Source organism: Kitasatospora sp. NPDC058170, from assembly GCF_042883905.1.
Classification (GTDB): Bacteria; Actinomycetota; Actinomycetes; order Streptomycetales; family Streptomycetaceae; genus Kitasatospora.
In genome coordinates this window covers 298,584-354,729 of sequence record NZ_JBHVUV010000002.1, presented here as the reverse complement: position 1 = coordinate 354,729, position 56,146 = coordinate 298,584, and the positions used below count along the sequence as shown (strand labels likewise).

Here is a 56,146-nt window from a genome sequence, read left to right as displayed (position 1 = left end):
GTGCACCGCGGTGTCCTTGGCGGTGGCGGCGTAGGGCGCGAGGGTGTCCCGGGTCTTTCCGGCCGTCTCACGAGCTGAGTCCAAACGGGTCACGAGTCTCTCCTCCTCGGTGGGCGTCCTTTATGCACATATCCACCTGAATGCTGATCATGCATCCTGATTTGCCCACCGGCACTCCGGAGTGGGCCACGCGCGGTAGCCGGGAGGCCCGGCGGGGAGGACGGTGACCGGGGTGGGCCACAGGGGGCGTGGGATGATTCCTGGTGTTACTGACGTAGACAGGAAGGCAGTCCAGTGGCCGAGGAACTGTTCGCCACCCTCAAGACCAACAAGGGCGACATCAAGATCAAGCTGTTCCCGAACCACGCCCCGAAGACGGTGGCCAACTTCGTGGAGCTCGCCGAGGGCAGCAAGGAGTGGACCCACCCGGGCACCGGCGCCGTCTCGAAGAGCCCGCTCTACGACGGCACGATCTTCCACCGCGTGATCTCCGGCTTCATGATCCAGGGCGGCGACCCGCTGGGCGTCGGTGTCGGCGGCCCGGGCTACAAGTTCGCCGACGAGTTCCACCCGGAGCTCACGTTCAACCGTCCGTACCTGCTGGCGATGGCCAACTCGGGCCCGGGCACCAACGGCTCGCAGTTCTTCGTCACCGTGGTGCCGACCGACTGGCTGAACCGCAAGCACAGCATCTTCGGCGAGGTCGCCGACGAGGCCGGCCGCAAGGTCGTGGACGCCATCGCGGCGGCCCCGACCGGCCGCCAGGACCGCCCGGTGGACGAGATCAGGATCGAGTCGGTGGAGATCACCCGCGCCTGATCCGGTCGCAGTACGCTGACGATCCCGGTGGTACCCCGTTCGGTGGGGCGCCGCCGGGATCGCGTTTACGAGAAGGGGACCCGCTGATGCTCCCGGACGAGCCCAGGCCTCCGGCCGACCGCCCGCCGCGGGCCGACGGCGGCTCCGGGCTGCCCGGCTGCTACCGGCACCCGGACCAGGAGACCGGCATCGGCTGCAGCCGGTGCGGACGGCCGATCTGCCCGCAGTGCATGGTGAGCGCCTCGGTGGGCTTCCACTGCCCGGAGTGCGTCAGCGGCGGCCACCGCGAGGTGCGGCGGGCGACCACCCGCTTCGGCGGGCAGCTGACCGCCGACGGCGGGCTGGTCACCAGGATCCTGGTCGGGATCAACCTGGTGGTCTTCGTCCTGGCCGCCTACGTGCTCACCCCGTGGCTGGCCGAGGACCTCTCGCTGTTCAGCGTCGGCCCGCAGATCACCGGCTTCCCGTACGGTGTCGCGGCCGGTCCCGACCAGTGGTACCGGCTGCTGACCGCGGCCTTCCTGCACACCGCGCCGTGGCACGTCGCCACCAACATGGTGGTGCTCTGGGTGATGGGCCCGCCGCTGGAGGCGGCCCTCGGGCGGCTGCGCTACCTCGCGCTCTACCTGCTCTCCGGCCTGGCCGGCAGCGCCTTCGCCTTCCTGGTGGCCGGCGGCTTCATGAACTCGCTGGGGGCCTCCGGGGCCGTGTTCGGGGTCTTCGGTGCCACCGCCGTGATGTACCGGCGGACCAGGACCCCGCTCGGCCCGGTGGCCGCGCTGCTGGTGTTCAACCTGATCGTCACGTTCTCGGTGCCCGGGATCGACTGGCGCGCGCACATGGGCGGCCTGGTCGCCGGGACGCTGACCGCGATCGGGCTGATGTACGCCCCGCGCGAGCACCGGAAGGCCGTCCAGGGGCTGACCCTGGCCGGGATGCTGGCCGTGGTGCTGGTGATGGTGCTGGTCGGAACGGCCCGCTACGGCGGGTGACGCGACCGGGCGTTTGTCCACAGCGGGTGGGGAGTTGTGCACAGCCGGTGTGTCCGACCCGGTGTGGACGATTGTTCTACGCGTGTCCTGCTGTGCGTATTCGGCATTCGGGGGAGCGCGTGCGGGCGTGTGGAAAGCGTGTCCGCCGCAAGTTATCCACAGGCTGTGGGGACTTTTCCCCAGTGTGGATAACCATGTGGATAAACGCGATAACGGGATGAGCGGACGATCCGACTGCCAGCGGTCCACGGTTTCACCGCCGCGTGACCCGGCCGCGGACAGCATGGTGCACCGCCCCGGCGGTCGGGCCGGGGCGGTGCGGACGCGCTCGGGAATCCGGTGCGCTCAGGCGCTCGGCGTGCTCGGCGTGCTCGACGGCACGGTGCGCTCGGGGCCGACGGCGCCCGGCGCTACTTCCACTGGGTGGAGACGCCGAACCCCGCGGCGATGAAGCCGAAGCCCACCAGGATGTTCCAGTTCCGCCAGCTCTCGACCGGCCAGCTGCCACTGGTCACGTAGTAGGTGACGATCCACACCAGGCCGACCAGGAACAGCGCCAGCATCAGGGGTGCGACCCAGCCGCGGCCCGAGCTGATCTTCACCACAGCCGTCGTCGGCGGGGTGTAGTCGGACTTCTTGCGGAGTCGAGACTTCGGCACGAGGAGCTCTCCTGTCGATGCGCTGTGAGACCGCGCAGGGTGCAGCGGGGGGTGAGGCGGCAGTATTGATGGCTGTGCCGGAAAGCAATGGGGACCGATCCCACGCATGCCACCGGCGTCCGTTAGCGTAGTGGCTCGGCGGGTCTGAAGTAGATAAGGGTACGGTGCCTAATTTGTCGATTCCCCCTCAGCCCGCCCGCACCCGTGCCTCCGGCACCCGAATTGTCGGCCGTGCCCTGACCTGCGCCGTCTTCGCGCTCGCCGGGCTGCTCTTCTACATCAGCGCGCAGACCGCCCGCGGCACCGATCTGCGCACCGACAACTCCCTGCTGAGCCTCGGCGACGTGATACGCCAGCGCAGCTCGCAGAACCAGCAGGCCCAGGCACAGCTCGCCGACCTGCAGACCCGCTCCCAGCAGCTCACCGAGCAGCAGGGCCAGAGCCCGGCGGACGCCGCCCGGCTCGACGCCCTCCAGCAGGCCGCCGCGCTGGAGCCGCTGCAGGGGCCCGGTCTGACCGTCACCCTGAACGACGCCCCGCCGAACGCGACCGCGCGCATCCCCGGGGTGCCCGAGCCGGGCGTGAACGACCTGGTCATCCACCAGCAGGACATCCAGGCGGTGGTCAACGCGCTCTGGCGGGGCGGCGCCGAGGGCGTCCAGGTGATGGACCAGCGGCTGATCTCCACCAGCGCCGTCCGCTGCGTCGGCAACACCCTGCTGCTGCAGGGCCGGGTCTACTCGCCGCCCTACGTGGTCAAGGCGGTCGGCCGGACGGACGCGCTGCGGGCGGCGGTGGACGGCGACCCGACGATCCGCACCTACCTCAAGTACGTGCAGGCGTACGGGCTGGGCTGGAAGGTCCAGGAGAGCGGCGAGCTGACGGTGCCCGGCTACTCCGGCACGGCGGACCTGCGCTCGGCCGGCGGGCAGTGACGGCGGCCCGCCGCCCGGGCCCGGATCGCGGGTCTACTCTTGACCCCAGTCCGTTACGTCGAGGGAGCACCATGTACGGCTGGATCTGGCGCCACCTTCCGGGGAACTCCCTGGTCCGGGCCGTCATCTCGCTGCTCCTCGTCCTGGGGGTGGTCTACCTCCTGTTCACCTACGTCTTCCCGTGGGCGGAACCGCTGCTGCCCTTCGGCGACGTCACAGTGGACGGCGGTGACGGCGCCGTCGGCTGACCCGGCGGCCCTGCTCCTCCTCCCCGTCCCCGCATCCCACGGAGATAGCGTCCGAATGACCACCCAGCTGACCTCGCCGCCCCGCATCCTGGTCGTCGACAACTACGACAGCTTCGTCTTCAACCTGGTCCAGTACCTCTACCAGCTCGGCGCCACCTGCGAGGTGGTGCGCAACGACGAGGTGACGGTCGATCACGCGGTGCGCCGCGACGGCGGGGCCGGGTTCGACGGGGTGCTGCTGTCGCCCGGGCCGGGGGCGCCGGAGGAGGCCGGGGTCTGCATCGAGATGGTGCACCACTGCGCGCGGATCGGACTGCCGGTGTTCGGCGTCTGCCTCGGCCTGCAGTCGATCGCGGTGGCGTACGGCGCGGTGGTCGGCCGCGCGCCGGAGCTGCTGCACGGCAAGACCTCGCTGGTCGAGCACGAGGACGGCGGGGTGTTCGAGGGCCTGCCCTCGCCGCTCACCGCGACCAGGTACCACTCGCTGGCGGTCGAGCCGGCCACCGTGCCGTCGGAGCTGGTCGTCACCGCCCGCACCGAGAGCGGCGTGATCATGGGCCTGCGCCACCGGGAGCTGCTGGTGGAGGGCGTGCAGTTCCACCCGGAGTCGGTGCTCACCGAGGGCGGGCACCGGATGCTCGCCAACTGGCTGGCCGAGTGCGGCGACCCGCACGCGGTGGGCCGTTCGGCGGGGCTCGCCCCGGTGATCGGTCGGGGCTGAGCGCGTGACCGCGGTGCGTCCGGAGGGGCGTTACCAGCCTGGGGCGGACCAGCACGGGGGCGAGCCGTACGGCCCGGGCGGGCAGCCCGCCGAGCAGTACGGGCAGCAGTACGGCACACAGCACTACCAGCCGTACCCGGGACAGCCGGGCCACTCCGGGGAGAGCGGCACGGCCGAGGACGGCTGGGGCGTCTACGACCCGGTCGCGCCGCCCGGGCCGGCCGACCCGCAGCCGCCCGAGTACCCCTGGCTGGCCGACCAGACCCTCCAGCTGCGCCTCCCACAGCTGCACGAGGACGCGGCGCCGACCGGCGGCCGGGCCGAGCGCCGGCGCGCCGCGCAGGGGCGGATGGCGGTGCGCTCCGGCAACGGGCGCCGACGGGCGGGCGGCCGGGCCGCGGCCGGGGCCCCGGTCCGGGCCAAGGAGTCGGTGTTCGTGGTGGCCGCCCGGATGGTCGGCGAGCTGTGCATAACGCTGGGCCTGGTGATGCTGCTGTTCGTCTCGTACCAGCTCTGGTGGACGAACGTGCAGGCCGACGCCGCCGCCGACGGCGCCCGCAACCAGCTTGAGCACCAGTTCGACGCGGCCCAGCCGGCGCCCGCCGCCGCGCCCGGCGCACCCGCGCCGGGGCCGCCCAAGCCGGAGGTGTTCGAGCCGGGCAAGGGCTTCGCGATCATCCACATGCCGAAGCTCGGTCTGAAGTTCCCGATCGCCGAGGGCACCTCCAAGCCGGCGGTGCTCGACAAGGGGCTGGTGGGCCACTACAGCGGCACCGGGATGCCGGCCGACAAGGCGGGCAACTTCGCGCTGGCCGCGCACCGCAACACCCACGGCGAGCCGTTCCGGCACATCAACCAGCTCACCAAGGGCGACAAGATCGTGGTGGAGACGGCGACCGCCTACTACACCTACGAGATCACCGGCGGGATCCCGGAGACCCCGCCCTCGAACGTCAGCGTGATCAAGCCCGTCCCCAACGGTTCGGGGTACAACCAGGCCGGCCGGTACATCACCCTGACCACCTGCACTCCGGAGTTCAGCTCCAAGGCCCGGTTGATCCTCTTTGGCAAGATGACCGAGGAACGGCCGCGCAGCCAGGGCAAGCCGCCCGGTCTCACGGTCGGCTAGTGCCGCGTCAGGCAACTTTTGCCCGTCAAGGAGCGGCGTCCGGTGCGTGCTATCGGCGTGCCGGCCGGAAGTCCTCGTACTGGACGTACTTGGGCTTTCGGCCGGTGCGGCGAGAGTGCGTGCCGGGCGTCGCGACGGGGCGAAGGTTGCCTGACGCGGCACTAGGTCCGGTCGATCCGGCAAGATCGACCGGACAGGGCCCGGCGACCGGGGCGGCGGCCGCCGCAGGGCGTCCGGGCGGCGGCGTCCCGGTAGGGGCGTCCAGGCAGACGGGGAGAACAGGTGACCCAGGTGAGCGGTGCGCAGACCGGCGAGACGGCGGAGGAGGCCTTCCCGCCGCTCCCGCCCGCCCGCCGCCGGCGGGGCCGGGCACTGGCCGCGCTCGGCCTCTTCGGGGAACTGCTGATCACCCTGGGCCTGCTGCTCGGGCTGTTCGTCGCCTACTCGCTCTGGTGGACGGACGTCCTGGCGGACCGGTCCGCCTCGCAGGCCGCGGACCGGCTGCGCGACGCCTGGGCGGCCGGCCCCGCCACCCCTCCGGTCGTTCCGGTGCCCGTCCCCGTCCCCGTGCCCGCCCCCGGGTCGCCCGTGCCCGTGTCGCCCACCGCCGTGCCGCCGCCGCTCGCGACCGGTGAGGCCGTCGGCTTCCTGCACGTCCCGGCGATGGGCAGGGACTTCCAGGTGCTGATCCGGATGGGCACCGACACCGCCACCCTGGCCGAGGGCGTCGCCGGGGTGTACGAGCAGCCGTACCGCGCCGCGATGCCCTGGGACGCGAGCGGCAACTTCGCGCTGGCCGCCCACCGGGACGGCCACGGGGCGAAGTTCCACGACCTCGACGCCGTCCACAAGGGCGACGCGGTCGTGGTCGAGACCAAGGACACCTGGTACGTCTACCGGGTCGACAGCACCCTCCCGGAGACCTCCAAGTACGACACCGGCATCGTCGCGCCCGTCCCGAAGGGCTCCGGCTACCAGGCTCCCGGCCGCTACATCACCCTGACGACCTGTACGCCGGTCTACACCTCGCGCTACCGGATGGCGGTCTGGGGAAGCCTCGTCCGGGCCGACCCGGTGGACGCCCAGCGGACCTTGCCGCCCGAGCTGCGGCACGGCTGAGCTCCCGCAGTCTCCCGACTGGGGCCCGGGAGGCCCGGGAGGGCGCCCTGAGCGGCCGTGGAGCGGTCCTCGCGGCCCGCAAGGGGGCCGGGACGGGGAAAAGCCGCAGAAGGCCGCGGAGAACGCCCGAGGGGCCCGCCGCACCGGCCTGCACCGGCTGCGACGGGCCCCTCGGGTTCAGCTCAGAACCAGGGGAACCACGGGTTAGGGGTGGTCCCCCCCTTTGGTGTTGGAGGGCGAGGGGTTGGTGGGTGTGTCGGGCCCTTTGGTCGGCTCGGCCGCCCTGGTGATCAGGCTGACCGAGGTGCTCGGGTCGACCTGGGTACCGGCGCCCGGCATCGAGGACATCACCAGCGCGTTCGGGTCCTGCGGGCCCACCATGACGGTGTAGCCCAGGCCGAGCGCCTGCAGCTGCTTGATGGCGTCCTTCAGCTGGACGTTCTGCAGCGGCGGCACCTGCACCTTGTCCGGCGCCTTGAAGATGGTCAGGACGACCTTCGAGTTGGCCGGGGCCTTGCTGTTCGGCGGGAGCGACTGCGAGGCGACGGTGTTGACCTTGGTCGGGTCGGTGGTCGCCGAGGTCTTCGAGGCGTCGACCTGGAACCCGGCGGCCTCCAGCGCGGCCTGCGCGGCCTCCTTCTGCTGGCCGACCACACCGGGGACGGGCACCTTGGCCTTGCCCTGGGAGATGGTCAGCTTGACCGTGGCCGTCGGGTCGCCGGGGGCGCCGCCCGCCGGGTCCTGGGCGGTGACCTGCTCCACCGGGGCGTTGTCGTCGTCCTTGTACTCGGGGACGACGTTGGTGAAGCCCGCGTCGGTGAGCAGCTTCGTCGCGGCTTCCTTGGTCTTGCCCACCACGTTCGGCACGCTCGCCTTGGCCGGGCCGGAGGAGAGCTGCACCGTGATGGTGGCGGTCTCGGCGACCGGGCTGGCGGCAGCCGGGTTCTGGGTGCAGACCTGGTCCTTCTTGATGTTGGTGTCCGGGCAGGCGATCTTCTCGCCCTCGGTCACCACCAGCTTGGGACCGGCCGCGGCGGCCAGGCTCTTGGCCTCGGCGAGGCTCTTGCCGACCAGGCTGGGCGCGGTGACCTTGGGCGCGTCCTTCTTGCCGGAGTCCTTGTTGCCGCTGAACATCGCTTGGGCCACGAAGAAGGTGCCGACCAGGACCAGCACGGCCGCGACGGCCAGCACGATCCAGGAGGTGTTGCTCTTCTTCGGCGGCTCCTCGCCGCGCCGGCCGCCGCCGCGGCCGTAGCCGTCGTCGTAGCCGTCGTTGCCGCCGCCGCCCTGGGCACCCGCGTAGGTCTGGCCGTAGCCGTTGTCCGGGTAGCCGGCCTGCTGGCCGTAGCCGGGCTGGGCGGAGGCCTGCGGCAGCACGGTGGTCGGCCCGCCGCCGGGCTGCTGCGGCAGCATGTTGGTCTGGCCGTACGGGTCGTGCTGCGGGTAGCCGTTCTGGTCGTAGCCGTACCCGGCGCCGCCCATGCCGTACGCGGCGGCCTGCTGGGCGGCGGCCACCGGAAGGCCGTCGAGGAAGCGCTCGATGTCGTCGCGCATCTCGTCGGCGCTCTGGTAGCGGTAGTCGCGGTCCTTGGCGAGCGCCTTCAGCACGATCGCGTCGACCTCGGGCCGCACCTCGGGGTCGAAGACGGACGGCGGCTGCGCCTCCTCCCGGACGTGCTGGTAGGCCACCGCGACCGGGGAGTCGCCGACGAACGGCGGCCGGACGGTCAGCAGCTCGTACAGCAGGCAGCCGGTGGAGTAGAGGTCGGAGCGGGCGTCGACCTGCTCACCCTTGGCCTGCTCCGGCGAGAGGTACTGGGCGGTGCCGATGACGGCGGAGGTCTGCGTCATGGTCATCCCGGCGTCGCCCATCGCGCGGGCGATGCCGAAGTCCATGACCTTGACGTTGCCCTGCCGGGTCAGCATCACGTTCGCGGGCTTGATGTCGCGGTGCACGATGCCGGCCCGGTGCGAGTACTCCAGGGCCTGGAGGATGCCGATGGTCATCTCCAGCGAGCGCTCCGGCAGCAGCCGGCGGCCGGAGTGCAGCAGCTCGCGCAGGGTGGACCCCTCGACGTACTCCATCACGATGTACGGGATGGAGATGCCGTCGATGTAGTCCTCGCCGGTGTCGTACACGGCGACGATGGCGGGGTGGTTCAGTGACGCCGCGGACTGTGCCTCACGGCGGAAGCGGGCCTGGAACGACGGATCCCGGGCCATGTCGGCCCGGAGCGTCTTCACTGCGACGGAACGGCCGAGCCGGGTGTCATGGGCGAGGTACACCTCGGCCATGCCGCCGCGTCCGAGGACGCCGCCGAGCTCGTACCTGCCGCCTAGGCGACGAGGCTCTTCCATAGTTCCGACCCTCTCCCTCACCCGCCGGTGAGGTTGTGACGTAGGTGTCCCCGCACGCTCTGAGTGACGCCGTCCGGGCCCCGGATGGTTCTGCGAACCGGGTCGTGAGGCGCCTCGCGGGCGGCAACGGGTACACCCGCTGCTGCGGATACGCTACCGGTCGCACCACGTCGGACCCGAGTCGACCGCAGGCCGATACCAGACCGGTATCCGGACGGGGGTGCCGATCGTGACATTCCACTCACTCGACACGGCCGGGCTCCTACTTGCCGAGCGCGGCCTGCATCACCGCCTTGGCGATGGGCGCGGCCAGCCGGCCGCCGCTGATGCCGTCACGGTTGTTGGAGCCGTCCTCGACCACGACCGCCACCGCGACCGACTGGCCGTCGGAGGTCTTGGCCCAGGAGGTGAACCAGGCGAAGGGCAGTCCGGCGTTGTCCTCGCCGTGCTGCGCGGTACCGGTCTTGCCGCCGACCGTCAGACCCGGGATCCTGGCGTTCTTGCCGGTGCCGTTCTCGACCACCGAGACCATCATCTCCTGCAGCTTCGCCGAGGTGGCCGGGCTCATCGGCTGGGAGAACTGCTTCTCGGTGTGCTTGGAGACGGTGGTCAGCGAGGCGGAGCGCTCCTGGTCGACCAGGTACGGCTGCATCAGCGAGCCGTTGTTGGCGATGGCGGCCGCGACCATGGCCATCTGCAGCGGGGTGGCCCGGGTGTCGTGCTGGCCGATCGCGTCCATCGCGGTGCCGTCCGGGCTGGAGTTGCTCGGGTAGACGCTCTTCTCGGAGCGGACCGGGGTGTCCACGGCGCTGTTGAAGCCGAACTTCTCGGCCTGCGCCCGCAGCTTGTCCTTGCCCAGGTCGACGCCGATCTTGCCGTAGACCGTGTTGCAGGACTGGTCCATGCCGGACTTGAGCGTGGCGTTCTCGCAGCGCTCGTTGGGGCTCTCGTTCTTCAGCTGCGTCGTGGTGTTCGGCAGGATGTACGGCTCGGGCGTCGAGGTGGCGTCGTCGATGTTCTGGTACAGGCCGTTCTCGAACGCGGCGGTCGCGGTGACCAGCTTGAAGGTCGAGCCGGGCGGGTACGTCTCGCGCAGCGCGCGGTTGAGCATCGGCTTGTTCGGGTCCGCGTTGAGGTCCGTCCAGGCCTTGGAGTCGGTCGAGTCTCCGCCGGCGAAGGTGCCGGGGTCGTAGGACGGGGTGGAGACCAGCGCGAGGATCGCTCCGGTGCGCGGGTCGATCGCGACCGCCGCGCCCTTCTTGTTGCCGAGGCCGTCCCACGCGGCCTTCTGGGCCTTGGCGTTGATCGTGGTGACCACGTCGCCGCCCTTCTTCGGCTCCCCGGTCAGCATGTCCAGGGTGTTGCGGAAGAACAGCCGGTCGTCGCTGCCGGAGAGGATGCCGTCCTCCAGCTGCTCCAGCTGGCTGCTGCCGAAGGACTGCGAGGAGTACCCGGTGACCGGCGCGTACATCGGGCCGTCGACCCAGGAGCGCTTGTACTTGTAGCGCAGGCCGTTCACGAAGTCGGACTGGGTGACCGGCTGGCCGCCGACGATGATGTTGCCGCGCGGGTGGGCGTACCGGTCGTACACCTGGCGCTTGTTGTTCTTGTTGTTGGCCCAGGCCTCGCCCTGGACGCCCTGCACCCAGTTGGTGCGCACCATCAGGGCCAGGATCAGGACGAGGCAGAAGATCGAGACCCGGCGGATCGGCTTGTTCACGAGGCTTGTCCCCCCTGGTTCTCGGCGGCGGGGGCGGGTTCCGCCCCGGGGCGGCGGGCACTGTCGCTGATCTTCAGCAGGATCGCGACCAGGGCCCAGTTGGCGACCACCGAGGACCCGCCCTGGGCGAGGAACGGCATGGTCATACCGGTCAGCGGGATCAGGCCGGTGACGCCGCCGGCCACCACGAAGACCTGGAGCGCCATCGCCGAGGAGAGGCCGACGGCGAACAGCTTGCCGAACGGGTCGCGGGCGGCGACGGCGGTGCGCAGGCCGCGCTGGATCAGCAGGGCGTAGAGCATGAAGATCGCCATCAGGCCGGTGAGGCCCAGCTCCTCGCCGAAGGAGCCGAGGATGAAGTCGCTCTTGGCGGCGAAGTCGATCAGCCAGGAGCGCCCCTGGCCGAGGCCGGAGCCGGTCACCCCGCCGGAGCCCAGCGCCATCAGCGACTGGCCGATCTGCTCGGTCGCGCCCAGCGGCGGTTTCGGTGCGAAGGCGGCCATCGGGTCGAGCCAGGCGTTGATCCGGACCTTGACGTGGCTGGCGGTGGAGGCGACCGCGACGGCGCCGCCCACCGACATCAGCAGGCCGAAGACGATCCAGCTGGTGCGCTCGGTGGCGACGTACAGCATCACCACGAAGAGGCCGAAGTACAGGAAGGACGAGCCGAGGTCGTTCTCGAAGATCAGGATCAGCAGGCTGAGCAGCCAGATCACGATGATCGGACCGAGGTCGCGGCCGCGCGGCAGGTAGAGGCCCATGAAGCGGCGGCTGGCCAGGGCCAGGGCGTCGCGCTTCACCATCAGGTAACCGGCGAAGAAGACGGTCAGGATGATCTTGGCGAACTCACCGGGCTGGATCGAGAAGGCGCCCATCCGGATCCAGATCTTGGCGCCCAGGTCCTCCTTGCGCTCCGGGAAGAAGGCCGGTGCGGCGAGCAGCACCAGGGCCGCCGCCATCGAGATGTAGGTGTAGCGCTGGAGGACCCGGTGGTCCTTCAGGAAGACCATCACCACGATGAAGAACGCGACCCCGAGGGCCGACCACATCAGCTGGTTGGCGGCCGCCGGGTAGTTGCTGTGCAGCAGCTTCCCGGCCTTGTCGAGCCGCCAGATCATGACCACGCCGAGCCCGTTGAGCAGGGTGGCGATCGGCAGCATCAGCGGGTCCGCGTACGGCGCGAAGCGGCGCATCAGCAGGTGGGCGACCAGGGCGAGCGCCCCCATGCCGAGGCCGTAGCCGAGCATGCCGGCCGGCAGCGTGCCGTCCATGGCGAGGCCCACGTTGGCGTACGCGAGGACCGGCAGCACCACCGCGAAGGCCAGCATGGCCAGCTCGGTGTTGCGCCGGTTGGGCGTGCCCTGCGGGGAGATGGTGGTGTTGCCCCGGCGCCGGGAGGAGGCGCGGTCGGCGGGGACACCGGTGGGCCGTTGGTCGCCGGACCGGTTGTCGGGGCCGCTGCTCAGGTCGAAGGTGCTCACGTGGAGGCCGCTCCCTGACGGCCGGCGGGCCCGCGCCGGGCGGCCCTATGTCGGGTCGCGGCCGTCACGGCTTGGGGCAGGAGTCGGCGCGCTGCCGCTCCTCGTCGCTCAGGCCCGGCAGCTCGCCCGGCGTACCGGCGGCCGGGGCCGCGGCGCTCTGGCTGGGCGCGGCCGTGCTCGGCGTGGCGGTCGGGGTCGGGGTGGCCGTCGGAGCGGCCGCGGCCGGGCCCCGCAGGCTCGCGTTCGGGCTGGGCGTGGTGGCCGCGAGGAACCCGACGTGCGTCACCGCACCGGCGGGCGCGGCGGTGGGCTGCGCCGTCGGCTGGGTGCCCGGCACCGCCGGGTTGGCCGCGGCCGTCCTGGCGTCGGAGACCTTCCGGCAGAAGGTGACCTGCTCGCCGAGCTTCTTCACCGTGGCGTCGGCGTCGCCCAGGCTGCCGGCCGAGATGGTGTTGGTGACGTGGGTGCGCTGGTCCTGCGGCAGGAACTTGAGCTCGACGTCCTTGTACGAGGTGTGCACCGAGGACAGGCTCAGGCCGGCCAGGCTCTGGTTGATGCCCTGGTAGACCGCGACGTGGTCGCCGTCGACGCCCACGTAGTACTGGTCCTGGGTCCACTGGTAGCCGAAGAACCCGGCGCCGCCGAGCAGGCCGAGGGAGACCAGCGCCACCAGCGAGAGCTTCAGCGCCTTGCCCTTGCGCTTGGGCCGGTCCTCGTCGTCGAACTCCTCGGTGCCGTACACCGACGGCTCGCCGGCGCCGTACCCGTCGTAGCCCTCGGCCGGGCCGAAGCCGGCCGGGGCGGCGCCCTGGTAGCCGCCGTCGTAGCCCTCGGGGGGGCCGAAGGCGCCCTGCGGGGCACGCCCGAGGCCGGCCGCCCGGCCGGCCGGGGTGTCGCGGATCGACTGGTCGGCGGCGGTCGAGGACGGCGGGGTCTCGGCGACCGCGCCGACCACCACCGGGACGTCGTTGTACTGGCCGCTCAGGGTGTCGGTGGCGCCGACGTCGATGACGTCCGCCACGATGCAGGTGATGTTGTCCGGACCGCCGCCGCGCAGCGCGAGCTGGATCAGCTCCTGCACGGTCTGCTCGGGGGAGTAGTAGCTCCCGAGGGTGTCCTGGAGGGTCTGGTGGCTGACCGGGCCGGAGAGGCCGTCGGAGCAGATCAGGTAGCGGTCGCCGGCCCGGACCTCGCGGATCGACAGGTCGGGCTCGACCTGGCCGCGGCCGTCCAGTGCCCGCATCAGCAGCGAGCGCTGCGGGTGGGTCTCGGCCTCCTCGGGCGTGATCCGGCCCTCGTCGACCAGCCGCTGCACCCAGGTGTGGTCCTGGGTGATCTGCACCAGCGCGCCGTCGCGCAGCAGGTAGGCACGGGAGTCGCCGACGTGCACCAGGCCCATCCGCTGCCCGGTCCAGAGCATCGCGGTGAGGGTGCAGCCCATGCCCTCCAGCTGCGGGTCCTCCTCGACCATCTGCCGCAGCCGGTCGTTGGCGCCCTGGACGGCGTCACCGAGCAGGGTCAGCAGGTCGGCGCCCGGCACGTCCTCGTCCAGGCGGACGATCGAGCCGAGCACCTCGGAGGACGCGACCTCGCCGGCCGCGGCGCCGCCCATGCCGTCGGCCACGGCCAGCAGCCGCGGCCCGGCATAGCCGGAGTCCTCGTTCCCCTCCCGGATCAGTCCCTTGTGGGAGCCGGCGGCGAAGCGCAGCACCAGGGTCATGCGACCTGAGCCCCCCTCTGGGTCATGGACGGGATGCTGTCCCTCATGCGCTACTACTTCCGCAGTTCGATGACGGTCCTGCCGATACGGATCGGCATGCCCGGCTGGAGCGGCATCGGCGCGGTCAGGCGCTGCCGGTCCAGATAGGTGCCGTTGGTGGAGCCTAGATCCTCGACCGTCCACTGCCCAGTCTGATCCGGATAGATCCTGGCATGCCGGGAGGACGCGTAGTCGTCGTCCAGCACGATGGTGGAGTCGTGCGCGCGGCCCAGGGTGATGGTCTGGCCCTGCAGCGCGACGGTGGTGCCGGCCAGCGAACCCTGCACCACGACCAGCTGGGTGGGGGCGCCGCGGCGGCGCCCGCCGCCCTGGGTCTGGGTGGCCGGGGCGCCCTGCGGCTGCGGGGCGCGCCCGGGCGCGGGTGCGGGTGCGGCGGCGGCCGCGGCAGCGCCCCGGCGGGAGGACCGGGGGTTCACCCTGGTCCCGAACAGGTCGCTGCGGATCACCTGGACCGCGACGATGACGAACAGCCACAGCACGGCGAGGAAACCCAGCCGCATGACCGTCAGGGTCAGTTCTGACATGGCCGGCCCGCCCGTGAGTGAGCGAAGCGAGCGAACAAATCGGACACTACCCTTCGACCTGTCGGTAGACGATGGTGGTGGAGCCCACGACGATTCGCGAGCCGTCGCGGAGCGTAGCGCGCTGGGTGTGCTGTCCGTCCACCACGATGCCGTTGGTGGAGCCCAGGTCGAGCACCATCGACGGGGTGCCGGGACGGATCTCGGCGTGCTTGCGGGAGACCCCGGGGTCGTCGATGCGCACGTCCGCCTCGGTGGAGCGGCCGAGCACGCAGGCGTTCCCGGTGATCTGGTGGCGGGCGCCGTTCACCTCGATCCAGCGCCGCACGGAGGTGCCGTGGCCGGCGCCCGGGAACGGGCGCACGTTGCCGGCGGCGGGGGCGGGCTGACCCGGGGGTACGGCGGGCGGCGCGGCCGGCGGCGGGGGCGCTCCGTAGGGGGCGGCGTTCTGCTGCTGCCACGGTGCGCCGGGGGCCTGGGCGGCCGGCGGGCGGCCGTAGCCGCCCTGGGTGGGCTGGTGCGGGGCCGGCGGGGCCTGCGGGGGCGCCTGCTGCTGGGGCTCCTCGGCCGCGAGGGTGCGGCTGCGCACCCGGTACAGGCCGGTGTCGAGATCGTCGGCCTTCTCCAGGTTCACCTGCAGCGGGCCCATGAAGCTGTACCGCTGGGCCTCGGCGTACTCGCGGACCATGCCGGCGAGCTCGCTGCCCAGTTGGCCGGAGTAGGGGCTCAGGCGCTCGTGGTCGTGCGGGCTCAGCTCGACGATGAAGTCGTTGGGCACGACGGTGCGGTCGCGGTTCCAGATGCTCGCGTTGTTGTCGCACTCGCGCTGCAGCGCGCCGGCGATCTCCACGGGCTGGACCTCGGATTTGAACACCTTGGCGAAGGTGCCGTTGACGAGACCCTCGAGTCGCTGCTCGAACTTCTTCAGCACTCCCACGGGGCACCCCCTTCCAGGGTTTCGTTCGCCTGCCTGCCGACCGGATCCCGGGGAGCCGGTCGCGCCTACTTGCGGTACTTCCGTACTGATCGTATCCACGCCCGGGCCATCCGTACGGTTCCCGTGGCCGTGTGGTGCCCGGGGTGGGCTCGGACACACAGGGTGACGCATGACTGCGGCAGCATGCCAGGGCTACCCGTCCCCGGGGCCCCTCATCCCTCGCTCGCCTGTTCGCCGGGCAGCCGTTCGGATGCGTTCGGCCTCCCCGGGAAGCGGATTCGGAGGTGACCCGCAGGTCGTGCTACTGTTTTCCACGTCGGAAGGGGCACCCGCAAGGGCGCCGGATCGAAGAGCCGCGAACGCCATATGGTAGCGAGCAGCTCGGTTGATCGGCTGGCATCTACGACAAACACCCATGCGCGGGTGGCGGAATAGGCAGACGCGCTGGATTCAGGTTCCAGTGCCCGAAAGGGCGTGGGGGTTCAACTCCCCCCTCGCGCACAGCGAAACCCCGCAGATCTTCGGATCTGCGGGGTTTTTTTGTTGTCCCGGCCCCGGACTCCGGACTTCTGGCTACCGGCTACCGGACCCGTTCCGGGTGCGGCCGCGGGTCAGTCCCGGGTGGCGGGCAGGTCGGCGCGGACCGTGAAGCCGCCCTCCGGGGTGGGGCCGGCGGCCAGGGTGCCGCCGAGCAGCTGGGCGCGCTCGCGCAGGCCGACCAGGCCGTGGCCGCCGCCGGGCAGCGGCTCGCCGGGCACGGTCGGGGGCGCGTCGTTGTGGACCTCCACCTGCAGCCGGCGGCCGCTGGTGCCGACCCGGACGTGGACGGTGGCGTCCGGCGCGTACTTGGTGATGTTGGTGAGCGCCTCCTGGACGGTCCGGTAGGCGGCCCGTTCGACCGCCTCCGGCCAGGGGCGGTCGCCGGGGGCCAGTTCGCTGTCGGCGGCCAGGCCGCTCTCCTCGATCAGCCGGGGCAGGTCGGCCAGCCGCGGCTGCGGGGCCAGTGGGGCGTCCGGGCGCAGTCCGGCGCCGCGGAGCACGCCGACCATCTGGCGCAGCTCGTCGAGGGTGCGCACGGACAGCTCGCGGATGGTGCGGGCGGTGGTCGCGGCGGCCGGGTCGGCGGTGCTCACCTGGAGCGCGCCGGCCTGGATGCTGATCAGGCTGACCTGGTGGGAGACCACGTCGTGCATCTCCCGGGCCAGTCGGCCGCGCTCGCTGATCAGCACCCGCTCGGCGAGCAGCCGGCTCTCGCGCTCCTGGCCGCGGGTCAGTTCGTCCAGCCGGGCGGCCAGCTCCCGGCGGGTGCGGGAGAGCAGCCCGGTGGCGGCCGGGCCGGCGGCCAGCATCACCGACTGGATCGCGTACAGCGCGGTGTCCCGGCTCGGTTCGAAGCTCTGGTCGGACAGCGGCCAGTGGAAGAACTCGACCAGCGCGAACAGGGTCGCGCAGGGCACCACCACCCGGGGGGCGGGGCGCTCGGCGGCGACGGTGTAGACGGCGGTGATCGGGGCGAGCCAGATGTCGTCGATGTAGCTGCCGGGCATGGTCAGCAGCAGCACCGTCACCGGGAAGCGCCGGCGCCAGAGCAGCACCACGGCGGCCGTGGCGGAGAGCAGGACCTGCCACCAGGGGGCGTCCCTGGCCACCAGCGCGGCGTCCACCAGGGAGTAGAGGGCCGGCAGCAGCAGCATCAGCCAGGGGGCGGTGGCCCAGGCCGGCAGCCGTCGTGCGGGGGCGAGGTCGGCGCTGGTCATGCCCCGTTGCCGGGTTTGGGCCGGACCAGGCCGGCCCGGTGGGCGACCACGGCGGCCTGCACCCGGTTGGCGGCGCCCAGCTTTCCGAGGATCGCGCTGATGTGGTCCTTGACCGTGCCGGTGCCGAGGAAGAGCCGGTCGGCGATCTCCGCGTTGGACAGGCCCTCGCCGAGCAGGGCGAGCACGTCGAGCTCCCGGCCGGTGAGGGTGCGGGCGAGTGCGGCGGCCTCGGCGTCCGGACCGCCGCCGTCCACGTAGCCGCCGATCACGGTGCGGGTGACGGTGGGGGAGAGGATGTTGCCGCCGGCCGCGAGCACCCGGACGGCGTGCACCAGCTGTTCCGGGGCGGTGTCCTTGAGCAGGAAGCCGGCGGCGCCGGCCCGCAGCGCGGTGCCGATGTACTCGTCGGTGTCGAAGGTGGTGAGCATCGCCACGGCGGGAGGGTCCGGAAGGGCGCGGAGCCGGCGCAGCACCGAGATGCCGTCCAGGTCGGGCATCCGGATGTCGAGCAGCACCACGTGCGGGCGCAGGCGCTGGACGTGGTCCTCGGCCTGTCCTCCGGAGCAGTCGCCGACCACCTCCAGGTCGTGGGCGGAGCCGACGATGAGGCCGAGGCCGGAGCGGACCAGGATCTCGTCGTCGACGATCAGCACGCGGGTGGTGGTGATGGTCCCTCCTCGGGTCGAGCGGCCGGCTCCGGCCGCTCCGCATGGGTGGATTCGAGACTAGGGCCTGTCGTCAAACTCCCGCCTGCGCGGCGCCGCCGGGCCCGCCCGTGCGGCGCCGCCGGGCCGGGTGGGCAGCGGGTACGCCCGGCCGAACGGGCGGTCGTCCGGGCACCCCCGCCGTTCGGCGGGGGTCGGAATCGGCTACCGGGTTCACGCAATTCTCACCCGCGGTGCGGAACCATGGATTTGGCTGGCCCTTCGCCGGTTTTCCGGCCGTGGCGAGGGTCGCTGGTCAGTCCGTCGGGCCCGTGCGGGCGCCCGGCGCCGGGCCGTGTGCGGATGCGCCCCACCATCTGATCGTTTGGAATTGAGCTGTGTCGTCCACTGTGAAGTCGGACCCGTCCGCCGCGTCCGCCGGGCCCCGGCCCGTTTCGCCGCTCGAGCGCTGGCGTCCCAGGGCCGCCGCGGCCACCGTCTGGTACCTGCGGCTGCTGGCCCTGCTGAACCTCGCGACGGTGCTGCTGGTGCCGTTCCGGGACCAGGTCCAGACGCACAACGAGGGCGAGTACTTCACGCCGTACCTGATGACGGCCGGCCTCGCCAGCGCGGTGCTGTCGATCTTCCTGGCGATCGCGATGCGGCGGCGCAAGCGGGCCGCGTGGATCTTCAACCTGGCTCTGGCGGGGCTGTTCGCGACGCTCTACCTGATCGCGATGGTGCTGCCCGGCGAGCACTTCAGCCACCACCCGCTGAACTACTTCTCCACCGTGCTGACCTGTCTGTTCGTGCTGGCACTGCTGGTCGGGCGGAAGGAGTTCACCTCCAAGGGCGACCGCTCCAACCCGAAGACCGCGGCGGCGGCCTTCGTGGCCGGCCTGCTGTTCGGCGGCGGCGTCGGGGCGCTGCTGGTCTGGATGAACAACAGCCTCAAGGGCGCCGACTTCTGGGACCTCTTCCGCTACTCGGTCGGCCGGATGATCACGATCACGCCGTCCGAGCACCTGCGCTCGGTGATCTCGGCGCCGACCTGGGTGAACGCCTTCATCAACGCGATGGGCGCGGTGCTCTTCCTGCTGGTGCTCTACGTGGCGTTCCGCAGCCCCAAGGACAAGGAGCTGCTGAACCCGGAGGACGAGGAGCGGCTGCGCGGGCTGCTGGACAAGCAGGGCGAGCGGGACTCGCTGGGCTACTTCGCCCTGCGCCGGGACAAGGCGGTGGTCTTCTCCCCCAGCGGCAAGGCGGCGGTGACCTACCGGGTGGTCGGTGGTGTCTCGCTGGCCTCGGGCGACCCGATCGGGGACCCGGAGGCCTGGCCGGGGGCGATCGAGGCCTGGCTGTCCGAGGCCAGGGAGCACGCCTGGGCGCCGGCCGTGATGGGGGCCTCCGAGGAGGCCGGGGTGATCTACGCCCGGCACGGGCTGGACGCGCTGGAGCTGGGCGACGAGGCGATCGTCGAGCTGGACGAGTTCTCGCTCGACGGCCGGGCGATGCGGGTGGTGCGCCAGGCGTACAACCGGGTCAAGCGGGCCGGGTACACCGTGCGGATCCGGCGGCACCAGGACATCCCCGAGTACGAGATGGCCGAGCTGGTGGCCAAGGCCGACCAGTGGCGCGACGGTGCCACCGAGCGCGGCTTCTCGATGGCGCTCGGCCGGCTGGGCGACCCGGGGGACGGGCGCTGCGTGATGCTGGAGTGCCATGACGGGGACGGCGAGCTGAAGGCGCTGCTGAGCTTCGTGCCGTGGGGTGCGGACGGGCTCTCGCTGGACCTGATGCGCCGGGCCCGGGACACCGAGAACGGCCTGATGGAGTTCATGGTGATCGAACTCCTGCAGCGTGCGGAGGAGGTCGGCCTGGCCCGGGTCTCGTTGAACTTCGCGATGTTCCGCTCGGTTTTCGAGCGCGGTTCGCGTCTCGGCGCCGGACCGGTGCTGCGGCTGTGGCGCTCCGTACTCGGCTTCTTCTCGCGCTGGTGGCAGATCGAATCGCTGTACCGGGCCAACGCCAAGTACCGGCCGATCTGGGAGCCGCGGTATCTGCTCTTCGAGAAGAGCAGCGAGATTCCGCGGATCGGCATCGCCAGCGCCCGTGCCGAGGGCTTCATCACCGCGCCGAGCCTGCCCGCCCTGTTCCGTCGCCGACACTCCGGACCCGCCGTCGCGGCGCCCCGGGTGCCGACGGCGGCGCGGGATGGGAAGGGGTAGTTCCTCCGCCGGGGGGCGGAGGAGACCGGGTCGTCCGGTTGGGGGTGTCTCGGGGTGTTCTCTCCCCCCAGAGGATGACGCCGTTCCACCTTTTATGCCGATGTGGATTCATTAATCGGCTTCTAATGTTGGGGTAGTCGGGAAGGCGTTTCGCGGCTTCGGGGATTTGGAGAGACTGTTGTGATTCACAGGACCCACGCGGGGGGCGTGCGAAAGGGGCCGCTGGCTATTGCCGGAGCGGCCGCTGTCGCCGAGTGGGGGACGCTGTTCGGGACGGTTCGCGAGCAGGTGCTGCGCAAGAAGTTCGCCGCCGTTCCGCTCGCCACCACGGCGACCTGTCTGATTCTGCTGTTCAGCATCGTGCAACACCTGCCGGGCGGGGAGCGGCTCGTCACCCACATCGGGGTGGTGAAGGCCGCGCTGCCGCTGGACGTGTCGCTGTTGCGCACACCGCTGTCGTTGTACGTGCCGGCGCTGGACCTGCCGGTCTGGGGCGCGCTGGCCCAGGTGTTCGTGGTCTTCGGCATCGCCGAGATCGTGCTCGGCCGGCGGCTGACCCTGGTGGTCGCCTACGTCTGCACCCTGGCGGGGACGCTGTTCGCCCGGGTCGGGGTGGCGATCGGGCCGGACCACATGTTCGGCTTCCCCAAGTGGGTCGCCTACGTGCGGGACACCGGGCCGTCGGCCGCGGTGGTGGCGCTGGCGATCTGCATCGCGTTCCGCTGCCGGGCCTGGTTCACCGGCGGCCTGGTGGTGGTGCTGATGGTCGGCGAGGCGGTCGTCCTGCCGAACCTGGCGGGTCTGGAGCACGTGGTCGCGGTGATCACCGCGCTGTTGATCGCCGTCTCGGTGGAGGTGTTCGGGGACTTCTGGCCGCGGGTGCTGGCCGGGGTCGTCGCCGCGACCTCGGTGGCCACCGCCGCCTCGAAGGAGGTCGCGGCGGAGGCCCGGCGCCGGGCCTCCGCGGGGGCGGCGATCCCCTGAGCCGCCGCCCGGCGCCTGTGGTCAGGCGCCGGGCGCCTTCGTTGGCAGCGGGAGTTCGAACCAGACCACCTTGCCGACGGCCTTGCGGGCGGTGCCCCAGCGCTCGGCGAGCTTGGTGACCAGGGTCAGGCCCCGGCCGGTCTCGCCGAGCTGCTCGGCGGGCTCCAGGGACGGCAGGTTGTGGTTGTCGTCGCTGACCTCGACCAGCAGCTTGTCCACCCGGATCAGCTGGAGCTGCACCCGGTCCCGGGCGACCCTGACGGCGTTCGTCACCAGCTCGCTGACCAGGAGCTCGGTGGTGTCCGCGAGTGCCTCCAGGTGCCAGCCGGCCAGCTGCTCGCGGACCAGCGCGCGGGCCCGGCGGACCTCGCGGTGGTCGACGGTGAGGTCCCAGGTGGCGACCTCGGTCGGGGAGACGCCGTCGAAGCGGGCCACCAGGAGGGCGACGTCGTCCTTGCGGTCGTCCGAGTGCAGCCGCTCCAGCACCACGTCGCAGGCCTCCTCGGGGCTGCGCTGCGGGTCGATCAGGTTGCCGCAGAGCGCGGCCAGGCCCGCTCCTATGTCGCCGCCCCTGACCTCGACCAGTCCGTCGGTGCAGAGCACCAGCATCGAGCCGTCCGAGACGTCGATGGTCTTGGCGACGAACGGCACCCCGCCGACGCCGATCGGCGCCCCGGCCGGGATCTCCAGCAGCTCGCCGGTGCCGTCGGGGTGGACCAGGACCGGCGGGACGTGTCCGGCGCTGGCCAGCTCGCACGTCCGGTTGATCGGGTCGTAGACCGCGTACAGGCAGGTGGCGAGGTGGTCGTCGCCGAGCTTGTGGGCCAGGTTGTCCAGGTGGCGCAGCAGCTGGCCGGGCGGCAGGTCCAGCGCGGCGAGGGTCTGCATCGCGGTGCGGAAGCGGCCCATCGCCGCGGCGGAGTGCAGACCGTGGCCCATCACGTCGCCGACCACCAGGGCGACCCGGCTGCCGGGCAGCTGGATCGCGTCGAACCAGTCGCCGCCGACCTCGGCCTTGGAGTCGCCCGGGAGGTAGCGGTGGGCGATCTGCACGCCGGGGATCTGCGGCGGGCGGGTCGGGATCATCGAGCGCTGCAGGGTGGTGGCGACCCGGGCCTCGGCGCGGTGCAGCCGGGCGTTGTCCAGGGACAGCGCGGCGCGGGCGGCCAGCTCCTTGAGGGTGGCGGCGTCGCCCTCGTCGAAGGGGTCGCGGTCGGGCAGCCGCAGCAGTTTGAGGATGCCGAGCACGGTGCCGCGCGCGGAGAGCGGCACCACCAGCATCGAGCGGCCGGAGACCACCGTGGCGAGCCGGGCGCCGCCGAGTGCGGCGGCGTAGTCGACGGCGACGTCCTCGCTGACCACGGGGACCAGCACCGGCTGGTTCTGCTGGAGGGCCATCCCGGGCGGGGTGCGGCGGGGCATGGCGACCAGGGCGCCCTCGGGGAGCACGTGGTCCCACTCGCCGGCGGACTCGTTGGAGGCCAGGGCGACCCGGCGGAGCATGGTGTCGTCGTCCGGGCGGGCCGCGGGCAGCTCGGAGTCGGAGATCAGGCCGTCCAGCAGGTCGACGCAGGCGAAGTCGGCGACCCGGGGGACGAGCACCCGGCAGAGCTCGTGGGCCGTGAAGCCGAGGTCCAGGGTGGTGCCGACCTTGCCGCCGACCTCGTTCAGCAGGGCCAGCTGCTCGCCGGCCTGGCCGTTGGTGACGAAGGGGCCGAACCGGCCGCCCTGGGGTGCGCCGCCCTCCCGGCCGAGGGACGACAGGGTGCTACCCGCCGGGGCCGGGACGGCGGGCCGGTCGGCCGGCGGGGCGGTGCTCTGGCCGGTGCCGGGGGCGCCGGTGCCGGGGACGGCGTCGGCCCGGCGGGTCTGGTGGCCGTTGGCGGACGGCTCGACGGCGGCCTGCTCGATGGTGGCGCCTCCTCTGGGCGGGGCCGGGACGGACGGACCGGCGCTCGCCGACGCGCCGCTCACGGCGCCGGCGGGCTGCGCGGCCGGCTGGGCGGGCCGGTCCGCCGCCTCGCGCTGGCCGGGCAGCGGGCCCGCCGGACGGCGGCCGGGGGCGGACTGCTCGGGCTGCGGCGGCGGACCGAGCCGGGCGGCGCGCTGCTGGGCGGTGGGGTAGCGGCGGCCCAGCCCGGCGGCGGCGTGGGCCGTCCCCGGCTGGGCGTCGGCGGGCAGGACGGGCAGCACGGTGCTCGGGTCCAGCCGCAGCGCGGGCAGGCCGCCCCGGTCGAGCCCGCCCAGCAGGGCGGCCCGTCGGCCGGCGCCGGCCGGCAGCAGCCGGGCGAGCGGCTCCGGCACCGGGCGGCCGGGCGGGGTCAGGGCGGCGGAGAGCCGGTGGAAGCCGCCCCGGGCGGCGGGCGCGGCGGCGAACGGCAGCAGGCGCTCGCCCAGGGCGAGCCGGGGGCCTGTCGAGCGCAGCGGGCGGGCGTCGGCGGCCAGCGCCAGCAGGCCGCCGCCCGGGCCGGGCAGCGGGTAGGCCCACCAGAGCACGTCGCGCAGGTGCTCCTCGCGGTCGATCACGGGCATCTGCCCGGCCCACCCGCCGCCGGTGGCGGCGGTGAGCCCGGCCAGGGTGTCCAGCGCGTCGCAGCGGCGGCGGGCGGCGGCGGCCGGGCCGGGGATGCTCCGCGGCTCGACGGCGGGTAGCAGGCCGGTCGCGGGGCGGTCGTGCGCGACCTCGGCGCGGTGCCCGAACAGCTCCTCGGCGGCCCTGCTCCACTGGGCGATCCGCCCTGCCCCGTCCACCAGGACGAGGGCGAGCCGCACCAGGGCGACCACGCCTGACGGCTGGTCACCAGGCGCGGGCCCGGCGCCGTACCCCGTCGCGGGGCCGGCTGGAAGCGGTGTGGAGTTGGGCTCGTCCGCCATGGATTCGGTCTGCTCCCGCCTGGCCGCCACGCCTGGAGGCGGCCGTTTCTGTGGAGGAAGGCACGCTGTGCGGATACCAGCGAAGCACGGACAGGGCTGGGCTCGATAGCGAAACGGGGAGATTCATCCATATCAGTTGCGTGTCACACGGGGTGCGCTGCTGCGCACTCCCCGTCCACCCCGTCGGAGCAGCGCGCGCGGGGGTAGGGTGGCAGGCCGGGCCGCCCCGCGGGGCCGGTACGCAGCAGGGGAACAGCAGGACGAGACAGAGGCGAGAAGTGAGCGCGCAGAGCCCCGTCCGCTGGACGGACCCGGAGCAGCAGGAGCTGGAGGAGCGGGTCGCCGCCGCCGAACTCGCCTGGCTCACGATGGACGTCGACATGCAGACCCTGCGGGTCGAGATCGACAACTTCGCCCTGATCCACCACCAGTTGCTCGGCCCGCTGTACGCCCGGCTGGACGAGCTGGACGCCCTGGTCGCCGAGACGGTGGCCGCCCGTACCGGGCACCCGGAGGACCGGCGACGGGCCGCCGAGGCGCGTCAGCGGGTGGACGAGCTGCCGGACCTGGACGCGCTGTTCGACAGCGTCCAGGAGCAGGACGCCGCCCCGCCGCCGGCCGCGCCCGCCAAGGTCAGGCCCGGCCGGGACGCCCAGCGGCTCTACCGCGAGCTGGTCCGCCGGGCCCACCCGGACCTGACCACCGACGGGGCCGAGCAGCAGCGCCGGGCCGTCTTCATCGCCCGGGTCAACGAGGCCTACGCGTACGGCGACACCGCCGCGCTGGAGCGGCTGGCCGGCGAGTGGTCCACCGCGCCCGAGGCCGCACCCGCCGAGGACTCCCCCGACCGGCTCGGCTGGCTGCGCCGACGGCTGGAGTGGCTCACCGCCAAGATCGCCGAGACCGCCACCGAGCAGGTCCGGCTGGAGAACACCGCGATGGGCCAGCTGCTGGCCCTCGCCCCGCAGGATCCGGACCGCCTGCTGGAGGAGCTGGCCGAACAGCTGCTCGCCAAGGCCGCCGCGCAGCAGGCCGAGCTGGAACGGCTGCTCGGCGGCGGGCCGGTGGGGGACAATGGCGGTGCCCAGACCGAGCCCCAGGAGAACCAGACGATGTTCGCGCAGATCCCCACCACCGACGCCGCCTCCGTGCCCGTCGACGCCGCCCTGCTGGACGTCCGCGAGCAGGACGAGTGGGACGCCGGGCATGTGGAGGGCGCCCTGCACATCCCGATCGGCGAGGTCGTCGCGCGGCTGGGCGAGCTGCCCGAGGAGGGCACGCTGTACGTGCTCTGCCGGGTCGGCGGGCGCTCCGCGCAGGTCGTCCAGTACCTGGTCCAGCAGGGCCGGGACGCGGTCAACGTGGACGGCGGCATGTACGCCTGGAAGGACGCGGGCCGTCCGATGGCCGCCAGCGGCGGCCGGGACGCGTTCGTCCTCTAGGGTCCGCCGGTAGGGCAGGATGGGCGCGCGACCGCGCCGGAGCCGGACGGCCGGCGCCCGACCCCGGGGGACTGCATGGCGGAGAGCACGGACGCGCCGCCGGACGGGCGGACCTGGTCCACGCCCGCGCTGGCCGTGCTCTGCCTGGCCTCGGCGGTCCTGCTGTCCGCCACCGGGCTGTTCCTCGGCGCGGTCTTCCTGCACGTCGCGCCGGCCAACTCGCTGTCCCGGGAGTACCGGGACGAGGTCGACGGCCTGGTGTACCCGGAGTTCGAGCAGAACTGGAAGCTGTTCGCGCCCAACCCGCTGCAGCAGAACGTCGCCCTGGACGCCCGGGTGCGGACCGTCGCGGACGGCGGGGCCACCCGCACCCTCGACTGGACCGGCCTCACCGCGCAGGACATCGCCGCGATACGGGGCAACCCGGCGCCCAGCCACGCCGACCAGAACCTGCTGCGCCGGGCCTGGGACTTCTACGACGGCTCGCACAGCGCGCAGGACGAGTCGCCGGCCAACGGGCGCGGCAGGCTCGCCGAGCAGTACCTCAAGCGGATCGCGCTGCAGCGGATCGGCCGTACCGCCGAGGGCGGGCGGATCCTGGAGATCCAGTTCCGGGTGACCACCACCACCGTCCCGCCGCCGGACTGGAGCGGGGAGAACCCGCCGCCGGCGCCCCGGGTGCGGGAGCTGTTGTGGTGGCCGGTGAACGACGAGGACTACCGGGGGCTCGGGTGAACGAGGTGTCGCCGGCGCCGGACCGGGCGGCCGACCACGGGTCGGAGCCGCTGCCGGAGCCGCAGCCGGAGCAGCTGCCGGAGCAGCGGCTGCTGGAGGGGATCCCGCGGCAGCCGGCGGCGCCCGGGGCGGAGCCGGCCCGGGCGGACCGGGGCCCCGGCCCCGGGGAGCTGTTCGCCCGCGCCTTCGCCGCGTTCACCGGGCGCGCGCTGGGCCCCTACCAGGCGGCGGTGGTGCGGATCGGCTTCGGCCTGGTCTGGCTGGCCTACCTGCTGCGGGAGTGGCCCAACCGGCGGCTGCTGTACGGCGACCGCTCGCCCTGGTCGCTGGACCTGGCCGAGCAGCTGCTCGCCGACAACGGGGCGCTGACCGTGCTGCCCTGGTTCGGCGGGCGGCTCTGGTTCGAGCTGGTCTACCACCTGGCGGTGCTGGCGGCCGTGGCGGTGGTGCTCGGCTGGCGGACCAGGGCGGCCACCGTGCTGTTCCTGGTCACCGTGCTGTCGGTGCAGAACCGCAACGTCTTCCTCGGCGACGGCGGGGACAACGTCGTCCACCTGATGGCGGTGTACCTGGTCTTCACCCGCTGCGCCGCGGTCTGGTCGCTGGACGCCCGCCGGGCGGGGCCGGGCCGGGCGGGGCCGGCGCTCTGGTCCGGGCTCGGCGCGGCGCTGCTGGTCTGCGGCCTCGGGGGGTTCTCCGGCGGCAGCCTGGCCTGGACGGCGGCGGCCTTCCCGTACGTCGGCTGGGCGCCGCTGTTCTGGGGCCTGTGGGCGGTGGCCGGAGTCTGGTGGGCGCTCGGCAGGTGGCGGCCGGACGGTGAAGTGCGGGCGGTGCTCGACGCGCTGGCGAACATGGTGCACAACTGCGCGATGCTGGTGATCGCCACCGAGGTGGTGCTGATCTACGCCACGGCCGGCTGGTACAAGGTGCAGGGCTCGCGCTGGCAGGACGGCACCGCGCTCTACTACCCGCTGCACCTGGACTACTTCACCCCCTGGCCGGGGCTCTCCGCGCTGGTCGGCTCGGCGCTGCTGCCGGTCTTCCTGATCTCCTACGGCACGGTGATCGTGCAGGTGGCGTTCCCGTTCACGCTGATCAGCCGGCGGGTCAAGAACGTGCTGCTGGCGGTGATGATGGCCGAGCACCTGGGGATCGCGGTGCTGCTCGGGCTGCCGGTCTTCTCGCTGGCGATGATCGCGGCGGACGCGGTCTTCCTGCCGACCGCCGCGCTGCGCTGGCTCGGGGCGCGCGTCGGGGACGTCCGCTCCCGGAAGGCGCCGCTCCCCTAAGCTGACCGTTATGTCCTGGTTCGCCGCACTCCGCGACACCGCGCGGACCGGACTGACCCTGGACCGGACGCTCACCGACCCCAAGCGGGCGGTCCGCGGGGCCGTGGCCGTCGCGCTGGTGCTCTTCCCGACCCTGGCACTGGGCGGGCCCGCGCTCGCCACCTCGGCCGCGATGGGCGCCTTCATCGCCGGCACCGCGACCTTCCAGCGCAGCTTCCGCCCGCGGGCCACGCTCGCGGTGGCGGCCGGGATCGGGCTCGGCACCAGCACCTTCCTCGGCTACCTGGCCGTCGGCGTGAACGGCGGCTTCCCGGTGCTGCTCGCCGCCTGGGCCTTCGGGGCCGGTCTGGCCTGGTCGATCGGGCCGACCGCCGGGGTGGTCGCGGCCAACACCCTCGCGGTGATGCTGATCGTCGTCCAACTGCCCGTCAGCGCCCTCACCGCGCTCGGACACGGGCTGGTCTGCGCGCTCGGCGGCGCCGCCCAGGCGCTGGTCATCACGCTCTGGCCGATCGGCAGCTGGTCCGCCCAGCGCGAGGCGCTCGCCGACACCTACGCCGAACTCGCCGACTACGCAAGGCGGCTGCGCCAGGACCCGACCGCGCACGTCGACCCGGCCCCGTTCATGACGGCCCGCCACGCCGCCGCGCTGACCCCCTGGCAGGACCGCCACCGGCCGCCCGAGCTGCGCGGCCTGCGCGGCATCGCCGAACGCATCCGCCCCACCCTGGCCGCGATCGCGGACCCCAAGGTCGGCGCCCCCGCGGAGGGCCCGGAACGCGACCGCGCCCGGGCCGTGCTGGCCGCCGCCGCCGAGGCGATGGACGCCCTGGCCCGGGCCGTGCGCACCGGCGATCCCCTGCGGCTGCCCCGCTCCGCGCCCGCGCTCACCCTGGCCACCCCGGCCGACGGCCCGCAGCTGCAGGGCGCCGCCCGGCGGGCCACCCGGCGGCTGGCCGGGCTGCTGCGCAAGGCCGCCGACGCCCTGGAGCGCGGCGACGAGGACACCATCAGCACCCCGGTGGTCGGCGCCGGCGGGGCACTGCACAAGCCGCCGCTGTCCCGGATGCTGCCGGTCGCCGCGCGCGCCGTGCGCCGCCAGCTGCAACCGCGCTCGGCGATCTTCCAGCACGCCGTCCGGCTCACCGGCGTGATCACGGTCGCGTACCTGCTGGCCCGGCTGGCCGGCTTCGAGCACGGCTACTGGGCGCCGATGACCGCCGCGATGGTGATGCGCCCCGACTTCGCCCAGACCTACAGCCGCGGGGTGGCCCGGCTGGCCGGGACCATGGTCGGCGTCGCCGTCTCCACCCTGGTGGTGCAGCTCGCCGACCCGGGCGACCAGGTGCTGGCCGCGCTCGCGGTGCTCTGCATCGGCGGCGCCTACCTCACGCTGCGCACGGGCTACGCGCTGATGACGGCCTGCGTCTCCTCGTACGTGGTCTTCCTGCTCGGCCTCCAGGCCGGGAACCCGCTGGTCACCGCGGTGGAACGGGTCGGGCTCACACTGCTCGGCGGCTCGGTCGCGCTGCTGGTCTACGCGCTGTTCCCGACCTGGCAGACCGCCCGGCTCGGCGAGCGGCTGGCCGAGTGGCTCGCCGCCGCCGGGCGGTACGCGGCCGCCGTGCTCGACGGCTACGAGCACCCGGGGGCGTCGCGCGCGGCCGAGGTGCGCTCGGCGCTGCTGGACTCCCGGGAGGCCCGCTCCGAACTGCTCCAGGCGATGCAGCGGGCGGACGCCGAACCGGGCCGGCACTCCTCGGGGCTGCCCGGGGTGAGCCGCCGCCAGATCGACCGGGCCCGGGCGGCGGTCGGCCACCTCGGGCGGGCCGCCGTGCTGCTGGAGGCGCACCTGCCCGCCGCCGCCGCCGACGCCGACCCCGTCCCCGGCACCGCCGATTTCGCCGAGGAGCTGCGGCTGGGAACGGCGCTGGCGGCGGCCGCGCTGCTCACCGGCGGCACGGTGGACTTCGGCCCGCTCCGGGAGGCGCAGGCGGCGCTGGAGCGGCGGCTGGCCGACGCCCCGGCCGGTGTGCAGCGGGACGTCGTGCAGGCCGGTACCCGGCTGCTGCTCCAGGCGCTGAAGGACCTGGAGCGCGCGCTGCGCGGCGGCGGCACGGCCTCCGGGCAGCGCGAACGGGAGGACGCCCGGTGAGCCCCGCGCCGCGGGCCGGCGGTGCGCTCCGCCCGGGCCGCCCGCCCGCCGGGCGGCCCGGGTCGCACCGGGTGGCAGAGTGAACGGCATGAGCGAGCGGGATGAGTGGCCGGTATGAGTGAGCGGCATGAGTGACGATCAGCTGGTGCGGGCCTGGCGCGCGGGTGCCGAGGAGCCCGGGACGGTGCTGCTGGACGGGTTCCACGCGCTGAAGCACGCCCTGCGCTTCGGCGGGGACGTCCGGCAGGTGCTGACCACCGACCGGGCCGCGCTGCGGGCGCTCGCGGAGGAGCTGGCCGGGGACGTGGGACCGGCGCTGGACGGCCTGGCGGCCGAGGTGCCCGAGGCGGTGCTGAAGGCGCTGGTGCCCAGGCTGCACCCGACCGGGGTGGCCGCGCTGGCCACCCGGCCGACCGCCGCGGCCAACCGGGCGGCGCTGGCCGGGGCCGGCCGGCCCGCCCCGGTGGTGCTGCTGGAGAACCCGCGCAACCAGGGCAACGTCGGTGCGGTGATCCGCCTGGCGGCCGGCTTCGGCGCCGCCGGGGTGGTGACCACCGGGGACCTCGACCCGTGGCACCCCGCCGTGCTCCGGGGCAGTGCGGGCCTGCACTTCGCCACCGCGGTGGAGCGGCTGGACCTGGCGGAGCTGCCGGCCGGGCCGCTGTTCGTGCTGGACCCGGAGGGCGAGGACATCCGGACGGTCACCGTGCCGGACGACGCGCTGCTGGCCTTCGGCACCGAGCGGCACGGGGTCTCGGCGGAGCTGAAGGGCCGGGCCGACCGGCTGCTCGCGGTGCCGATGCAGCCCGGGGTGTCCAGCTTCAACCTGGCGACCAGCGTCGCGATGGGGCTGTTCCACTGGATGTCCCGGCGCCCGCCCGGTGCTCCCCTGCCGGGCGGGCGCTGAGCCCGGATCAGCCGAAGAGGCGCTGCCAGGTGTCCGGGCCGGGGTAGCCGTCGGCCTCGGCGCCGCGCCAGCCCTGGGCCTCCTGGAAGGCCTGGACGGCCCGTCGGTCGCTCTCCGTCCAGCGCGGTCCGGGGCCCTGGGCGTAGGACCGCCCGAAGCCCTTGCGGACCAGCTGCTCGCCGAGCCGGCGGACGTCGTCGTTGTTCGCGCCGGGCCCGAACCGGTCCCGGCCGGGGAAGGCTGGCGCCCGGCCGCCCGGGTCGACCGGCGGCGGGGGCGGCGGGGAGGCGCTGTCGATGCTGCGGCCCTTGTTGTTGACCAGGTAGTCCCAGGTGTCCTTGCCGGGGATGCCGTCGGCCTCGGCGCCGCGCCAGCCCTGGGCGAGCTGGAACGCCTCGGTGGCCCTGCGGTCGGCCTCGCCCCAGCGCGGGCCGGGGCCCTGGCCGTAGAACCGCCCGCCACCGCGCTGGACCAGCATCCGGCCGAGTTCGGTGACGTAGGCGTTGTCGGCGCCGGGACCGAACTTGTCGGCCCCCGGGAAGGCGGTCGGGGCGGAGGCGTCGCTGCTGGTGCCGCCGCCGTCGGAGAGCGCCTTGTAGCGGTACGGGACGTACGAGGCGGAGTTGTTCCAGTACGCGTACGGGGTGTCCCGCCTGGTGGTGCTCGGGGAGGTCTGCTCGTAGGCGAGGTAGCGGGTGCGGGCGGCGTTCGTCCAGCCGCCGAAGACGGTGACGTGCGAGCCGGCCTGCGGGTTGGCGGGGTTGTTGTAGATCAGCACGTCCCCCGGCTGGAGGTCCGCCCTGGTGATCCGCTCGGCGACGTCCGGCAGGGTCCAGGTGGTCTGGCTGCTGCCCAGGCCCCAGGCCATCGAGACGAAGCCGGAGCAGTCCTGGCGGTAGCCGTCCGACCAGTAGCGGTTCATGCCGTACGGGACCTTCTGGTCGACCCAGCGCTGCGCCCGCTCGATGATCTGGGCCCTGGTGACCGGCGGTGTGGTGGCCCGGGGGGCGGCGAAGCCGCGGGCCTGCTCGCCGTGGAGGCCGCTGACCTCGCCCTGCGGGGTCTTCGGGGGCTGGGTGGCGCTGCTGCCGCCCGGGGTCGGGGCCGGGGCGGCGGTGGCCCCGGAGGCCCCGGCCGCGCCGCCGCCGAGGGCGGTGCCGACCGCGGCCATCAGCACGGCGGCCCGGCGGCGCACGCTCCGGGCCGCGGCGTGCCCGCCCTCGTGGACCGGAGCGGCGTGCCGCCGGGCCCGGCGGCGGGCCCGGCAGCCGCCGCATATGCAGTCCTCGTCCGGTTCGACCTCGTCGAACTCCAGTAGCGGGACCGGCTGGTGGGTAGGGGTCATTTCCGCCTCTTTCCTGGTCAGGCCCTGATGGCGCGACAGGACTGACCTTCCCAGCCCGATACCGCGTGTTATCGGGACCAAAGTCCCAAACCGGACGGGGGTGCGGCGCGGTGGGCTGCGCCGGGCGGGTGACGGCCGTTCGGCGGCCGGGCTCTGGCGCCGGGCCCGGGGAGGCGGTAGTGGCGGTGCGCGGGACCTGGCGGCCGGTCAGGCCGCGGCGCGCGGGTTGGCCGGGGAGAACTCCGGGTCCGTCCAGGTCAGCGGGGTGGCATCGGCGAGCTCGACGACGGCGGTGACGGTCAGCTCGACCACCCGCTCGGCGCCGGGGAGGCCGGCCCGGGCCGGTTCGGACCAGTCGGTCCTGGCCTCGCCGGTGACCAGCAGCGCGCCGCCGGTCTCCCACTCCGGCAGCAGCAGCCCGGCGCGCGGGTCCAGCTCCAGATTGCCCAGCGTCATGAACATGCTGTTGCCCGGGTACTCGGGCCAGCGCAGCCGGTCGGGCCGGTCGGCCCGCAGGAAGCCCGGGCTGCCGCCCCGGTGGGAGGCGTCCACGCTGCCGTCCGGTCCGACGGTGGCGATGAAGAAGGTGTCGGCGGTGGCCGCCGCGAGCCGCTGGGCGGTGGACAGTGCCGGGCCGGCGGCCACCGCGCGCGGGGTGCCGGCGCCCGGCCGACTCAGCGGGCTGCGGCGCTGGATGTACTTGGGGCAGTTGGCGTACACCTCGTCGGCGGCGATCACCAGGCCGCCCCGGCCGTCCGGGGCGGAGCGGCCGTTGAGCCGCATCCGGCGCCGGCCGGCCGGGTCCAGTGCGATGGTGCCCACCTCGGCGGGGCCGGCCAGGGCGGCGGCCAGCGGGTCGTCCTCGGCGGGCCGGGCCGCCACCGCGAGGGTGTGCTCGTCCGCCGCCCGGAGGAAGCCGGGCTCGCCGGTGAGCTGGGTGGCCCAGATCCGTCCCCGGGCGTCGGCGGCGCCGACCACCAGCGTCCGGCGCTCGGTGAGGAAGCGGCCGGCCACGGCGGGGATGACCCGGCCGATGGCCCGGCCGGAGTGGTCGGCCCGCTCCAGCCGCCCGGCCCTGGCCTGTACGGCCCGCTCGCCCGGGTGGTAGGGCGTGGTGCTGCTGGTCATGGTGCGTTCCTCCCGGGTCGGCGTGGCGGGCGTGCCCGGGCATCCGGGTCGGATGCCGGGCGGGAGCTGTGCGGCACGGCGGCCGGACCCTAGAAGAACCCGCAGGTCGGGGCGGCGGTGGTGGGGGCCTCGGCGCCGGTCTCGTCGACGCCCTTCGGGGTGTAGATCTCCAGCCGGATGCCGTCCGGGTCGGTGAAGAAGATGCCGCCGGAGGCCGCGCCCTCGCCGTGCGGGACGACGCCCTCGTAGGCGAACTCGGTGCCCAGCTCGCGCAGCAGCCGCTCGGCGGCGCGGACCTCGTCCAGGCCGTCGACCTGGAAGGAGAGGTGGTGCAGGCCGGGGGCGGCGGTGGCGAAGGCGCCCTCGCTCTGCTGCCAGAGGGTGATCAGCAGGGTGCCCCCGCGGCCGAGGAAGGCGAAGCGGCGCTCCGGGTCGGTGCCCTCCCCGAGCACCTCCAGGCCGAGCACGCTCCGGTAGAAGGCGGTGGAGCGGTCGAGGTCGGTGACGTTCAGTCCGACGTGGCCGGTCTGCAGGGTGCTGGCGACTGCGGTGCTGGACATGCCTGAACACTCCCGTGGCTGAGGTGTCCGGAGAGGCTCACTGCCTAACCGTTACTAGGAACCGTAAGGGTTAGGTGATGGAGCGTCAACCGGTAAAGGGGCGTGAAGGGGTCAGGGCCTGTCCGACGGATCCCGGCGGTGCGCGGGATCGGACGGACAGGCCCTGAGGGGCTGCTGTGCGGGTTTCGGGGTGGTCGGGGCGGGTCGGCCGCGGGTGCGGCTACTCCCACTCCCAGCGGATGCCGACGTGGCCCGGCTGCTGGTCGGGGGCGAGGACGTGGGCGCTGGCGGAGGCGCCGATCCAGAGCTGTTCGCGGCGGCGGTCGATGTCCTCGCCGGGAGCGCGGTCGTAGCGCTCGCAGTGGACGGGCACGGCCGCCGGGTCGAAGTGGACCTGGAGGACGTACTCGCGCACCGGGGTGGCGAAGCGGCGGCTGTACTCCATGGTCGGGCCGCCGGGCGGGATCTCCACCTCGTACTCGAAGACCGTGCTGTCGCCGAGCCCGAGCGGGCGGTCCAGCATCAGCTCGCCGACCACCAGCCCGACGTCCGGGCGGCGGCGGACCCGGCCGAGCCTGCCGTGCCGGACCGAGGTGATCTCGGGGCAGCCGGTGGCCTCCTCGTCCGCCTTGTGGACGACCAGGCAGCGGGTCACCCCGCTGACCGTGGCCCGGACGACCTGGCGCATCCGCAGCAGGTTGCCGCGCCGCTCGGCGTCGACGTAGTACGAGTCGTGGATGCTGAGCCGCTCCAGCTCGCCGGCCGGCGGGGCGTCCAGCTCGGTGAAGACGTCCGCGATCTCCTGCTCGCCCGGCCAGACGTCCTCCAGTCGCAGGTGGGCGATGGTGGCGGCGGCGGCCCAGCGGCCGCGCGGACGCGGCGGGCCGAGCAGGGCGGAGAGGGTGCTGTGCGGCAGGCCGAGCAGTTCCTCCAGCAGGTGGACGGCGCGCAGCGAGCTGGCCCGCTCGGGCTGGCTGCGGCCGCGCCGCCAGTAGCTGAGGGTGGTGACGCTGACTCTGATCCCGCGCTGGGCCAGCGCGGCCCGGATCCGGTCCAGGCTGAGTCCGCTGGCCTCGATGGCCAGGTGCAGGGTGTCGGCGAAGCCCCCGGCGGGGGCCGGGCGGCCGATGGTGGGCGCGCCGACGGTCGGGGGAACGGGAGGGACGGGAGGAGCAGGAGGAGCGGGAGGAGCGGAGGGAGCGGGAGCGGAGGCGCCGGGGCGCTGTCCGATCAGCCTGAGCCGTGCCGCGTCCTGGGGGTGCTGTGAGCCCATACGGATACCTTCCCCACCAAGCGAGTTCGGCGGGACCGGTCCGGCGCCGGAGCTCGCCGTCAGCGGCTTCACCGAGCTGTGGGGAACCCTATGCACGGTCGAGAGGCTACGTCATCAGTCGTGCGTATGACAGTGGTCACGAGAGGTGGACCGCAAGGTTAGCGATCTTGAAACAGTGCGGAAACAGAACGCCGGGGCGGACCGGTAGCGGTCCGCCCCGGCGAAGCGGGAGGTCAGGAGACGTTGAGCGCGGTGTCGTCGATCACGAAGCTGGTCTTGAGCGAGGAGTCCTCGGCGCCGGTGAACTTGATCGTCACCGTCTGCCCGGCGAAGGCCGAGAGGTCGAAGGACTTCTGGACGTAGCCGGTGGCCGCGTTGGCGTTGGACAGGGTGGTGAGGGTGGTGGAGCCGGCCTGGACGGTCAGCTTGTCGTACGCGGTGGAGCCGGTCTCGGCGGTGTCGATGTGCACCCAGAACGAGAAGGTGGCCTTGCAGCCGGCCGGGACGGAGACGGTCTGCGAGACGGTGTCGGTGTGGCTGCTGCCGTAGCCGTCCAGCCAGGCCTTCCAGGAGCCGGCGTGGGCGGCCTCGTCGGTGCTGCTGTCGACCACGCCGGTGGAGGCCGTCCACGGGGCGGCGGTGCCGGTCTCGAAGCCCGCGTTGCCGAGCAGCTGGGCCGGGGTGCAGCCGCCGGAGGGCGGCGGGGTGGTGCCGCCGAGCAGCGCGGTGTTCAGGGCGTCGGCGATCGGGCTGCCCCAGCCGGTGACCTGGTCGTAGCCGGCCTTGGTGGAGAAGTCCTGGTTCTTGCCGGTGGTGACGTCGTGGAAGGCGGCGGCGTAGCCGCTGCCGTTGGCCACCGCGTACAGCTTGGGGCTCGCCTCGCCGAGGACCGGCTGCCCGGCGGCCTTGGCCTTCTGGTTGAACTGGGCGGCGTAGCCGGACCAGAGCGGCGCGGCCGCGCTGGTGCCGCCGTAGACCTGCCAGCCGCCGGCCGTGTAGATGGCGAAGCCGCTGGCCGGGTCGGCGTTGGAGGAGACGTCCGGGACGGTGCGCATGGTGCCGTTGATGCCGGTACCGGTCTGCCAGGCGGGCTTGGCGAACACGGTGGAGACGCCGCCGCCGGCGGTGCTCCAGGCGCTCTCCGAGGAGTAGGCGCTGCCGGAGACCTTGAGGTTGGTGCCGCCGACACCGGTCTGGTGCGGGCTGGACGCCGGGAAGTCGACCGCCTTGACGCCGGAGCCGCTGGTGGAGCGGGTGCAGTCGCGCGAGCCGTCGTCGCCCGAGGCCGAGAAGATCGAGATGCCCTGGGCGGCGGCCTGCTTGAAGGAGTTGTCGACCGCCGTCATGGAGGAGGCGGTGGTGTCCGGCTCGCAGGAGCCCCAGGAGATGGAGATCACCGAGACCCTGTTGTCCGCGACGATCTTGGCGGCCATGTCGATCTCGCCCTGGTCGCTGTTGGGGGCCTCGTAGACCAGCTGGGTGGCCTTGGGGGCGACACCGCGGACGATCTCGCTGTCCAGCTCGACCTCGCCCTGGCCCTCGCCGGGCTTGGCGTCGTAGTTGGCGCCGTCGACGGAGACGGTGCTGACGGCCGGTCCGGTCAGGCCGTACTGGGAGTCGTAGGTCTTCAGGTTGGCGGAGCTGTAGCCGTCGAACTCCCAGAGGGCCACGGTGACCCCGGTGCCGTCCGCGCCGGTCCGGTTGAGGTTGTAGGCGCCGTCGTACTGGGTCGGGCCGAAGCCGCTCGGGGCGGCGTTCGGGGCGGCGGCCGGGGTGGTGTCCGGCTTCACGTTGCGGGTGGTGCGGACGGTGTGGTTGTTGAGGCCGGAGACGCCCTGGACCACCTCGGCGAGGTCGGCCGGGACGGAGGCGGCCGCGTCGTTGGCGAAGAAGGTGCGCTGCTGCTGCGGGTCCAGGTAGGCGCTCTCGTGGGTGCCGAAGGCCTTGGCTATCTGCTCGGCGGTGCCCTGCGCGTTGACCACCTGGCGGTTGTCGCTGACGCCCGAGACGGTCAGGCCCTGGGCGGCGAGGTACGACTTGACCTGCTCGACGGCGGCCCTGGTCGGGCCGAAGCGCTCGGTGAACTGCTGCGGCGTCAGGTAGCGGCCGTACTCGGGGGTGCCGGGGGTGGCGACCGCGGTGAGGAAGCGGTCCAGCTCGGCGGTGTCGCGCAGCTTCAGGCTGACGGCCACCGAGAGCTGCTGGGAGGCGGGGACGTCGCCCTTCTTCTCGGAGCGGGCCACCGCGGGGGTCACGGTGTTCGGCAGCGAGACGCGGGGGGCGGCGGCGTTCGGGGCGGTCGCGGCCTGAGCGGTGGTCACGCCGAGCGAGACGGCGGAGAGCGGCAGGACGGCAAGGGCCGCGACGAGCGTGAGGGAGCGGGGGCGCACGGGGTCCTCCTCTGGCCGGTGTGTGGGGACCGGCAGGGGCTAGGGCGTTCCAGGGTCGAAAACGCTGGCTAGAACATGTCAGAGGCGGTACGGGAATTGGCTTATGGTCAAGCAATTCGTTGCTAAAGAACAGTCAAGTGTGGAGAACTGAATGGAGGGTGTTTCATACAGTGAATGATCGGAATTCCGGAATCGGTCCGCACCGAATCGGGGGCGGTCCGGGCATAGGATCGGGCGAGGCCGAGGGAGGACGATGACAGACCGTGCAGCAGACCCCGGGGACCCCCGCCCGCTGATCGGCGAGCCGCTCGCGCTCGATCTGCTGAACACCCGGTGGTCGGGCACACCGGTGAACGACCTGCTGACCGGCCGGGACGGCTACCGGATCTGGCTCTCCTCCGCGGGGCTCGCCGACCGGTGCGGTGAGGACGGGTCAGGGCTCCCGGAACTCCGGGAGGCGCGGGAGGCGCTGGCCGCCGCCGTCCTGGACCTGGACGAGGGGCGCGAGCCGGGCGCCGCGGCGCTGGCCGGGCTGGACGCGGTGCTGCGGCACGGGCGGATCCGGCGGACGGCCGGTTCCGGCGGGCCGGTGGACCGGGTCGAGGTGGACGGGCCGCAGTGGCTGGCGGCCTGGCTGGCGGTCGACGATTTCCTGGTGCTGCTGGGGCAGGGGGCGCACCGGATCAAGCGGTGTGCACACGAGGCGTGCATTCTGCATTTCTTCGACACCTCGCAGAACGGGCGCCGGCGGTGGTGCTCGATGGCGGTGTGCGGGAACCGGGCCAAGGCGGCGCGGCACTACGGGAAGGCGCGGGGGTAGGGCGGCTCTGCCGGCGCGCCCCGGTCGGCGCGCCCTCCCGTAGGGTGCCGGGTCAGGCGTTGCTGGGGGTGCCGAGCCAGTGGGCGAGGGCGGCGCGGAGTTCGCCGCGGCCCGGGTCGACGGCCGCCCAGGCGGCGTAGCCGTCGGGGCGGATCAGCAGGACGGTGTCGCGCAGCTTGCCGTGCGGGTCGGCCGGGGCGGCCGTGGTCACCCGGTCCGCCCACGGGTCGGCGGCGGACAGCTCGTCATTGCTCACCAGCACGAACCTCCCGCCGCGCAGGGCCTCGTAGAGCCGCTCGGGCGCGCCCGGCGCACCGTCGCGGACCTGCTCCAGGCCGGTCAGCCGCAGGTCGGGGACGCGTCGGCCGGCCAGCGGGTGGGCGTCCTTGGGGGCGGGGTACCTGATGCCGATGCCGGAGACCTGCCGGGCGCCGCGCTCGGCGACCACGTCGAGGTGCTCGGCCAGGGTGGTGATCGCGCCGCGCAGCGCCCTGGTCGGGGCGGACTGGGCGAGGGCGAGCCGGATGAGCGCGCCGGAGCTGCGCAGCACGGCCTTGCCGACCGGGTGCCGCTCGCTCTGGTAGGTGTCGAGCAGGGCGTCGGTGGCCCAGCCCTGGACGGCGGCGACGAGCTTCCAGGAGAGGTTGGCGGCGTCCTGGAGGCCGGTGTTCATGCCCTGGCCGCCGGCCGGGGAGTGGCAGTGCGCGGCGTCGCCGGCCAGGAAGACCCGGCCGGAGCGGTAGGTGGGGACCTGGCGTTCGTCGCTGTGGAAGGTGGAGGTCCACCGGGCGTCGTGCAGGCCGTGGTCCTCGCCGAGGGCGGCCCGGGTGATCGCGGCGATCCGGTCGAGCGAGGGCGGGGTGTCGTCGGGGGCGCGGTCGGTGCGGTCCCAGGCGATCACCCGGTACCAGCCGTCGCCGAAGGGCGCGAGGAAGGCGAAGCCGGCCTCGTTGGCGCCGACGGTGAGCACTTCACCGGGCTCGCGTTCGAGCCGGACGTCGGCCAGCAGCACGGAGTTGACCACGGACTCGCCGGGGAACGGGATGCCGAGCAGGTCGCGCACGGTGGAGTGGACGCCGTCGGTGCCGACGACGTAGCGGGCGCGGTGGGAGGTGGTGGCGCCGGCCTCCGTGGTCTCGACGGTGACGCCCTCGGCGTCCTGCCGCAGCCCGGTGACCTCGGCGCCGCGCAGGATGGTCGCGCCGGCCTTCGTCGCGCGCTCCTGCAGCAGGCGTTCGACGTTGTACTGCGGGGTGATCAGGACGAAGGGGAAGCGGGTCGGGAGCCGACTGAGGTCGACCCGGAGCCGGTCGAAGAGCCGCAGCTCGCCGAGCGGTCGGCCGGTGGCGATCAGGTCGTCGGCCAGGCCCCGGGCGTCCAGCGTCTCCAGGCTGCGGGCGTGCACGGCGAAGGCCCTGGTGAGGTTGGACTCGGCGCCGCGCTTCTCCAGAACGGTGACCCGGACCCCGGCGGTGGCCAGGTCACCGGCCAGCAGCAGCCCGGTCGGTCCGGCGCCGACGATCAGGACGTCGGAGCCGATCTGCTTCGCGGTCATGTGTCATCTCCCGATGATCGGACGAGGGTTGGGCACGGTTCCCAGCATGCTCCCAGCCTCCCATCATCGCTGGCCCGGGCGGGCCTGTGAATCTCCCGGGCCCCGGCACCGCCTGGTGCCGGGGCCCGGGGGACGGAGGGTCAGGCGTGGCGGCGGACCTCGACGGTGCGGAACCGGTTCGCGACGAACGCGCCGTCGCAGTACGCCGAGTTGGCGGCCGGGTTGGCTCCGGTGCCGTGCAGGTCGGAGAAGGCGGCGGTCTGGTTGGCGAACACACCGCCGGTGAGGTTGAGCGAGAGCGAGACGCCGGAGTCCAGCGCCGCCTCGACCAGTGCGGCCTCCACCTCGGGTGCGGTGGTGTAGGCGGCGGCCGTCATCGCGCCCTGGGTCCGGACCGTGGCGCGCAGCAACTCCACGGCGGCGGCGGTGGACTCGACCGCGACGGCGAAGGAGACCGGGCCGAAGCACTCGCTGCGGAAGACCGCCCGGTCGTCCGGCTTGTCCGCGTCCAGCTTGATCAGCGCGGGCGTGCGGAGCACCGCGGCGGGGAACTCGGGCGAGGTCACCACCCGCGGGGCGAGGGCGAGTTCCCCGTACTCGCCGCCGGCCGCCGCGACGGTGCGCTGCAGCACGCCGGGGTTGACCACCGCGCCGAGGATGGCGGCGGCCCGGGCGTCGTCGGAGAGCAGGCCCTCGATGGCGGTGGCGAGGTCGGCCACCACCTCGTCGTAGGACTTGGCGCCCTGGTCGGTGTCGATGCCGGTACGCGGGATCAGCAGGTTCTGCGGGGTGGTGCACATCTGGCCGCTGTAGAGCGAGAGCGAGAAGGCCAGGTTGCCCAGCATGCCCTTGTAGTCGTCGGTGGAGTCGACGACCACGGTGTTGACGCCGGCCTTCTCGGTGTAGACCTGGGCCTGGCGGGCGTGCTCCTCCAGCCAGTCGCCGAAGGCGGTCGAGCCGGTGTAGTCGATCAGCTTGACCTCGGGGCGGACGGCCAGCACCTGGGCGACGGTGCCGCCCTCGTGCTCGGCGGCCAGGCAGACCAGGCCGGGGTCGAAGCCGGCCTCGGCGAGCACCTCGCGGGCGGTGCGCACGGTGAGCGCGAGCGGCAGCATGGCGCGCGGGTGCGGCTTGACCAGCACCGGGTTGCCGGTGGCCAGCGAGGCGAACAGGCCCGGGTAGCCGTTCCAGGTGGGGAAGGTGTTGCAGCCGATCAGCAGGGCGACGCCGCGCGGGACGACGGTGAACTCCTTGGTCATCACCAGCGGGTCGCGCTTGCCCTGCGGCTTGGTCCAGCCGGCGCTCTGCGGCAGCCGGGTCTGCTCGGCGTACGCGTAGGCGACGGCCTCCAGCCCGCGGTCCTGGGCGTGCGGGCCGCCGGCCTGGAAGGCCATGCCGTACGCCTGGCCGGTGGTGTGCATCACCGCGTGCGCGAACTCGTGCGAGCGGGCGTTGATCCGGGCCAGGATCTCCAGGCAGACGGCGGCGCGGACCAGCGGGCCGGCCGCGGCCCAGCCCGGCTGGGCGGCGCGCAGGGCGGCGATCAGCGCGTCCGGCTCGGCGTGCGGGTAGCCGATGCCCAGCTCCACGCCGTACGGCGAGGCCTCGCCGCCGACCAGGTCGCCGTCGGCGGGGTGGCCGTCGAGGGCGAACGGCTTGTTCAGCAGCGCCTCGAAGGCGGCCTTGCCGTCCTCGGCGCCGCTCTCGCCGTACGCCTTGGGGAACTCGGGGTAGGGCGACCAGTAGTCGCGCTTGGCGGCGGCGTCGATCGCCGCGTCCAGGGTGGCCTGGTGGCGTTCGACCAGCTCGGCGATGAGGGGGTTGGTGACCGCTGCGGACATCTGTGCGCTCCTCAGAGGGGAGGACGGGACACGTCACAGAGTAACCGAACGATCGGTCGGCTCAAGAGGGCGTACGGGGTCGGATCCGGCCGGGCTGGTCCGGGCTGGTCCGGGCTGATCCTGGCAGGGCCGGTCCGTGCCGGAAACGCGAAGGGGCGCGCCCGTGGTGGACGCGCCCCTGGCGGGAGACCGGCTGCCGGGAGGCCGGCTGCCGGTCTACGGGATGCCCAGCTCGAAGATGAGGTACCCGCCGAACCAGCCGGAGGCGATGGCGCCGCTGCCGAGCACCCCCGCCAGCACCGGCCAGCTGAGCCTGCGCATGGCGATCGCGAGCGCGATGAGCAGCGGGAAGGCCGGCAGCAGGTAGCGCGAGACGTTGCCGAAGATGCCCACGCTGCCGAGCACCGAGACGATGGTGGCCAGCGTGTAGGCGGTCAGCACCAGCGGCGGGCGCAGCCGGACCAGCAGGATGACCAGCACCGGCAGCGAGAACACCACCAGGGTGGAGAAGAGGTCCGGGACGGGGTACGCGAACGCGTAGTCCGTCCGGCCCAGCAGCACCCCGCGAATGGCGTGCCAGGTGCCCTGGCCCCAGTCGAAGTAGTGCAGCCAGGCGTCGTGCTGGAGCTTGAAGTAGCCGCCCCAGTCGTCGGTCTTCCAGCCGACCCAGCCGACGTAGCCGAGCAGCCCGAGGGGGGCCAGCAGCATCGCGGCGAGCGGGCGCAGGATCCCGCTCTCCCGGCGGTACAGCTCGACGATCGCGGCCAGGCCGACCGCGCCGATCAGCGCCGCCGAGGTCGGCCGGTTGAGGCCGGCGACCAGGCTGATCACCCCGGCGGCCACCCACTGCCTGGTCATCGTGCAGTAGCAGGCCCAGGCGGCCAGGGCGACGAAGGTGGAGTCCGAGTAGAGCGCCCACTCGGCGCCCGAGCCGGGGGCGATCGCCCAGAGCCCGGCCGCGATCACCCCGGCCCGCGGGCCGGCCAGCTTGTCCACCACCGCGTAGATGCCGGCGGCGGCGAACAGCGAGGCCACCACCGAGACCAGCATCCCCGCGCCGTACAGGCCGAGGCCGGTGGTGTCCGAGACCAGCCGCATCAGCCCGGGGTACAGCGGGAAGAAGGCGGCCGAGTTCTGCTGGATGGTGAACCCGGGGACGCCGTTGGGGACGGCGATCAGCGCGGGGTGGTAGCCGAACTCGGCGACCTGCTGGTACCACCAGCCGTCCCAGCTGGCCAGGACGTCCCAGGGCTGGGCGCCGCCGCCGAACCGCGGGGCCTTGCCGAGGTAGTCCCCGGAGAAGGAGAGCAGCTTCATGAACACCGTGAAGCCGATCAGCTTCAGGACGGCGTAGCACCACACGGCCGGCCCGAACCGCAGGACCAGGGCGGCGGCGCGTTCGCGCCAGCCGCCGTCCGGTACCGCCTCGGGCTCACCGTTGCGCTGCTCGGGCACGTCGGAGGCGACTGCCGGTATTGCGCTCATCAGTCTGGATCCCACCCTGCTGGCCGTGGACGATCGTCCGCCGATTCTAGGGGCTGTCGCGTGGTATTGGTGCGGACCATTGCCCGGGACCCGAGGTCAACGGCCGGGTGGCCGGACGGCCGGACCCGGCCGCGTCGGGCGCGACGGGGACGGGGATACTCGGAGGATGGCCGATCACACCACGCGTACCGCCTACACCGTGGAGTCGCTGCTCGCGGTGACCGTCGACGTGTTCAACGAGCGCGGCTACGACGGCACGTCGATGGAGGACCTCTCGCGGGCGGCCGGAATCTCCAAGTCGTCCATCTACCACCACGTGCGCGGCAAGGAGGAGCTGCTGCGGCTCGCCGTGGGCCGGGCGCTGGACGGACTGTTCGCGATCCTGGCCGAGCCGGAGGCGGTCGGCGGGCCGGCCGTGGAGCGGCTGGAGCACGTGGTGCGCCGCACCGCCGAGGTGCTGCTCGCCGAGCTGCCGTACGTCACCCTGCTGCTGCGGGTGCGCGGCAACACCGTGACCGAGCAGTGGGCGCTGGAGCGGCGCCGGGACTTCGACCACCAGGTGGCCGAGCTGCTGCGGGCGGCCGTCGCGGACGGTGCGCTGCGGGCGGACGTCGAGCCGCGGCTGGCGACCCGGCTGCTCTTCGGCATGATCAACTCGATCGTCGAGTGGTACCGGCCGGGGCTCAAGGCGGCCGACGGTGTCGCCGACGCGGTGGTCCACCTGGCCTTCGACGGCCTCCGGGCCCGGTAGGCCCGATAGGCCCGAGCCGGAGGGGCGCGCCAGGGTTGCGGCGCCCCGGGCCGGCGTTCGCCTCAGTCGGGCGGTACCTGGTCGGTTTCCTCGAAGACCAGCATGGTCTGGGTGCCGAGCACCTGCGGGATGGACTGGATGCGGTTCAGCACCAGCTCCCGCAGGGCGTGGTTGTCAGCGGTGTGCACCAGCAGCAGGACGTCGAAGTCACCGCCGACCAGCGCGATGTGCGCGACGCCCGGCAGGGCCAGCAGCTGCTCGCGCACCGTCCGCCAGGAGTTCTGCACGATCTTCAGGGTGATGTAGGCAGAGGTGCCCTGACCTGCCTTCTCGTGGTCGACGCGGGCGGTGAAGCCGCGGATCACGCCGTCCTCGACCATCCTGGATATCCGGGCGTACGCATTGGCCCGGGACACGTGCACCCGCTCGGCCACCGAGCGGATCGAGGCGCGACCGTCCTGCTGCAGCAGCCGCAGGATCGACCGGTCGACACGATCGAGTCTGGACATCTGTTCAGCCGACATGACCCCCACTCTCCCCTGATTGGACGCACTGCCACCAGTCGACCGTCCCCCGGGCCGATTGTCCACCACCTTGTCACGCTTCTGGTCAAGATGAACAGACGACCGAACAATCGGTAGGGAGCCCCCGCCACCCCTGGAGGTGCCCGAGATGACAGTTCTCGACCACAGACACCACACGGCGGTGCCCGGCTGGCTGCCCGGGGCGACCGCCCCGCGCAGCGAACCGGCCCCGCTGCTCCCGGACGACGCTCCCGTCCGCCTGCTCGGCACCCCCGCGCTGGAGAAGTACGACCCCGTCCTGCTGCGCGAGCTGTACCGCCGCCTGGTGGTCGGCCGCCGCTACAACCAGCAGGCCACCACCCTGACCAAGCAGGGCCGGCTGGCCGTCTACCCGGCCTCCACCGGCCAGGAGGCCTGCCAGGTCGCCGCCGCGCTGGCGCTCGGCGAGCGCGACTGGCTTTTCCCCAGCTACCGCGACACCCTCGCCGTGGTCTCCCGGGGCGTCGACCCGCTGGAGGCGCTGACGCTGCTGCGCGGCAACGCCCACACCGGCTACGACCCGATCGCCACCCGCACCGCCCCGCTCTGCACCCCGCTCGCCACCCAGGCCCCGCACGCGGTGGGCCTCGCCCACGCGGCGCGGCTGAACGGCGATCCGGTGGTCGCGCTGGCGCTGCTCGGCGACGGCGGCACCAGCGAGGGCGACTTCCACGAGGCGCTGAACTTCGCCGCCGTGCTCCGGGCCCCAGTCGTCTTCCTGGTGCAGAACAACGGCTACGCGATCTCCGTCCCGCTCACCGCGCAGTCCGCCGCGCCCACGCTGGCCCACAAGGCCGTCGGCTACGGCATGCCGGGCCGGCTGGTGGACGGCAACGACGCGCCCGCCGTGCACAGCGTGCTGACCGAGGCGGTCGAGCGGGCCCGGACGGGCGGCGGCCCGACCCTGGTGGAGGCGCTCACCTACCGCGTCGAGGCGCACACCAACGCCGACGACGCCACCCGCTACCGGGACGACACCGAGGTCGCGGCCTGGCGCGAGCACGACCCGGTCCTGCTGATGGAGCGCCATCTGCGCGAGCTCGGGCTGCTGGACGACGCGCTGGTGCAGGAGGCGGCCGACGAGGCGGAGGCGCTGGCGGCCCGGATGCGGGCCGAGTTCCACGCCGACGCCGAGCTGGACCCGATGTCGCTGTTCGCCCACGTCTTCGCCGAGCCCACCCCGCAACTGCTGGAGCAGGCCGCCCAGCTGTCCGCCGAGCTGGCCGCCGAGGCCGAGGTGCACGACCGATGAACCAGACCGCCCACCCGTCGCCCGCCCCTGCCCGCGGCCGAGCCGCCGGGCGGCCCCCCGTCGAGGGGGTGCGCACGTCGACCATGGCGCAGGCGCTGAACTCGGCGCTGCGGGACACCCTGCGCGAGGACCCGACGGTGCACGTGCTCGGCGAGGACGTCGGCGCCCTCGGCGGGGTCTTCCGGATCACCGACGGGCTGACCGCCGAGTTCGGCCCGGACCGCTGCCTGGACACCCCGCTGGCCGAGGCCGGCATCCTCGGCACCGCGATCGGCATGGCGATGTACGGGCTGCGCCCGGTGGTGGAGATGCAGTTCGACGCCTTCGCCTACCCGGCGCTGGAGCAGCTGTTCTCGCACGTGGCCAAGATGCGCAACCGCACGGCCGGCCGGCTGCCGCTGCCGATCACCGTCCGGATCCCGTACGGCGGCGGGATCGGCGGTGTCGAGCACCACAGCGACGCCTCCGAGGCCTACTACACCAGCACCCCGGGCCTGCACGTGGTCACCCCGGCGACGGTCGCCGACGCCTACGGGCTGCTGCGCGCCTCGATCGCCTCCGACGACCCGGTGGTCTTCCTGGAGCCCAAGCGGCTCTACTGGGGCAAGGCCGAGTTCGACCCGGCCGCGCCGGTCGAGCCGATCGGACGGGCCGTGCTGCGGCGCACCGGGACGTCGGCGGTGCTGATCACCTACGGGCCCTCGCTGCCGGTCTGCCTGGAGGCGGCCGAGGCGGCGAAGGCCGAGGGCTGGGACCTCGCGGTGCTGGACCTGCGCACCCTGGTGCCGTTCGACGACGAGACGGTCTGCCGGGTGGTGCGCTCGCTGGGCCGGGCCGTGGTGGTGCACGAGGCGACCGGCTTCGGCGGCACCGGCGCGGAGATCGCCGCCCGGGTCACCGAGCGCTGCTTCCACCACCTGGCCGCGCCCGTGCTGCGGGTCACCGGATTCGACATCCCGTACCCGCCGCCGATGCTCGAGCACCACCACCTCCCCGGGGTGGACCGGATCCTGGACGCGGTCGCCCGGCTGCAGTGGGAGGACTGAGGATGATGCCCGTCGTACGCGAGTTCACCCTGCCCGATCTCGGTGAGGGCCTCACCGGGGCGGAGGTGGTGCGCTGGATGGTCGAGGTCGGCGAGGTGATCGCCGTCGACCAGCCGGTGGTGGAGGTGGAGACCGCCAAGGCCGTGGTGGAGGTGCCCTGTCCGTACGGCGGGGTGGTCACCGCCCGGTACGGCGAGCCCGGCGAGGAGGTCGCGGTCGGCGCTGCGCTGGTGACGGTCGCGGTGGCGCCGCCGGCCGGGTCCGGGTCTTCGGACGGGGACGGCCTCCCGGCGGGGGTCGAGCGTCCGCTGGTCGGGTACGGCGTCGCCGAGCCCGACCGGGGCGGACGGCGGCGCCGGGTCGGGGCGGCGGTGGCGGCTCCGGCGGTGGCGCCCGTGGCTGTGCCGGTTGCTGTGCCGGTGGCGGTGAAGGCTTCGGCGGTGGTGCCGGTGATCTCGCCGCTGGTGCGGCGCGCGGCCCGCGAGCACGGCATCGACCTGGCGCTGCTGACCGGCACCGGGCGGGACGGGCTGATCCTGCGGGCGGACGTGGAGCGGGCGGTGGCGGCGCTGGACGGCCGGTCGGCCCCGGCCGCCCCGGCTGCGGTGCCCGGCTCGGCTGCGGTGCCCGCCTCGGCGGTGGCCGCTGCCGAGGTCGTCCCGCTGCGCGGGCTGCGCCGGGCGGTGGCCGAGAAGCTCACCCGCAGCCACCGCGAGATCCCCGCCGCGACCTGCTGGGTGGACGCCGATGCCACCGAACTGATGGCGCTGCGGCGGCAGTTGAATGCCGCTGCGGGCCCGAAGGTGAGCGTGCTGGCGCTGCTGGCACGGATCTGCACGGTGGCGCTGGCCCGCTTCCCCGAACTCAACTCCAGTGTGACGGAGGATGGTTCGGGGATCATCCGGCACCAGGTGGTGCACCTGGGCTTCGCGGCGCAGGGCGAGCGCGGGCTGGTCGTCCCGGTGGTGCGAGGCGCCCAGGCGCTGAACACCGAGCAACTGGGTGCCGAACTGGCCCGGTTGACCGAGTCGGCCCGGTCCGGTTCGCTCACCCCGGCCGAACTGACCGGCGGCACCTTCACCTTGAACAACTACGGGGTGTTCGGGGTGGACGGCTCCACCCCGATCCTCAACCACCCGGAGGCGGCGATGCTCGGGGTCGGTCGGATCGTTGCCAAACCCTGGGTCCACCAGGGGGAGTTGGCGGTCCGCGAGGTCACCCAGCTGTCGTTCACCTTCGACCACCGGGTCTGCGACGGCGGTACGGCGGGCGGGTTCCTGCGGTTCGTCGCCGACTGCGTCGAGCAACCGGGGATGCTGCTGCGGCAGCTGTGACCGGAGTGGTCGCCTTGCGTGGTGGCTTCACCACGCAAGGCGACCGCAAATCGAGGGAGAGTAGCGCGTGCCGGGGGCGGGTGTCCGGGCTTCGCGTGATTTGTCGGATGAGCAGTTCGGGCGTGCCACGCTACCGAGACGTCAACAGGGACAAGCCAGGTGGTGGCGCAGGCCGGCCGGAGGCGAAACGATTCTCTTGGGTACTCGAAACGTTGCGGTGAAGTCACGCAGAACACTCCTGGTCCGTACCGGACACGGCTCGGCGGCGGCCTCGGCCGTCCCCGGCCTGCCGGACATCACGTCGGACATCACGCAGAACATCGCGCCTGACATCGCGCCTGACATCGCGCCGGAGGTCGTCCCGGGCCTCGCTCCGGGTGGCGCTCCCGAGGCCGCGGCCGAGGTCACGGCGGTCCTCCCGCCGGTACCGCTGGACCCGCCGGACCTCCCGCCCGCGCCGTCCGCCCCGCCGGTCCCGGTCGCCCTCCCCGTCTTCCCCGCCATCCCCGCCCCGCCGACCGAGCCGCCGGCCGTCCCGGCCCTGCCGCCCGCGCCGTTCGCGGCGCAGCCCCCCACCGGGCCCGCGATCGAGCCGCTGATCACCCGGGCGCCCGGCCTCAACTGGGCCGGACCGGGCGACCACTGGAGCCGGGCCTGGGCCCTGCGGACGATCGACGAACCCCACTCCGCGCCCGCCCCCGAGCCCGCGCCCGAGCCCGCGCCCGATCTGCGCAGCGCGGTCGAACAGCCGCCCACCGCACAGGACATCGAGCTGATCCGGGCCAGTCTGGCGGTGGTCGAGCCGGTCGCCGACCGGGCCACCGCGCACTTCTACGCCCTGATCTTCCTGCACCACCCCGAGGTCCGGGCGCTGTTCCCGGCCGCCATGGACGTCCAGCGCGACCGCCTCTTCCGCGCCCTGCTGGCGGCCGCCCGCAGCGCCGACGACCCGGACACCCTGCGCGCCTACCTGAGCGGTCTCGGCCGCGGGCACCGCCGGTACGGCACGCTGACCGGCCACTACGGCCCGGTGGGGGAGTGCCTGGTGCAGGCGCTGGCCCGGTACGCGGGCAGCCGCTGGGACGCCGGGACGGAACTGGCCTGGCGCCGGGTCTACCGACTGGTCTCCTCGATCATGATCGAGGCCGCCGAGGAGGCCGCCCGCACCTCCCCGCCCTGGTGGCAGGCCGAGGTGGTCGCGCACCGGCTGCGCACCCGGGACATCGCGGAGATCACCGTCCGCCCGGACCAGGCCTACCCGTACCGGGCCGGGCAGTACACCAGCCTGGAGACGCCCTGGTGGCCGCGGGTCTGGCGGCACTTCTCGTTCGCCTCGGCGCCCCGGCCGGACGGTCTGCTGACCTTCCAGGTGAAGGCGGTCCAGGCGGGCTGGGTGAGCAGTGCGCTGGTGCACCGCGCCGCTCCCGGCGACGTCCTGCGGCTGGGACCGGCGGCCGGGGCGATGACCGTCGACCACGCGGCCGGCGCCGACCTGCTCTGTCTGGGCGGCGGCACCGGCATCGCGCCGATCCGCGCCCTGGTGGAGGAGGTCGCCGAGTACGGCGCGGTCGGCCGGTCGGTGGAGGTCTTCTACGGCGCCCGGCAGTCCGACGGCCTGTACGAACTGGAGGCGCTTCGCGAGCTCGCCCGGCGCCACCCGTGGCTCTCGGTGCGGCCGGTGCTGTCCGGCCCCGGGGCGGCCGGCACCGGTGCGCTCACCGGTGAACTGCCCGAGGTGGTGGGCCGGTTCGGGCCGTGGCAGGGCCGGGAGGCGTACCTCAGCGGGCCCGCCGCGATGGTGCGGCGCGCGGTCGGTGTGCTGCTGCGCGCCGGGGTGGCGCAGGAGCGGATCCGGCACGACCTGGTGGGCGAGCTGGCGGCGGGCTGAGCCCGCCGGTCCGCCCGGCGGGGCAGGTCCGGTCGGTCCGGTCGGCGGGGCTCAGCCGAGGTCGGGGGCCAGCAGCGCGCGGACGCCCTCGATGTTGGCCGCCAGGTACGCCCGCAGCCGGGGCGGTACGACGTTCACCGAGGTCACGCCCTCCCGGGTGAAGGGCAGTCGGACGACCTCGTACTCGCCGTTCGGGTCATCCACCTCGGGGCCGTGCCGCCGGGCGAGGTCCATCGCGGCGAGCCGGCAGACGAAGAAGTGCTGGACCTTGACCCCGTGCGGCTCGACCAGGGTGCCGTCGTCGACGGCGCCCCCCTCGCCCGCCGGGTGGGGAAGCGGGTGGCTGAGGGTGTCCACGAAGGCGGGGACGACGTCGACGACCTTGCCGCCGAGCTCCTCGTCCACCTCCCGGTGCAGCGCGTCGACCACCGTGCGGTCGCCGCGCTCGACGCCGCCGCCGGGGGTGATCCAGTACGGGTGGGGCGAGTCGGGCCGGGTGCGCTTGATCAGCACGATCGAGGCCGGGCCGTACGGGTCGTCCGGGTCGAGCTCCAGCAGGATCGCCCGCGCGGTGCGCTTGACGACGGGGCGCGGCGGACGGAGTGGGGTCGGCGTGCCCATGGCCACCTCCGGGGCTGGAGCGTTGTGCGGGAGTCTCCCGCAGGTCGGCGGGGCCGAAACGCGGGCCGGCCCGGGTGCGTCCGTTCGGGGGCAGGAGGCGGCAACGATGGATCTTGGATAGTAAAGTTGAAACTTGAAATTCTCTTGTAATTATCGGATCAAAGCAGCATTTCACCTTTCATTCAAAGGATTTTGCCAAGTGAACCGTATGAGAGTGATTGCAGCTCCGCCATCCCTGTGCTGCAATGGGCGGCTATCGGGCAAATCGGAGCACTTCACTCCGCATGTCCTCCTGGTGAAATGACTCGGGTTGGGGGCTGGGTGTGGCCATGGATCAGATCGCAGAGCCGTCCCGTACCGTCCGCACGGGCGGGGTGGCCAGGTCGCCGACCCCCGCGTCACCGCCGGGCCGGGGCCGGCAGCCCACCCTGATCACCTCGGTCCAGCGGGCGCTGCGCCTGCTGGAGGCCGTCGGCGGGTTCCTCCAGGGGGCGACGGCCAAGCAGCTCGCGCGCACCGCCGGCCTGCCGCTCGGCACCACGTACCACCTGCTGCGCACGCTGACCCACGAGGGCTACCTCCGTCGGGCCGACGGGAAGTTCTTCTACGGGGAGTCGGTGGACGGCATAGGCCGGGCCGACGACCGGCAGTCCGAACGCCACGACCTGCGCGGCCGGATGGAGCAGCTGCGCGACGAGCTCGGCGCCGCCGTCTACTTCGCGCTCTACCAGGACGGCGAGGTCCACGTGGTCGACACCGCCGCCGGGCCCGGGCAGCCCGCCGTCGAGCCCTGGGCCGACTTCCGGGCCACCGCCCACGCCCATGCGATCGGCCAGTGCCTGCTGGGCCAACTGCCCGAGGACGCCCGGCGCGACCACCTGGCCCGCCACCCGCCGGTCGGCCTCACCCCCTCCACCCTCGCCGACGAGTCCGCCGTCCTGCGCCGGCTCTCCTCGCTGCGGCCCACCATGCCCGTCCTGGAGCGCCAGGAGTACGCGCTCGGCACGGTGTGCGCGGCGGTGCCGATCACCGTCGGCGCCGTGGTGGCCACGATGGCCGTCTCGCTCCCCGTCGAACAGGCCGCCCGGCTGACCGCCGCCGCCGGGCAACTCCGGCGGAGCGTCGGGGCGATGACACCGTCGTTCGTCCTCTGACGCTCCTTGCGCCGCCCCGGTTCCGCCGTGTTCACCATTTGAAAAAGCACACCTTGTCCACTACGTCCCCAAACGTGGACGATGAGGATCGAACAGGGATCCGCGGTACGAAACCACCGAATCAGCGCACGACAGACATCGCACAGCCGCACTCCTTCCCATGTCAGCGAACGGCATTGTCCGGCCACTGCGGACCCACAGCACGCACGGCCGGGCAGAACGAGAGGTACTGGCGCCATGCAGCACAGCACAGTCCAGGGCCACCTGGTGATGAGCCTCGTGGTCTCGAACGAGCTCTCCTTCCGCATCGTGGTCGACCTCGAGTACGACGCCGCCGACCCGTACGCGGTCCGCTTCACCTTCCACCTGCCCGGCGACGAGCCGGTGACCTGGGTCTTCGCGCGCGAGCTGCTGCTCGACGGGATCAGCCGGCCGTCCGGTGAGGGGGACGTGCACATCCACCCGGTCGGCGGGGAGCTGTCCGATGTCCGCATCGTGCTGCACTCCCCCGGCGGCGCCGCCCAGCTGAGGGCCTCCGCGCCCCCGCTGGTCGCCTTCCTGGCGCGCACCGACCGGCTGGTGGAGATGGGGCAGGAGCTCACCAGCGGCGAACTGGAGGCGCAGCTCGCGGACATCCTCGGAGGATGTGAGAACGCCGGGTGACCTGCCCGCCCGGCCGCGGCGGCCGAAGGGGCCCGCACCCGGTGGACGAACCGGGTACGGGCCCCTCGTGCGGACCGGGCGGAGCTGTCGGGCGTCGGTCAGTCGTCGTCGAGGGCCAGGCTGAGGCCCCAGGACACCAGGCTGATGATCAGCGCGCCGAACAGCGCGGACCAGAAGTCGTCGACCTCGAAGTTCAGGTCGAGCTTGTCCGAGAGCCAGGAGGTCAGCAGGAGCATCAGGGCGTTGACGACGAAGGTGAACAACCCCAGGGTCAGGACGAACAGCGGCAGCGAGAACAGCTTCACCACCGGCTTGATCAGCCAGTTCACCACGCCGAAGACCAGTGCCACGGCGATCACGGTCAGGCTCTTGTGCTGCCAGTCGTCCCCGACCAGCGTGATGCCGGTGACGATCCAGGCGGCCACCCAGATGGCCGCCGCGTTGATAAGTGTCTTGATGACGAAACCCTTCATGGGGCCAGCGTCGCAGGCCGGGTGGGGCGGGGGAAGCTCCCACCGGGCATGTTGGTGTTGAATGCCCGGTGGTCCCGGACATCGAGGGGTGGTACCGATGAAGGTTTTCCGGCTGGACGAACTGGACGCCGAGCGAGCCGCGAACGACGGCGCGTACCTGCGGTTCCTGCGCGAACCGCGGATGTCCGCCGGGCTCTACGCGCTCTCCCCCGGCGACACCGACCGGCAGACCGCGCACGCCCAGGACGAGATCTACCAGGTGGTCAGCGGCCGGGCCGAGCTGACCGTCGGCGACGAGACCACCACGGTGGCCCGCGGGACGGTGGTCTACGTCCCCGCCGGGACGCCGCACCGCTTCCACCACGTCACCGAGGAGCTGCGGGTCCTGGTCGTGTTCTCCCCGCCGGAGGACTGAGTAGGGTCGTCGCCATGAGCCTGAGCCTGACGGAAGAACTCTGGGCGGCGATCGAGCCGGTCTACGCGAGGATCCTCGACCACCCGTTCATCGGCGGTCTGACCGACGGAACCCTGCCGCGGGAGGCGTTCCGCCACTTCGTGGTCCAGGACTCGCACTACCTGCGCGACTACGCCCGCGCGCTCGCCGTCTGCGCCGCCAAGGCGCCCGGCGAGGAGGAGGTGCGGGCCTTCGCGGACGACGCGATCGGCGCGCTGGCCGCGGAGCAGGGCATGCACGCCGAGTTCATGACGGCCTTCGGGGACAGCGCCGAACAGGCAGCCGCCGAGCCGGTGCTGCCGACCACCCGGGCCTACACCAGCTACCTGCTGGCCACCGTGTACGGCGGCTCCTTCGCGGAGGCCGTCGGCGCGGTGCTGCCCTGCTACTGGATCTACGCCCGGGTCGGCGACGAGCTGCTCGCCAAGGGCTCCCCCGACCCGCTCTACGCGAAGTGGATCGCCACCTACGGCGACGAGGCCTTCCAGTCGGTGGTGCGCCGGGTGCTCGCGCTCACCGACCGCCTGGGCGAGGAGATCTCCCCCGCCGAGCGCCGCCGGGTGGTGGAGCACTTCACCACCACCTCGCGCTACGAGTGGATGTTCTGGGACGCCGCCTGGCGCGGCGAGGTGTGGCCGGTCTGACCCCCGCGGGGAGCCGGCCCGCCCCGGGCCCGAACGGGCGGGGCGGGCCGGCGGGTCGGGCCGGTGGCCGGCTCAGCCGGCGGTGAAGAAGCCGGTCAGGTCGACGATCGCGTGGGCGGGAGCGGCGGAGTGGTGGAAGATGCCGACGCCGCCGGGCACGCCGCCCAGCTCGGCGGTGACGCCGTTGGCGACCGTCTGGCCCGGGTTGAAGTTGACGCTGGACGTGCCCGGCCGGATGTCGTCGCCGCGGAAGACGTCCACGTGCCCGCCGGCGCCGGGCTCGGTGACCGTCACGTTCAGGGTGGCGGCGGTGGCGGTCGGCGGGACGCCGGTGCTGCCGCCGGCCACCGGGAGCACCCGGGTGCTGAACGGCATGAGCGCGCTGCCGTACCGGGTGTCGAGCAGCCGGGGCTGCTCGGTGACGGCGCTGAACAGCTGGTGGCCCGAGGGCCCGTAGAAGCCGACGATGTCGACGACGAGGTCGGCCGAGCCGGTGTTGAGGAGGTTGATCCTTCCGTCGGGGCCGACCGGGACGACCACCTGGTTCGCGGTGGTCCGGCCCGGCACGTAGTTGAGGTTGGAGCCCTCGGCCGGGTAGGGCTTGTCGGAGGGGTACGCCACGACGAAGCCGTGGTTCCTCGGCTCGGCGGCCGTGACGTTCAGGACCACGGCCTTGGCGCCGGCCGTGCCGAGTTCGGGCTTGGCGACCTCGACCGGGACGATGCTGCGGTTGCCGCCCGTCGTCCGGGTGTCGATCAGCCGGGTCGGCCGGACGCTGTCGTACTTGTCGGTCCCGGTGGGCGCGTAGTAGCCGAGGACGTCGACCACCACGTGGGTGTTGCCCGCGTTGTTGTAGAGGTTGATCTGCGGGCCCTTCGCGGACCGGGGCGGGGCGACCGCGACGGCGATCGTGTTGGAGATCGTCTCGCCGGCCTTGAAGTTCAGCGTGGACGTGGCCGGGGCCCCCGGCATGTCGCCGTCCCGGCGGACGGTGAGGTAGCCGTCGGTGCTGGGGTCGGTGACGGTGACGTTGACCAGGACGGCGGTCGCCTCCTTCGGTACGACCGGGACCTCGCGGTCCGGGTGGGACTTCCAGGCGGAGAGCGGCACGTCGAAGGACTCGCCGGGGCTGAGCGGGCGGGCCTGGCCCGCCGGGGTCTCGCGGGCGGATCGGGTGTCCAGCAGCCGCCGGAGGTCCAGCGGGACGAAGGCGGCCGGGGCGGTCGACTGGCCCGGGCCCACGGCGGAGGCCGTGGCGGCGGTGGTGGCGACCGGGGCCGCGGTGGCCGGGGCGGCCGCCAGGACCGGGGCGGTCAGGGTCAGGGCCGTGAGGACGGACAGGGCAACGGCGGGTCGGGCACGCATTTTGGTTTCCCCCCAAGTGTGCTGCCCTCCGGGCTGGTTCCGGAGGTCTGTATACCCATAGACGGCTGACCCCGGGGGAGGTTGCAGGTCGGTTCCAAGATCTTTCCCGGGTGGGCCCGGGGGTCGTCCCGGGTGCCGGGCTCGGGGTGATCTCCGGGTTCTATGGGGGCCGTCGGCTCTCGTTCCGGCACTTGCGTCCCCGTACGATCGAAGTATCGAAAGCAAGCGGGATGCGGCACCGGACGGCAGCCGGCCCGAGGGGAGAGAAGGAACGGACATGGCTGAGCTCTGGAAGTCGCTGCCCTCCTGGGTGCGCAACATCGTCGTCCCGGTGCTGGTGCTGGTACTGGCCTGGAACATCATCGGGTTCGTGTTCGGCGTGGTCGGCGCCCTGCTGAGCCTCGTCATCAAGCTGCTGGTCGTGGTCGGCATCGCCGCCGCCGTGGTGATCCTGGTGAAGAAGGCCGCCAAGAGCTGACCGGTACGAGACCCCGGCGCCCGTACCCCCCAGCGGGGGTGCGGGCGTCAGTCGTCCACGGCGTCGGTGCGGGCGGGCCGCAGGACGGCGGTGAGGTCCCGGGCGGGGTGCCAGCCCTGCGCCCGTGCGCGGCCGAGGTCGAGCGTCACCTCGTGCGCGAGCTGGTCGACGGCGTAGCGGGTCAGGCCCGGGAACCGGCCGGTGCGGGCGGCCAGCCGGGCGAGCGGCACGGGAACGTGGGCGATCCGGGCCCGGACGCCGTGGGCGGCGAGCACCGCGCGGACGGCGTCGTCGCGCCGGTAGGGCCGGGCGTCGGCGATGTTGTAGGCCCCGGGGGGCCAGATCCGGCCGGTCGGGCCGTTCGCCGTCTGTCCGTTCGCCGTCTGTCCGTTCGCTGTCTGTCCGGGTGCCGTCGGGTCGGGTGCCGTATGCGCCGGTGCCGTCAGGCCGAGGGCGGTCAGACAGGCGTCGGCGAGGTTCTGTACGGCGGTGAGGCTGATCCGGACGTCCCCGCCGGGGAGCACCAGCAGGCCCCGGCGGACCCGCGACAGCAGCTGCGGGACGAGGTGCGGGTCGCCCGGGCCGTACACCGCGCGCGGGCGCAGCACGACGGCGCCCGCCTCCAGCGC

The 56,146-nt window shown here is 73.3% G+C and carries 49 protein-coding genes and 1 tRNA gene (2 of these 50 only partly in view); 26 read left to right on the top strand and 24 right to left on the bottom strand.

What is annotated here, in order from left to right; translation table 11 throughout:
• Positions 1-93, bottom strand: the start of a protein-coding gene (locus tag ACFVVX_RS04505; RefSeq protein WP_387941284.1) for a DUF5324 family protein. The gene continues 750 nt to the left of window position 1, outside the view; the window shows 93 of its 843 coding nt (coding positions 1-93); it begins with the start codon at positions 91-93; its stop codon lies off the left edge, out of view.
• Between the two features lie 201 nt (positions 94-294).
• Between ACFVVX_RS04505 and ACFVVX_RS04500 the strand changes: the two genes are divergently transcribed.
• Both ACFVVX_RS04500 and ACFVVX_RS04495 read left to right on the top strand, forming a co-directional pair.
• Positions 295-819 carry a peptidylprolyl isomerase gene (locus tag ACFVVX_RS04500; RefSeq protein WP_387941282.1) on the top strand — a complete coding sequence of 175 codons (525 nt, stop codon included), beginning with the start codon at positions 295-297 and terminating at the stop codon, positions 817-819.
• Between the two features lie 86 nt (positions 820-905).
• Positions 906-1,811, top strand: a complete 906-nt coding sequence (locus ACFVVX_RS04495) for a rhomboid family intramembrane serine protease (RefSeq protein ID WP_387941280.1) — start codon at positions 906-908, stop codon at positions 1,809-1,811.
• A gap of 410 nt (positions 1,812-2,221) precedes the next feature.
• On the opposite strand, the gene crgA is transcribed toward ACFVVX_RS04495, so the two are convergent.
• A complete protein-coding gene (crgA, locus tag ACFVVX_RS04490) occupies positions 2,222-2,470 on the bottom strand; it encodes a cell division protein CrgA (RefSeq protein ID WP_387941278.1) in 249 nt (82 codons plus the stop codon).
• Positions 2,471-2,643: 173 nt separating this feature from the next.
• Between crgA and ACFVVX_RS04485 the strand changes: the two genes are divergently transcribed.
• From ACFVVX_RS04485 to ACFVVX_RS04465, 5 genes are all read left to right on the top strand, one after another.
• Positions 2,644-3,405, top strand: coding sequence for a DUF881 domain-containing protein (locus ACFVVX_RS04485; protein WP_387941276.1), 762 nt, complete (start codon positions 2,644-2,646; stop codon positions 3,403-3,405).
• Between the two features lie 71 nt (positions 3,406-3,476).
• Positions 3,477-3,653, top strand: a complete 177-nt coding sequence (locus ACFVVX_RS04480; protein ID WP_387941274.1) for a hypothetical protein — start codon at positions 3,477-3,479, stop codon at positions 3,651-3,653.
• A 55-nt stretch (positions 3,654-3,708) separates the two neighbouring features.
• On the top strand, positions 3,709-4,374 hold the full coding sequence (locus tag ACFVVX_RS04475) for an aminodeoxychorismate/anthranilate synthase component II (protein WP_387941272.1): 666 nt from the start codon (positions 3,709-3,711) through the stop codon (positions 4,372-4,374).
• A 4-nt stretch (positions 4,375-4,378) separates the two neighbouring features.
• Positions 4,379-5,503, top strand: a complete 1,125-nt coding sequence (locus ACFVVX_RS04470) for a class E sortase (protein WP_387941270.1) — start codon at positions 4,379-4,381, stop codon at positions 5,501-5,503.
• A gap of 291 nt (positions 5,504-5,794) precedes the next feature.
• On the top strand, positions 5,795-6,622 hold the full coding sequence (locus ACFVVX_RS04465; protein WP_387941319.1) for a class E sortase: 828 nt from the start codon (positions 5,795-5,797) through the stop codon (positions 6,620-6,622).
• A gap of 204 nt (positions 6,623-6,826) precedes the next feature.
• Here the strand turns inward: ACFVVX_RS04465 and pknB are convergent, their stop codons facing one another.
• The 6 genes from pknB to ACFVVX_RS04435 form a co-directional block, all read right to left on the bottom strand.
• Entirely contained in the window at positions 6,827-8,980 is a 2,154-nt protein-coding gene (gene pknB, locus ACFVVX_RS04460) for a Stk1 family PASTA domain-containing Ser/Thr kinase (RefSeq protein WP_387941268.1), read from the bottom strand.
• A gap of 262 nt (positions 8,981-9,242) precedes the next feature.
• The gene (locus ACFVVX_RS04455) at positions 9,243-10,700 is read right to left on the bottom strand and encodes a peptidoglycan D,D-transpeptidase FtsI family protein (RefSeq protein ID WP_387941266.1); all 1,458 of its coding nucleotides are present in this window, start codon (positions 10,698-10,700) and stop codon (positions 9,243-9,245) included.
• A complete protein-coding gene (locus tag ACFVVX_RS04450) occupies positions 10,697-12,073 on the bottom strand; it encodes an FtsW/RodA/SpoVE family cell cycle protein (protein WP_387941317.1) in 1,377 nt (458 codons plus the stop codon). Before ACFVVX_RS04450 ends, ACFVVX_RS04455 begins: the two co-directional genes overlap by 4 nt.
• A 172-nt stretch (positions 12,074-12,245) precedes the next feature.
• A complete protein-coding gene (locus ACFVVX_RS04445) occupies positions 12,246-13,901 on the bottom strand; it encodes a PP2C family protein-serine/threonine phosphatase (protein WP_387941264.1) in 1,656 nt (551 codons plus the stop codon).
• Between the two features lie 53 nt (positions 13,902-13,954).
• Entirely contained in the window at positions 13,955-14,485 is a 531-nt protein-coding gene (locus ACFVVX_RS04440; protein ID WP_387941262.1) for an FHA domain-containing protein, read from the bottom strand.
• A 46-nt stretch (positions 14,486-14,531) separates the two neighbouring features.
• Positions 14,532-15,419 (bottom strand): FhaA domain-containing protein, encoded by an 888-nt coding sequence (locus tag ACFVVX_RS04435; protein WP_387941260.1) that lies wholly within the window; start codon positions 15,417-15,419, stop codon positions 14,532-14,534.
• 417 nt (positions 15,420-15,836) lie between these two features.
• On the opposite strand from ACFVVX_RS04435, the gene ACFVVX_RS04430 reads away from it, so the two are divergent.
• Positions 15,837-15,920, top strand: a tRNA-Leu gene (locus tag ACFVVX_RS04430).
• Positions 15,921-16,030: 110 nt separating this feature from the next.
• On the opposite strand, the gene ACFVVX_RS04425 is transcribed toward ACFVVX_RS04430, so the two are convergent.
• Positions 16,031-17,176: a sensor histidine kinase gene (locus ACFVVX_RS04425; RefSeq protein WP_387941258.1), complete on the bottom strand. Its 1,146-nt coding sequence runs from the start codon at positions 17,174-17,176 to the stop codon at positions 16,031-16,033.
• Positions 17,173-17,826, bottom strand: a complete 654-nt coding sequence (locus ACFVVX_RS04420) for a response regulator (RefSeq protein WP_387941315.1) — start codon at positions 17,824-17,826, stop codon at positions 17,173-17,175. The genes ACFVVX_RS04425 and ACFVVX_RS04420 overlap by 4 nt, the downstream gene beginning before the upstream one ends.
• Positions 17,827-18,218: 392 nt before the next feature.
• Between ACFVVX_RS04420 and ACFVVX_RS04415 the strand changes: the two genes are divergently transcribed.
• Positions 18,219-20,048: a phosphatidylglycerol lysyltransferase domain-containing protein gene (locus ACFVVX_RS04415; RefSeq protein WP_387941256.1), complete on the top strand. Its 1,830-nt coding sequence runs from the start codon at positions 18,219-18,221 to the stop codon at positions 20,046-20,048.
• Between the two features lie 207 nt (positions 20,049-20,255).
• A complete protein-coding gene (locus ACFVVX_RS04410) occupies positions 20,256-21,032 on the top strand; it encodes a hypothetical protein (protein ID WP_387941254.1) in 777 nt (258 codons plus the stop codon).
• Positions 21,033-21,053: 21 nt separating this feature from the next.
• Here the strand turns inward: ACFVVX_RS04410 and ACFVVX_RS04405 are convergent, their stop codons facing one another.
• On the bottom strand, positions 21,054-23,906 hold the full coding sequence (locus ACFVVX_RS04405) for a SpoIIE family protein phosphatase (protein WP_387941252.1): 2,853 nt from the start codon (positions 23,904-23,906) through the stop codon (positions 21,054-21,056).
• Positions 23,907-24,184: 278 nt separating this feature from the next.
• Here ACFVVX_RS04405 and ACFVVX_RS04400 point away from each other — a divergent pair, with 278 nt between their 5' ends.
• The 5 genes from ACFVVX_RS04400 (at position 24,185) to ACFVVX_RS04380 (ending at position 30,434) form a co-directional block, all read left to right on the top strand.
• Positions 24,185-25,348 carry a rhodanese-like domain-containing protein gene (locus ACFVVX_RS04400; RefSeq protein WP_387941250.1) on the top strand — a complete coding sequence of 388 codons (1,164 nt, stop codon included), beginning with the start codon at positions 24,185-24,187 and terminating at the stop codon, positions 25,346-25,348.
• A 75-nt stretch (positions 25,349-25,423) separates the two neighbouring features.
• Positions 25,424-26,083: a DUF5819 family protein gene (locus ACFVVX_RS04395; RefSeq protein WP_387941248.1), complete on the top strand. Its 660-nt coding sequence runs from the start codon at positions 25,424-25,426 to the stop codon at positions 26,081-26,083.
• Positions 26,080-27,372 carry an HTTM domain-containing protein gene (locus ACFVVX_RS04390; protein WP_387941246.1) on the top strand — a complete coding sequence of 431 codons (1,293 nt, stop codon included), beginning with the start codon at positions 26,080-26,082 and terminating at the stop codon, positions 27,370-27,372. Before ACFVVX_RS04395 ends, ACFVVX_RS04390 begins: the two co-directional genes overlap by 4 nt.
• A 10-nt stretch (positions 27,373-27,382) precedes the next feature.
• Positions 27,383-29,527, top strand: a complete 2,145-nt coding sequence (locus ACFVVX_RS04385; protein ID WP_387941244.1) for an FUSC family protein — start codon at positions 27,383-27,385, stop codon at positions 29,525-29,527.
• Positions 29,528-29,654: 127 nt separating this feature from the next.
• Positions 29,655-30,434 (top strand): TrmH family RNA methyltransferase, encoded by a 780-nt coding sequence (locus tag ACFVVX_RS04380; RefSeq protein ID WP_387941242.1) that lies wholly within the window; start codon positions 29,655-29,657, stop codon positions 30,432-30,434.
• A gap of 7 nt (positions 30,435-30,441) precedes the next feature.
• Here ACFVVX_RS04380 and ACFVVX_RS04375 read toward each other — a convergent pair whose 3' ends face one another.
• The 5 genes from ACFVVX_RS04375 to ACFVVX_RS04355 all read right to left on the bottom strand — a co-directional run bounded on the left by ACFVVX_RS04375 (position 30,442) and on the right by ACFVVX_RS04355 (position 37,130).
• Positions 30,442-31,779, bottom strand: a complete 1,338-nt coding sequence (locus ACFVVX_RS04375; protein ID WP_387941240.1) for a peptidoglycan-binding protein — start codon at positions 31,777-31,779, stop codon at positions 30,442-30,444.
• Between the two features lie 207 nt (positions 31,780-31,986).
• Positions 31,987-32,907 (bottom strand): pyridoxamine 5'-phosphate oxidase family protein, encoded by a 921-nt coding sequence (locus tag ACFVVX_RS04370; RefSeq protein ID WP_387941238.1) that lies wholly within the window; start codon positions 32,905-32,907, stop codon positions 31,987-31,989.
• Between the two features lie 89 nt (positions 32,908-32,996).
• The gene (locus ACFVVX_RS04365) at positions 32,997-33,467 is read right to left on the bottom strand and encodes a VOC family protein (protein ID WP_387941236.1); all 471 of its coding nucleotides are present in this window, start codon (positions 33,465-33,467) and stop codon (positions 32,997-32,999) included.
• Between the two features lie 220 nt (positions 33,468-33,687).
• Entirely contained in the window at positions 33,688-34,740 is a 1,053-nt protein-coding gene (locus tag ACFVVX_RS04360; RefSeq protein ID WP_387941234.1) for an XRE family transcriptional regulator, read from the bottom strand.
• Positions 34,741-34,973: 233 nt separating this feature from the next.
• A complete protein-coding gene (locus ACFVVX_RS04355; RefSeq protein WP_387941232.1) occupies positions 34,974-37,130 on the bottom strand; it encodes a protease pro-enzyme activation domain-containing protein in 2,157 nt (718 codons plus the stop codon).
• A 253-nt stretch (positions 37,131-37,383) separates the two neighbouring features.
• Here ACFVVX_RS04355 and ACFVVX_RS04350 point away from each other — a divergent pair, with 253 nt between their 5' ends.
• Positions 37,384-37,950, top strand: a complete 567-nt coding sequence (locus ACFVVX_RS04350; RefSeq protein ID WP_387941230.1) for a CGNR zinc finger domain-containing protein — start codon at positions 37,384-37,386, stop codon at positions 37,948-37,950.
• 52 nt (positions 37,951-38,002) lie between these two features.
• Here ACFVVX_RS04350 and ACFVVX_RS04345 read toward each other — a convergent pair whose 3' ends face one another.
• From ACFVVX_RS04345 to ACFVVX_RS04335, 3 genes are all read right to left on the bottom strand, one after another.
• On the bottom strand, positions 38,003-39,505 hold the full coding sequence (locus tag ACFVVX_RS04345) for an FAD-dependent oxidoreductase (protein ID WP_387941228.1): 1,503 nt from the start codon (positions 39,503-39,505) through the stop codon (positions 38,003-38,005).
• 140 nt (positions 39,506-39,645) lie between these two features.
• Positions 39,646-41,346, bottom strand: a complete 1,701-nt coding sequence (paaN, locus tag ACFVVX_RS04340) for a phenylacetic acid degradation protein PaaN (RefSeq protein ID WP_387941226.1) — start codon at positions 41,344-41,346, stop codon at positions 39,646-39,648.
• 216 nt (positions 41,347-41,562) lie between these two features.
• On the bottom strand, positions 41,563-42,831 hold the full coding sequence (locus tag ACFVVX_RS04335; protein ID WP_387941224.1) for a hypothetical protein: 1,269 nt from the start codon (positions 42,829-42,831) through the stop codon (positions 41,563-41,565).
• Between the two features lie 166 nt (positions 42,832-42,997).
• Here ACFVVX_RS04335 and ACFVVX_RS04330 point away from each other — a divergent pair, with 166 nt between their 5' ends.
• Positions 42,998-43,582, top strand: coding sequence for a TetR/AcrR family transcriptional regulator (locus ACFVVX_RS04330; protein WP_387941222.1), 585 nt, complete (start codon positions 42,998-43,000; stop codon positions 43,580-43,582).
• 62 nt (positions 43,583-43,644) lie between these two features.
• Here ACFVVX_RS04330 and ACFVVX_RS04325 read toward each other — a convergent pair whose 3' ends face one another.
• Entirely contained in the window at positions 43,645-44,091 is a 447-nt protein-coding gene (locus ACFVVX_RS04325; protein ID WP_387941220.1) for an Lrp/AsnC family transcriptional regulator, read from the bottom strand.
• A gap of 163 nt (positions 44,092-44,254) precedes the next feature.
• Between ACFVVX_RS04325 and ACFVVX_RS04320 the strand changes: the two genes are divergently transcribed.
• The 4 genes from ACFVVX_RS04320 (at position 44,255) to ACFVVX_RS04305 (ending at position 49,665) form a co-directional block, all read left to right on the top strand.
• A complete protein-coding gene (locus ACFVVX_RS04320) occupies positions 44,255-45,397 on the top strand; it encodes a thiamine pyrophosphate-dependent dehydrogenase E1 component subunit alpha (RefSeq protein WP_387941218.1) in 1,143 nt (380 codons plus the stop codon).
• 83 nt (positions 45,398-45,480) lie between these two features.
• Positions 45,481-46,443 (top strand): alpha-ketoacid dehydrogenase subunit beta, encoded by a 963-nt coding sequence (locus ACFVVX_RS04315; RefSeq protein WP_387941313.1) that lies wholly within the window; start codon positions 45,481-45,483, stop codon positions 46,441-46,443.
• A 5-nt stretch (positions 46,444-46,448) separates the two neighbouring features.
• Positions 46,449-47,777 (top strand): dihydrolipoamide acetyltransferase family protein, encoded by a 1,329-nt coding sequence (locus tag ACFVVX_RS04310; protein WP_387941311.1) that lies wholly within the window; start codon positions 46,449-46,451, stop codon positions 47,775-47,777.
• A 217-nt stretch (positions 47,778-47,994) separates the two neighbouring features.
• A complete protein-coding gene (locus ACFVVX_RS04305; RefSeq protein WP_387941216.1) occupies positions 47,995-49,665 on the top strand; it encodes a globin domain-containing protein in 1,671 nt (556 codons plus the stop codon).
• Positions 49,666-49,716: 51 nt separating this feature from the next.
• On the opposite strand, the gene ACFVVX_RS04300 is transcribed toward ACFVVX_RS04305, so the two are convergent.
• Positions 49,717-50,286 carry an NUDIX domain-containing protein gene (locus tag ACFVVX_RS04300; RefSeq protein ID WP_387941214.1) on the bottom strand — a complete coding sequence of 190 codons (570 nt, stop codon included), beginning with the start codon at positions 50,284-50,286 and terminating at the stop codon, positions 49,717-49,719.
• Between the two features lie 329 nt (positions 50,287-50,615).
• Between ACFVVX_RS04300 and ACFVVX_RS04295 the strand changes: the two genes are divergently transcribed.
• Positions 50,616-51,440 carry an IclR family transcriptional regulator gene (locus tag ACFVVX_RS04295; protein ID WP_387941212.1) on the top strand — a complete coding sequence of 275 codons (825 nt, stop codon included), beginning with the start codon at positions 50,616-50,618 and terminating at the stop codon, positions 51,438-51,440.
• Between the two features lie 237 nt (positions 51,441-51,677).
• Positions 51,678-52,103 (top strand): SsgA family sporulation/cell division regulator, encoded by a 426-nt coding sequence (locus ACFVVX_RS04290; RefSeq protein WP_387941210.1) that lies wholly within the window; start codon positions 51,678-51,680, stop codon positions 52,101-52,103.
• 98 nt (positions 52,104-52,201) lie between these two features.
• Here the strand turns inward: ACFVVX_RS04290 and ACFVVX_RS04285 are convergent, their stop codons facing one another.
• Entirely contained in the window at positions 52,202-52,576 is a 375-nt protein-coding gene (locus ACFVVX_RS04285; RefSeq protein ID WP_387941208.1) for a phage holin family protein, read from the bottom strand.
• A 97-nt stretch (positions 52,577-52,673) separates the two neighbouring features.
• Here ACFVVX_RS04285 and ACFVVX_RS04280 point away from each other — a divergent pair, with 97 nt between their 5' ends.
• Both ACFVVX_RS04280 and tenA read left to right on the top strand, forming a co-directional pair.
• The gene (locus ACFVVX_RS04280) at positions 52,674-52,991 is read left to right on the top strand and encodes a cupin domain-containing protein (RefSeq protein ID WP_387941206.1); all 318 of its coding nucleotides are present in this window, start codon (positions 52,674-52,676) and stop codon (positions 52,989-52,991) included.
• A 14-nt stretch (positions 52,992-53,005) separates the two neighbouring features.
• Positions 53,006-53,674 (top strand): thiaminase II, encoded by a 669-nt coding sequence (tenA, locus tag ACFVVX_RS04275; protein ID WP_387941204.1) that lies wholly within the window; start codon positions 53,006-53,008, stop codon positions 53,672-53,674.
• Between the two features lie 72 nt (positions 53,675-53,746).
• Here the strand turns inward: tenA and ACFVVX_RS04270 are convergent, their stop codons facing one another.
• Entirely contained in the window at positions 53,747-55,039 is a 1,293-nt protein-coding gene (locus tag ACFVVX_RS04270) for a hypothetical protein (RefSeq protein ID WP_387941202.1), read from the bottom strand.
• A 277-nt stretch (positions 55,040-55,316) separates the two neighbouring features.
• Here ACFVVX_RS04270 and ACFVVX_RS04265 point away from each other — a divergent pair, with 277 nt between their 5' ends.
• Positions 55,317-55,517: a DUF5326 family protein gene (locus tag ACFVVX_RS04265; protein WP_387941200.1), complete on the top strand. Its 201-nt coding sequence runs from the start codon at positions 55,317-55,319 to the stop codon at positions 55,515-55,517.
• 47 nt (positions 55,518-55,564) lie between these two features.
• Here ACFVVX_RS04265 and ACFVVX_RS04260 read toward each other — a convergent pair whose 3' ends face one another.
• A protein-coding gene (locus ACFVVX_RS04260; RefSeq protein ID WP_387941198.1) for an NAD-dependent epimerase/dehydratase family protein crosses the window boundary here: on the bottom strand, positions 55,565-56,146 show its 3' portion. 432 nt of this gene lie beyond the right edge of the window; the window shows 582 of its 1,014 coding nt (coding positions 433-1,014); its start codon lies beyond the right edge, outside the window; the stop codon is at positions 55,565-55,567.

Coding starts and splice junctions, on each gene's coding strand:
- ACFVVX_RS04310 (WP_387941311.1), top strand. CDS start 46,449: ATGCCCGTCGTACGCGAGTTCACCCTGCCCGATCTCGGTGAGGGCCTC.
- pknB (WP_387941268.1), bottom strand. CDS start 8,980: ATGGAAGAGCCTCGTCGCCTAGGCGGCAGGTACGAGCTCGGCGGCGTC.
- ACFVVX_RS04370 (WP_387941238.1), bottom strand. CDS start 32,907: ATGACCAGCAGCACCACGCCCTACCACCCGGGCGAGCGGGCCGTACAG.
- ACFVVX_RS04405 (WP_387941252.1), bottom strand. CDS start 23,906: ATGGCGGACGAGCCCAACTCCACACCGCTTCCAGCCGGCCCCGCGACG.
- ACFVVX_RS04365 (WP_387941236.1), bottom strand. CDS start 33,467: ATGTCCAGCACCGCAGTCGCCAGCACCCTGCAGACCGGCCACGTCGGA.
- ACFVVX_RS04440 (WP_387941262.1), bottom strand. CDS start 14,485: ATGTCAGAACTGACCCTGACGGTCATGCGGCTGGGTTTCCTCGCCGTG.
- ACFVVX_RS04380 (WP_387941242.1), top strand. CDS start 29,655: ATGAGTGACGATCAGCTGGTGCGGGCCTGGCGCGCGGGTGCCGAGGAG.
- ACFVVX_RS04495 (WP_387941280.1), top strand. CDS start 906: ATGCTCCCGGACGAGCCCAGGCCTCCGGCCGACCGCCCGCCGCGGGCC.
- ACFVVX_RS04350 (WP_387941230.1), top strand. CDS start 37,384: ATGACAGACCGTGCAGCAGACCCCGGGGACCCCCGCCCGCTGATCGGC.
- ACFVVX_RS04265 (WP_387941200.1), top strand. CDS start 55,317: ATGGCTGAGCTCTGGAAGTCGCTGCCCTCCTGGGTGCGCAACATCGTC.
- ACFVVX_RS04300 (WP_387941214.1), bottom strand. CDS start 50,286: ATGGGCACGCCGACCCCACTCCGTCCGCCGCGCCCCGTCGTCAAGCGC.
- ACFVVX_RS04425 (WP_387941258.1), bottom strand. CDS start 17,176: ATGACCAGCGCCGACCTCGCCCCCGCACGACGGCTGCCGGCCTGGGCC.
- ACFVVX_RS04295 (WP_387941212.1), top strand. CDS start 50,616: ATGGATCAGATCGCAGAGCCGTCCCGTACCGTCCGCACGGGCGGGGTG.
- ACFVVX_RS04285 (WP_387941208.1), bottom strand. CDS start 52,576: ATGAAGGGTTTCGTCATCAAGACACTTATCAACGCGGCGGCCATCTGG.
- ACFVVX_RS04475 (WP_387941272.1), top strand. CDS start 3,709: ATGACCACCCAGCTGACCTCGCCGCCCCGCATCCTGGTCGTCGACAAC.
- ACFVVX_RS04290 (WP_387941210.1), top strand. CDS start 51,678: ATGCAGCACAGCACAGTCCAGGGCCACCTGGTGATGAGCCTCGTGGTC.
- ACFVVX_RS04315 (WP_387941313.1), top strand. CDS start 45,481: ATGGCGCAGGCGCTGAACTCGGCGCTGCGGGACACCCTGCGCGAGGAC.
- ACFVVX_RS04335 (WP_387941224.1), bottom strand. CDS start 42,831: ATGAGCGCAATACCGGCAGTCGCCTCCGACGTGCCCGAGCAGCGCAAC.
- ACFVVX_RS04280 (WP_387941206.1), top strand. CDS start 52,674: ATGAAGGTTTTCCGGCTGGACGAACTGGACGCCGAGCGAGCCGCGAAC.
- ACFVVX_RS04360 (WP_387941234.1), bottom strand. CDS start 34,740: ATGGGCTCACAGCACCCCCAGGACGCGGCACGGCTCAGGCTGATCGGA.
- ACFVVX_RS04345 (WP_387941228.1), bottom strand. CDS start 39,505: ATGACCGCGAAGCAGATCGGCTCCGACGTCCTGATCGTCGGCGCCGGA.
- ACFVVX_RS04325 (WP_387941220.1), bottom strand. CDS start 44,091: ATGTCCAGACTCGATCGTGTCGACCGGTCGATCCTGCGGCTGCTGCAG.
- paaN (WP_387941226.1), bottom strand. CDS start 41,346: ATGTCCGCAGCGGTCACCAACCCCCTCATCGCCGAGCTGGTCGAACGC.
- ACFVVX_RS04445 (WP_387941264.1), bottom strand. CDS start 13,901: ATGACCCTGGTGCTGCGCTTCGCCGCCGGCTCCCACAAGGGACTGATC.
- ACFVVX_RS04385 (WP_387941244.1), top strand. CDS start 27,383: ATGTCCTGGTTCGCCGCACTCCGCGACACCGCGCGGACCGGACTGACC.
- tenA (WP_387941204.1), top strand. CDS start 53,006: ATGAGCCTGAGCCTGACGGAAGAACTCTGGGCGGCGATCGAGCCGGTC.
- ACFVVX_RS04395 (WP_387941248.1), top strand. CDS start 25,424: ATGGCGGAGAGCACGGACGCGCCGCCGGACGGGCGGACCTGGTCCACG.
- ACFVVX_RS04270 (WP_387941202.1), bottom strand. CDS start 55,039: ATGCGTGCCCGACCCGCCGTTGCCCTGTCCGTCCTCACGGCCCTGACC.
- ACFVVX_RS04375 (WP_387941240.1), bottom strand. CDS start 31,779: ATGACCCCTACCCACCAGCCGGTCCCGCTACTGGAGTTCGACGAGGTC.
- ACFVVX_RS04480 (WP_387941274.1), top strand. CDS start 3,477: ATGTACGGCTGGATCTGGCGCCACCTTCCGGGGAACTCCCTGGTCCGG.
- ACFVVX_RS04320 (WP_387941218.1), top strand. CDS start 44,255: ATGACAGTTCTCGACCACAGACACCACACGGCGGTGCCCGGCTGGCTG.
- ACFVVX_RS04330 (WP_387941222.1), top strand. CDS start 42,998: ATGGCCGATCACACCACGCGTACCGCCTACACCGTGGAGTCGCTGCTC.